The following is a 56763-nucleotide window of genomic DNA, read 5'->3' as shown; positions in this document are numbered from 1 at the left end:
CGAAGCGGTGCGGCCACTTCGACTCGCACGCGCTGATCCCGTCCGGCCACATGCAGACCAAGATCGCGGCGGCGTGCGAGGCGCGCGCCGACGACGCGCTGGTGATCATCGCGCGGACGGACGCCCGGTCCGTGCACGGGATCGAGGAGGCGGTCGAACGCGGCCGCGCCTACGCCGAGGCCGGCGCCGACGCGCTGTTCGTCGAGGCGCCGCGGACGGTCGACGAACTCGCGCTGGTCGGGCGCGAGCTGGCGGGCGTGCCGCTGATCGTCAACGTCGTCGAGGGAGGCAGGACCCCGCAGCTGGACGTCGCGCGCTACGCCGAGCTGGGCTTCGGGGTCGTGCTGTTCGCCAACTACCTGATGCGCTCGATGCACCTCGCCGGCCGCGAGGCGCTGGCGCACCTGCGCGAGCACGGCGAGACCGCGTCCCGCGCCGGCCGGATGGCGGGCTGGGAGGAGCGGCAGAGCCTGTTCAACCTGCCGCGGTTCAGCGCCGCCGAGACCGCCCTGGACCGCGAGTTCGGGAGCCTCTCGTGAGCGCCCTGCCCGGCCTGCCGGTCGAGACCGACCTGCCCGGGCGCGTCGGCGTCCTGGTCCTCGGGGCCGGCCTCGCCGGATGCGCCGCGCTGCTCGCGGCGGCCGAGGCGGGACGGTACGCGCTGCTGCTGGAGAAGACCGGCGAGATCGGCGGGTCCACCGTGAAGTCGGCCGGGCTGTCCGCCTTCGCGGGTACCGACGAGCAGGCCGAGCAGGGGATCGCCGACTCCGTCGAGCTGCTCCGCGAGGACCTCGTCGAGGTCGGGCGGGGGCGCGGCGACCCGGCGCTCATCGACCTGTACTGCGAGCACCAGCTGGCGGCGTACCGCTGGCTGAAGAAGCACGGCGTCCGCTACGGCGAGATCCACGCCGCCTCGGGCCAGTCGGCGCCGCGCAGCCACCCCGCCGACACCACCCGCATGCTGCACCTGCTGCTCTCGGCGGCCGGTGCCCTCGGCGCCCGGGTCGTGCTCGGCGCCCCGGCGCACCGGCTGCTGCACGACGGCGCCCGCGTGACCGGCGTCCGGCTCGCCGACGGCCGCGAGGTGCTCGCGGACGCGGTCGTGCTCGCCACCGGCGGCTTCTCGATGAACCCGGAGCTGCTCGCCGCGTTCGCGCCGCAGATGGAGAACGCGCTCCGCCAGGGCGGCGCCGGGAACCAGGGCGACGGCCTCAAGATGGCCATGGCGCTCGGGGCGGGCCTGCGCGACACCCCCTACATCAAGGGCACGTACGGGCACTACCACGTCGAGCACCCCGACGAGGACGGCACCGGCATCCTCGCCGTCTACAAGGGCGCGATCGCGGTGAACCGCGAAGGCCGCCGCTTCGTGGACGAGTCGCGGAACTACAAGGAGATCGGGGACGCCGCGCTCGCCCAGCCCGGCGTGACGACCTGGCAGGTCTTCGACGCCCGCACGATGGCCCTGGCCAACGACGAGGTCCCGATCTACGAGTTCGCCGGGCGCGAGCGGGCCGGGATGCTGCTCAGCTCCGGGACGGTCGCCGGCCTGGAGGCCGCGATCGGCCTGCCGGGCGGCTCCCTGCAGCGCACCGTCGCCGAGTACAACGCCGCGCTCCGGGACGGGCGGGCCGACGCGTTCGGGCGGGCCCACCTGTCCGGCGGCGTCGGGGCCCCCACGCCGATCGACCGCCCGCCGTTCTACGCCCACCCGTCGGGCACCGTCGTGCTCGCGACGTACTGCGGGCTCACCGTCGACACCCGGATGCGGGTCCTGGACTGGTGGGGCGAGCCGATCGGGCGCCTCTACGCCGCCGGAGAGATCACCGGCGGATTCCACGGGGCCGGCTACATGACCGGCACCTCCATCGGCAAGTCCGGCGTGTTCGGCCGGCTCGCCGGACGGAACGCCGCGGACGAGGAGAGCGAGCTCCAGTGGTGAACCCCGCGTTCGACCTGACCGGCCAGGTCGCCCTGCTGGTCGGCGCCGCCGCCGGGCGCCTCGGCGAGATCGCGGCGCGGGCGCTGGCGGGCGCCGGCGCGCGGGTCGCCGTCGCCGACCTGCCGTCGCGCGCCCGCGAGCTCGCCGCCAAGGCCCGCGACCCGGCCCCCGCGCAGGGCCGCGGCGCCAGCGCGCACGAGGTCGACGTGACCGACGAGGCGTCCGTCGCCGCGCTTCTCGGCAACGTCATCGCCGAGCACGGGCGGCTCGACGTCGTGGTGAACGCCGCGGGCGTCATGCTCCGCAAGCCCTACGACGAGACCTCGGTCGAGGAGTTCGAGCGGGTCGTGCGGGTCAACCTCACCGGCACCTGGCTGGTCGGCCGCGAGGCCGGGAAGGCGCTGACCCGGCAGGGCTCGGGCGGCCGCATCGTCAACCTCACCACCGTCTACGCCGAACGCGTCGGTCCCGTCCCCGAGTCGGCGTACTACTCGTCCAAGGCCGGCGTCGTGAACGTGACCCGGGCGCTGGCCGCCGAGCTCGGCCCGCACGGCGTCAACGTCAACTGCCTGGCGCCCGGCGTCTTCTACCCCACCCAGATGACGGCCGCGCTCGGCGCGGACCCCGACCGGCTCAGGTGGTTCGGCGAGCGCACCATGCTCGGCCGGCTCGGCGACCCGGCCACCGACTTCGCCGGCCCCCTCCTGCTGCTCGCCGGACCCGCCGCCTCGTACATGACCGGCCAGGTCGTGTACGTCGACGGCGGCTGGTCCGCCTGGTAGCCCGACCCCTCCGAGGAGACTCCGAATGACCAGCACCAAGGCCCTGCTCATGCTCGACTACCAGGTCGCGCTCTGCGAGGAGGGCCCGCACCTGCGCATGCCGCCGCTCGCCGCGCAGATCGCCGAACGCGGCGTCCTCGCGACGGCCGGGCGCGTCCTGGACGCCGCCCGCGCCGCCGGAACGCTCGTCGTCCACGTCCGGCTCGCCTTCGACCCGTCCTACCGCCTCCGCACCAACCGGCTGCCCCGCTTCGCCCCCTACGAGGAGCAGCGCGCGATGCTCGCCGACTCCCCGGAGGCGCGGATCGTCGAGGCGCTGGCGCCGGTCGCGGGGGAGCCCGTCGTCGACAAGGGCTGCGTCGACCCGTTCGTGGGGACCCCGCTGCGGGACGTCCTCGCCGCCGAGGGCGTCACCGAGGTCGTGCTCGGCGGCGTCGCGACCAACCTGGTCGTCGAGTCGGCGGCCCGGCACGCCTCCGACTCCGGCCTCCAGGTCACCGTGGTCGAGGACATGTGCGCCTCCTTCCGCCCGGACTTCCACGAGTTCTCCGTGACGAACATGCTGCCGCTGTTCGGGTCAGTGATCGGCTCCGCCGAGCTCGCCTTCTGAGAGGAACGCCGTCATGACCGAACAGACGCACCGCTACGACGTCGTGGTGGTCGGGGGCGGGGTCGCGGGCCTGTCGGCCGCCGTCTCGGCGGCCGAGAACGGCGCCCGCGTCGCGCTCCTGGAACGCTCCCCGGAGGCCGAGACCGGCGGGAACACCCGCTACACCGAGGCCTTCCTGCGCATGAAGTCGATCGACGAGGTCGCGGACGGCTTCGAGGACGCCCTCGTCGACGACTTCATGGGGCACCCCGACCCGTCCATCGTCAACGACGCGGCCCTCCCGCCGCGGCGGCAGGGCGCCCTGTACCGCGCCACCCACACCGTCGACCCGGACTACGTCGCCGCGCTGGCCGAGAACGCGCCGCCGACCCTGCGCTGGATGACCCGCCACGGCGTCCGGTTCGACTTCGTGCCGACCCCGTTCCTCACCCGGTCGACCACCCGGATGGCGCCGGTCGGCGGCGGCCTGGCCATCGTCGAGACGATGGGGGAGGCCGCGCGCGGGCTCGGCGTGGAGTTCCACTTCGCGACCACGGCCCGCCGCCTCGTCCCCTCCGGCCGCGGCGTCGGCGGCGTGGTCGCGCACACCCCGGACGGCCCCGCCGCGTTCGAGGGCGCGGTCGTCCTCGCCAGCGGCGGCTACCAGGGCAACTTCGAGCTGATGGCCCGCTACCACGGCGACCGGGCGCTGACCTGCCGGCCCGTCGCCAAGGGCGGCAACTACAACAAGGGAGAAGGCCTGGAAATGGCGCTCGCGCTCGGCGCCGCCACCGCCGGGAACTTCGCCCTGTTCCACGCCGAGCCGGTCGACCCGCGCAGCGGCGAGCCGGAGGCCGCGATCTTCTGCTTCCCCTACGGCGTCCTGATCAACAAGGAGGGGCGGCGGTTCGTCGACGAGGCCCGCGGCACCGTCGACGCCTGGTACGAGCGGACGACCCGCGCCGTCCAGGCCCAGACCGGCGGCGTCGCCTGGGTCGTCCTCGACCAGCGGGGCCTCGCGGTGCCGAACCTGATGGCGGGCGTCCGCACCGATGTCCCGCCGGTGACGGCCGACACCGTCGGTGACCTCGCGCGGCGGCTGAACCTGCCCGCCGCGGCCGTCGAGGCGACCATCGACGCCTACAACGCGGCCTGCCCTCCCTCCGACGGCTTCGACCACGCCCGGCCCGACGGCCTCGCGACGGCGGGGCTGGACGTCCCGAAGTCGAACTGGAGCCGGCCCGTCGCCGAGGGGCCGTTCGCCGCCTACCCGATCATGGCGGCGAACGTCTTCAGCTTCGGCGGCCTCAAGACCACCTCCGCCGCCGAGGTCGTCGACCGCGACGGCCGCCCCATGGACGGCCTCTACGCGGCGGGCGAGCTGACCGGGCTGTACTACTCGAACTACACCGGCTCGACGTCGGTGCTCCGCGGCGCGACGTTCGGCCGGATCGCCGGGGCGAACGCCGCCCGCGCCGCGGCGGTGGTGTGAACATGCGGATCTGGCACCAGTCCTTCACCGTCCTCGACGACGTCCCGCACTACCGCGACGCGCTGGCACGCCACCTGCGGTCGCAGGCGGCGCCCGGCACCGAGATCGACCTCCACGGCATGAGGCCCGGCACCTACCCGTCCGACTATCCCGGGACGCACATCGGCTACGCCTACCTCGCCGGCCTGCACAGGGAGCAGTTCGTGCACGCGGCGCTGCGCGCCCAGGACGAGGGTTACGACGCCTTCCTGATCGCGACCATCCCGGACACCGCGTACGAGGAGGTCCGCACGGTCGTCGACATCCCCGTGGTCGCCTTCGGTCAGACGTCGGTGCTGATGGCGGCGGCGCTCGGGGACCGCGTCGGGATCGTCAACTTCATCGCCGCCCTGGAACCGCAGCTCCGGCGCAACCTGCGCAACTACCGGCTGGACGGGCTCGTCGGCCCGATCGTGCAGGTCGAGGCGGAGTTCACCGACGTGATGGCGGCGTACGCCGACCCGGAGCCGCTGCTGGACGCGTTCGTCCGCGCCGCGCGCGAGGCGATCGAGGCCGGCGCGAACGTCATCGTCCCGGGGGAGGGGCCGCTGAACGTGTTCCTCGCCGACCAGGGCCTGTCCCGCGTGGACGAGGTCCCGGTCCTCGACTCCCTCGGCACCTGCGTCCGCGTCGCGGAGCTGCGCGCCGCGCAGTACCGCGCCACCGGACTGGCCCCGGCGCGGACCGGTTTCTACGGCGCGCGCCCGCCGCGCCCGCTGATCGACGCCGCGCGCCGCTTCTATGGCACGGACGGGACCCTCGCGTGACCTGGGACATCGAGGTGGACGTCGCCGTCGTCGGCGGCGGGGCCTGCGGCGTGATGACCGCCCTGCGCGCCGCCGGCGACCCCGGCCTCGTCGTCGCCGTCTTCGAGAGGTCCGCCCGCGAGGGGTGCAACGCCGCCATCTCGTCCGGTTCCCTCGCCGCGGGAGGCACCCGCTTCCAGGCGGCCGCGGGCATCGACGACTCGCCGCGACGGCACGCCGAGGACATCCTGCGCGCCAGCGGGGACGAGGAGTGGCGCCCGGTGGTCGAGGCCCTGTGCGCCGCCGCCCCGCGGATCGTGGAGTGGCTCGCCGACACGGGCTACCCGATCGAGATCGGCACCGACATGCCCCGCGCCGGGATGACCGCCCCGCGCCTGCACACCGACACCGGGCGCCTCGGCGGCGCCCGGCTCATGCGGCACCTGCGCGCCCTGCTCGCGGCCCGCGACAACGCCGCCTTCGTCGACGAGGCCCGCGCCGTCGACCTCGTCTCGCGGGACGGCGAGGTCACCGGCGTCGTCGTCGCCCAGAACGGCGCCCTGCAACGCGTCCGGGCCGGTGCCGTCGTCCTCGCCGCCGACGGCTTCGCGGCCGACGAGGCCCTGGTCGAGCAGTATCTGCCGCACCTCGGCACGCCCTTCTACGGCGGTGTCTCCACCTCCACCGGCGACGCCCTGCCCTGGGCCCTGCGGCTGGGCGCCCGGCTGCGGAACATGGGCGCCGGCCTGCGGTCCGGGCTCGTCGTCGTCGACCACGGCACCCGCGTGTCGCCGGCCCTGCCGTTCAACGGCGCGGTTCTGGTCAACCTCGACGGCGAGCGCTTCGTCGACGAGGAGTCCAAGGGCTACTCGTCCATGGCGGGCGTCCTGCGGCGGCAGCCCGGCGAACGAGCCGCGATGATCTGGGACGCCGCCGCGATGGCCGCCACCCGCGAGTCGGAGATGATGCGCGAGTGCCTCGCCGCCGGCGCCGTCCAGGACCGCGCCACCCTCGGTGACCTCGCCGCCTCCCTGCACCTGACGACCGGCCAGGCCGATCGCGCCCTGGCCCCGCTGCCCGGCCGGCGGCGGCTCACCGCCCCGTACCATCTCGCCTGGGTGACCCACGGCCTGCTCGCCACCCAGGGCGGGCTGGTCATCGACCCGTCCGGGCGCGTCCTGGACGAGGCGGGCGCGCCGATCCCCGGCCTGTACGCGGGCGGCGGCACCGCCTGCGGCCTGGCGGGCCCCCACTCCGACGGCTACCTGTCCGGGAACGGGCTGCTCTCCGCCTTCGGCATGGGCTGGATCATCGGGAACCACCTCGCCGAGAGGACCACACGGGCACAGGTGCAGTGAACGAGCCACCCCGGAGCGGCCAAAGACGATGCGGGGTGACCAGGAAGTGACCGGGGCGATAGCGCCCTGGGGGAGCGTGGCAGCGTCTGGATCGAACCCGAATCACGACGGAGACCATGATGCGCAGAGCCAACCGTGACCTCACCGCACGCTCCGAGCTCGTCACCAGTTCCCCCGCCCGCGGTGCAGGAAGCCGCCGGTACACCGCTCCGGCGGCCCTGGCCGGGGCCGTGCTGGTCCTGGCGGCCGTCCCGGCAGGCGCGACGACCGCCGCCGGCCCGCCCAGCCGCACACCCGCCCGCGTGACCGCCGCAACGGCTGGAGCAGCGGATCCCTGCATCAGGACGGTCCGCGTGTACCGAGACGATGAGGGCTTCTGGCACGGGGTCGGCTACAACTGCTCCCTGTACGGGGGAAATCGCTCTCTACGGTATGCCGACGGCATGAACTACAGCCAGTGCGCCTTCGTGGAAGGAAAGTCCTTCCACGACTGGATCATTCCTGACTGGGCGGCCCAAGGCCCGATCACGATGGTCTCTTACTGCGTCTAGCGTGAATTCACAGCCCAAGGGGGTTGCCTGAATCTCACCACCACAGGTCAGTACAGTCGGCAACCCCGTCACCGGGTGTTCAGTCCGAGTTGGGCCACACCAGCACCCCGGGGCCGTCCGGGGTGATGACCGGGACCCACGCCTCGTCGACCTCGCGCATCCGGCTCTCGTCCAACCTCAGGCCGTGCGGCTGCTCGGTGTTGCCGTCGCAGGCCCAGTAGCGGACGGCCCCGATGATCTCCTCCAGCCTGACTCGCGCATCGTCTGGCCAGGTGTGGTTCCAGGTGCCGGCACCGCGGAAGTCCTTCTCGAACAGCGTGCGCAGTGCGCTCAGTCCGTCACGGCTCGCCAGCGGCACCAGGAAGCCCTCCACCTGCCCCTGCCGGTTCACGTTGCCGCCGTACTGCTGCTGGTAGACCACTCCGGTCCCGGCCTCCACCACCACGTACAGCCAGCCGCCGCCGATGGTGCCGTCAGGGTCGAGGCAGACGAAGCGCGGAGCGTCCATGGCGGCCATCTTCCGCGCCGTCGATCATGTGGTCAACGGCGTGCCGCGAGACGGCCGTCGCGTCGACCCTGCGCTGGAAGGACGAGGTCGCCCGCCCGCTGCCGCACGGCCGTTGTGGCGATTTGCTGGGAACGGTGTCGGACGACCCATTTCGGGGCGGTCCGCCGTCATAGGATCGGGGGACGGGGCGGACGGGGAGAGGGTCGTTCTTTGGGGCTGGGCGGCGTTACCGGGGATGCCGGTGACTTTCCGGTGGCATTGCGGGAGAGATTCCGGCCGATCCGGATCGAGGCGGTCGGCGCCGAGTCGGTCGTCCATCTGGCGGAGCCGCTCCACGGCGGGTGCGGGGGCGCCGACCTGGTCGTCGTCAAAGTGCACCGGGACTCCCGGCTGGAGACCGACCAGCTCGTTGTGCTGGGGCGGCTGGAGGCCACCAGGCACGTCCCCCGGATCCACGATTACGGGAATCTCGTCGTGGAGGGCGCCGAGGTCGGCTGGATGGCGCAGGAGTACTGCGCGCACGGTTCGCTGGAGGCGCTGATCGGCGACGCCCTTCCGCTCGGCGACGCGGAACTGAGGGCGATCGTCGCCGAACTCGCCGAATGCCTCAACTTCTGGCTGGGCGCGATGGGGTTGACGCACACGGACGTGAAACCGGCCAACATCCTGGTGCGGTCCCGGAATCCCTACGAACTGCTGATCGGTGACTTCGGGGGAATAGCCCGCAACGTCAGGGTCCATGGGCGGGATCCGGGCGGGCTGCTGACCACCTGGGCCTACGCCGCGCCCGAGACCGCGCGGGGCCGCCGCGGCGCTCCGGCCGCCTGGTGGGCGCTCGGGATCATCGCCTACCAGCTCCTCCTCGGGCGGACGCCCTACGAGGGGACGCCGTCCGCGCGGGTGCGGGAGCTGCTGCGCGCCGGGCGGCGGCCCGCGCTGGACGCCGTGACCGACCCGGAGTGGCGGCGGCTCATCGACGGGCTGCTCGTCGTCGACCCGGCGCGGCGCTGGACGTACGAGCACGTGGTGGCGTGGGTCGCGGACGAGCACCGGCCGCCGCGGTTCAACGGCCGCACCTACCGGGACGTCCGCGGCCTCGCCGACGACCTGGAGCGGAACTGGCGGGACGGCGCCGCCTGGCTGGCCGGCAACGGCGGGCGGCTGGCCGACTGGCTCGTCCGGCAGGGCGCCGACCCCGCCGACGTGCGGTACCTGCGCGGGCTGGGCGGCGACCGGGCACGGCGGGCGCTGATCAGGCTGACCGCGCAGGTCATCCCGGACGTGACGCCGCGCTACGAGGGCCGTCCGATCGACGCGCCGGGGCTGCTCGGACTCGCCCGGGGCGGGCCCGCCGACCGGGAGCTGCTGCGGGAGGTCGTGGACGGCGGCGTGCTGGCCGACGCGGCCCGGCACCGCTGCGGGCATCCCGGCTGCCGGGGGCGCTGCGCCGTCCTGGACCGGGTGCACGCGGACGTCCCGGAGATCGTCGCGCGGGCGGAGGGGAAGCTGAGCTGGCTGCGCGGCCGGGTGGTGCGCGGCCGTCCCGGCCGGCCGCCGGCGGAGCTGCCGTCCGAGCGGGAGTGGCCGATGCTGTGGGCGTGGGCGGCGGAGCTCACGCTGCTCGCCGACGCCGCGGAGCGGGTTCGCGCTCTCGCCGCGGCCGTGCCGCGCGAGGTCCCGTGGTGGCCGGACCGGCTGCGGCTCGCGGAGGCGGCCGACCCCGCCACCGTGGAGGGACGCGCCGACCTCGTGGTGGCGCAGCTCCTGGCGCCGCACGCCTGGCGCGCCGCGAGCGGGCCCGGCCCGCACCGGCGCTGACCGCCCCCGGCGGGCGCCGGGGCGGCTCACAGGTACTGGCCTGGCTCCTCGGTGTCGATCCGGGGGACCAGCCCGGTGGCGCTGAAAAGCGACAGCAGCGGGCGCAGCACCCGGGTCGGGCGGAAGTTGCGGTGGGGGAACACGCCCTCCTCCGGGATCGGCGGCACGCCCGACGCCGACGCGAAGTGGAGCGTGGTGGGCGAGCCGGAGTGGAACGGCGCCAGCCACAGTTCGGCGCCGTGCCGGTCCAGGAACGCGTAGGCGGCCTCGTTCTCGTCCTCGACGGTGCGCAGGTCGCCGAGCACCGTCTCGTCGTCCCGCGCGAGCCAGTGCGCGACCGTGCCGTCGACTCCGGCCAGCATGTCGGACTTGGCGACGACGATGGCGCCGGGCGGCAGCAGGCCGTCGCGGGACTGCCGGGTGTGCAGGAGCTGGGTGATCGCGTGAGTGAAGCCGGGGTCGGGCACCCACGGGTTCCAGTCGTCGCCGGTGCGGAGCTGCTGGCCGTCCGCGACGTAGAGGATCGCGTCGGCGAGGCTGAGGAACGGGGTGTCCTCGTACTCGTACCGGTGGTAGTGCTCGCCGGGGACGTCGAAGAACCCGACCGCGTGGGTGCGCCCGGTGTACTCGCTGGACACGCGCAGCGCGTACACGAACTCGGCCCGCGCGGTGCGGCGGGTGGCGGGCAGGACGCGGCGCTGCTCCAGGAACGGCCGGATCCGCTCCTCGTAGAACCGCTGCCGCAGGTGCCCGTCGAGCGGCTCGATGCGCAGCTCCGGCGCGAGCATGGCCTTGCGCCGTTCGAGCTGGGCGATCATCGCGGTGAGCAGGTGGGTCTTGCCGGCCGCGCTGGCGCCGACCAGCCCGATGATGAGCGGGTCCAGGTCGCCGTAGTCGGCCGGGAGGGAGTGCGGGTCGCCGTCGCCGTGGCACTGCCGCATCGCGCCGAGCGTCCGGTGCCGCCAGCGGACCTCCGGCTCGTCCGGCGCCCGCGTCAGCACCTCCGGCCCGTCCGGGGTGTTCTTGACGAGCGGGACCTCGCCGTAGTCGGACCAGTCGATGTGGTTCAGGCAGTACGGGCAGAGCGTGCGGGCGCGCGGCTCCGGGCCGGGGTACGCGGCGGGGCCGGGCTGCCAGGGCGGGGCGATCATGTCACAACACCACCAGGAGAATTAGGACGACCAGGACGAACACCACGGGCCACACCAGCAGGGGGTGCGGTCTGCGCCTGCCGTCGTCGCCGACGCGGAACGGGAAGTCGCGGGGCAGCGAGGGGACGCCGACCCCCGGAGGCGCGCCCGGCCGTCCGGTTCCCGGTCCCGTGCCAGGTGCCCGATGGAAGGACGGCGCCGACCCGCTGGACGGGTGCGCGGGCGCGCCGTTCCTCCGCTGGCCCAGCCACTGCTTCTCCCTCCGGTAGTTCTCGATGGCGCGCGCGCCGGCGTCCGTCGCCGGGGGCGCCGGCGGAGGCGGCGGCTTCGGTTCGGCCCGCTCCGGCGGCCCGGCCTGCGCGGTGCGCCTCGTCTGCCCGGGCCGCGCGGGACGGGCGCCGGGGTGGATCTCCACGGTCCGCGTGTCGTCGTCCTCGGGGGCGTCCTGCTCGGTAGGGGAGTCGTGTCCGGCGGGCACGTCCCGCTCCGTCGTGTCGCCGGAGGGCGGCCATCCCTCCATGCGGGCCAGCACCTCCGCGGCCGTCGGGACCTCCTCGTCGAAGACGGGCCGGAGCACCATGCCGAGGTCGGGGTGGTGCCGGATCAGCCAGCGCAGCTCGCCCTCGTCGGCGGGCCCCGCGCCGTCCGGCCCGAACGACGACTCCTCGCCCGACGCGAGCCAGAACAGCAGCCCGGCAGCCGCGCGCACGTCCCGCGCCGCCCGCAGGTCGTCCGGCTGGCCGACCGCGTTGCCCAGGTCGGCGATCTGCAGCCCCCTGCCGTCCCACAGGAGCATCCCGGGGGACAGCTCGCCCAGCGCGTAGGCGTTGTCCGCGAGCACCCGGAGCGCGGTGAACAGGTCGTGGGCCGGCCGCCGCAGCCGCTCGGAGGGAAGGGGAGACGTCCCGGCGAGCGGACGGCCGCGCCGCGTCTGCACCAGCCGGGCCGGGGCGTCGGGGGAGTCGACGTCGAAGCCGAGCAGCGTCCCGAACTGGTCGGCGCGCACGTCCTCCATGCGGAGGCCGCCCCAGACGGCCACCTCGTTGCTGAGCACGCGCTTCCCCATGGCGCCGGTGGCGACCTTGTAGACGCACTCGACCTCGGCGCCGCCGGCGGGCCGGACCGTGCCGTAGTGGCTCTTGTAGCGGGCGCCGACGCGGCTCCCCTGGTCGAGGGTCAGCGCGAACTCCGCGCGCCCCCCGCCGGACGGCGTTTCGAGCAGTGCGATTTCGGTGGTCACCCCGTCACGTCCCTGTGTCGATCAGTTCTGGTAGAAGAAGACGACGAGCTGGACGGAGCCGTCGCCCTCCCCGCCCGTCCACGCGGCCCGGTAGATCGCCTCGCGGAACCGGGGGTTGCCGGACCTGACGGCCTTGGCGGCGTTCTTGCCGAGGGCGACTCCGCTGCCGGTGTCGTTCCGCGCCCCGTAGGCGAGGAAGAAGCCGACCTGGAGCTTCTGTTCGAGCTGCCGGAGGCAGGCGCGGCGGGCGTCCTCGCGCCGCATCTCGTCGCCGTACAGCCAGGACGGGTGCTCGCCGCGCAGCGCCTCGTCGACCTTCTTCAGCAGGTCGGCGCGGGCCCCGCCGGAGCCGGACAGGAGCCCTTCGGCCTGCACCGGGATCAGGAAGTCGCAGAAGTCCTGGCCGAGGACGCGCGGCCCGGACGGCCGCGGCTTCTTCTGCTCCGGCAGGCCGGTGGTGAGCTCCGCGCGGGGCTGCACCGCCATGGCGACGAGGAACAGCACGAGCATCAGGTCGGCGAACAGCCAGCCGGCGAGGTGCACCGCGCCGAACCGGGAGGTCCGCCGTCCCCGCCGGGACGCGCGCTCCCGCGCGGGCCGCGTCACCGGTGCGCACCGCCGTCGTGCCGCACGTAGGCGACGAACTCGCGGGTGTCGTCGACGAGGTACTCCAGCTGTTCGAGCGCCTTCGACAGCCGGTCGGTGCCGGCGGAGAGGCGGGCGACCGCGTCGGCGAGCACCGCGTTGCCGGCGTCCTGGTAGTGCTGCGCGGCCTCGGCGTGGTCGGTGGTGGCGAGCGTCGCCCGCTCCACCTGCGTCACCATGGCGGCCAGTTCGGCGCGCAGCTCGCGCTGCCCGGCCGCGATGTCGTCCTGCAGCTTCCGGAAGCGCTCCAGCGTCTCGGCGGGCGCCTGCATGGCCGCGATCGCCCGTTCCAGCGACTCGGCCTTGTCGATCCAGGTCTGGACGGCGTCCTCGATCCGCTTGCCCGTGCTGCCCTCCAGTGCCGCTCGGACGTCCTCGGCGGTGCCCGCGAGGCGGCCGATGAGCCCCCCCACGCTGGTCTCCATCCGCTGCACCAGGGACTGCAGGTCCCGGTAGGTGACCTGGCCGTCCCGGGAGCCGGACAGCAGGTGCGACGCGAGCGCGACGTCCTGCGCGATCTGCACGCGCTCGGCCTCGTAGCGCGGACGGTCGAGGAGGTTCTCGCAGGTGGTCACGAGGGCGGTGAACGCGATGACGACGAGGACGGTGAGGACGACCCACCACGCGGTCTCCGACAGCGGCGCGAAGTCCTGGACGCCGCGCCGGATGTGGTCGGGGTCGAACGAGCCGGCCTGCCAGCCGAGCAGGAACGAGCCCTCGCTGTGGGCCCGCCCGTAGGCGTTCAGGGCGTCGTGCAGCTTCCACCAGGTGACGACGATCGGCGCGAAGACGAGCACGTTCTGGAAGAACCGGCCCCAGAACAGCGTGGTCTCCAGCCACCGGCGCGGCGCCGGGTCGGGCAGCAGCGCGTCCGCCGGGTAGGCGGCGACGAGGTCGACGCCGGTCGGCGGCGGCCCGCCCGCCGGGTCGAGGTCGTCGGCGAGGCGCTTCAGCAGGGCCGGGCCGCTGGCGGCCTCCCCGGGGGAGTCCCGCAGCGCCCGGTCGGCGTACCGGTGGAACCGCGCGCTGATGCCGCTCAGGATGTCGTCGGAGGTGAGGGGTTCGGTGGGGCTGATCGTCGCTCCAGGCGCCATCAGGGGGTCTTTTCTGTCGTCGGTTGCGGGGACCGGCCGTCGCCGGACGGCGTCCCGCCCTCGCCGGACGGCTTCTCGGGGCCGGTCGTCCGGGCGGCCGTCGGGGCGGCGGACGGCGCGACGGTGACGGTCACGGTCGGGGCGGCCGGCCGCGGCGGCGGGGTCTCGTCCGAGCCGCCGAACAGCAGGAGGCAGAGCAGGACGACGATCCCGAGGCCGGCCACCGCGATCGCCCACTCCTGGACGGTGCGGTCGGCGATCCAGGCGACGATCGGGTGCCGGTCGTCGTACGGCGCCTCCTGCTCCGGGCCGGACGCGAAATGGTCCGGGGGCGCGGGCGGCGGGTCGAACGAGAAGTGCTGCGGCGGGATCGGCGGCTCGGGGAGCGGGGGCGCGGTGCGGGCCGGGCCGTCCCCGACCGGCCGCGTCGGGTGCGGGTGCTGCGCGTGCCCCGCCTGCGGCCCGCCGGCGGGCGCCGGCGGGGCGGACGTCCTCCTCGCGGTCCGCGTCTCGGCGGCCCGGTGCGGCCCCCGCAGCGTGTACGCGGTGATGTCGGACGAGAGGCCGAGGTCGGCCGCCTGCCCGCGGGCCGCGTGCAGCAGGGCGGGCACGACCGCGTCCTGCGCCGCGTGGGCGACCACGGTCAGCAGGAACGGCGCCGTGCCGCCGGCCCGCACCAGCTCGTCCACCTCCGCGGGCGTGAGCCCGCCGCCCTTCGAGCGGTCACCGGCCTTGTAGACGGCCCGGAGCAGGAGGGTGTACGCCTTGAACCGCAGGTCGGGCTCGTCGGGCCACGCCTTCTCCACCAGGTCGGCGAGGAACCGCCTGGCCAGCGCCGCGTCGCAGGCCGCGCGCTTCTCGGCGGGCGTGGGGCTGCGCTTGGCCACCACCTGGCACACGGGTTCGAGGAGGCCCGGCTGCCCGGGCTGCTCGGCCAGCCCCTGGATCAGGTCGGTGCCGGACAGGACGCCCAGCATCTCCTCGAGCACCGGCGGCGGGGCCTTCCGGCGGCGTGCCTGCGCGGTCAGCTGGAAGACGTGGGCGCGGTCGCCTCCGAGCACGTCGGCGAGCGCCGCCCACGGCCGGAACTCCGTCGCCTCCGCGTCGGCGGGAAGCGCGCCGAGCACCGGGGCCAGGTCCGTGACGGGGTCGCCGTACGCCAGGTGCAGGACGGTCCGGTACAGCTCGACCTCGTCCTCCGTGCGCAGGCCGCAGCCCGAGACGATGGCGTGGATCGTCTCGTGGAACATCTCGGTCTCGCGCATCAGCGCGCGGACGTCCTCGTCGCCGCGCCGGTCGCCGCGGCTCCACTGCCGGTACGCGGCGCGCATGAAGTGCGGAGCGGCCTTGACGTGGTCGCTCGGCGCCAGCACCCTGCTCCAGTCCAGCAGGGTGACCGCCTTCATGCCGGAGAGGAGCCGCGCGAAGGTGTCGTCGGACGCGGGGTCGAGGCCCGCGCCGATCGCGAAGTACACGGCGCTGTACTGGTCCGCCGAGGTGGCCTTCGGCAGTCCGGCGTACCAGTTCGCGAGGACGCGCCTCGCCTCCGCCGCGGTGAGGCCCATCCGGCGGGCGGCCTGGAGCAGCCGTTCGGCGGTGTCGTGGTCCTCGCCGGCGTCGGCCAGGTACCGTTCGGCGGCGATCTGCCGCAGCGTCCGGGCGGCCTCGGACAGCCCGGTCGGCTTCGCCTCCGTCCAGCGCAGCAGCCGGTCGGTGAGCTGCGCCATGCCGGCGTTGCGCAGGTCGGCGCGCAGCCGCTCCTGCCCGTCCGGGCCGTTGAGGTAGCGGCGCGCGGGCTCGTCCAGCGTGCCCGCGATCGCCCGGTCGACGAGGTCGAGGACGCCGGTGGCCCGCTGGTGCTCCGCCTCCACCCAGTCCGCGAGGGCCGCGGTGGACGTCAGCGGAGCGCGCGGCCGGGTCAGCGACGTCGGCGGCAGGTCGGCGAGAAGCCCGGCCACCCGCGCGATGCCGGGGTCGGCGCCGCCCTTGGTCGTCAGCGGCGTCCGCCCGTTCCTGGCGTCCGGCAGGCCGACGGCCAGCAGCCGGGGCCGCAGTTCGGGACGGGTGACCTGGGCGCCCAGCAGCATCGTCAGCGGAGCCGTCCCGGCGATCCCGTCGAGCCGGCGCACGAGCCCGGCGACCAGGCCGACGTCGTCGGGGGAGATCTCGGCCAGGTACGAGTCGCACGGCGCGGAGAGCACCCCGGCGAGCAGGCCGGCCAGCGCGTCGCGGCGCGCCGACGGCTCGTCCAGCCCGGCCCGGGCGTGCGCCCACAGCGCGGTCGCGTCGAGCGCCTCCAGGTCCGGGGGCGTCGCGCCGAGGCGCTCCGGCGTGCTCCAGTCCGGCCAGCGGTGCAGGCCGAGCACCAGCGCCGCGTCCACCACCGACGCCGGGCCGACGAGCGCGTGCACGAGCTGGGAGGGACGGCCGTTCGGGTCGCGGGCCGGCACCAGCCGCAGCGCGGCGCCGTGCTCGCCCTGCCGGCCGAACCGCAGCGCGCCGAGCGCCGCGCACTCGGCCGCGCCGGACAGCCACTGCCCGACGGCGACGTCGCCGCCGGCCAGCCGCTCGTTCCAGACGCGCAGCCCGTCGGCGCCGAGCGACGTCGCGACCGGCCCGAGACCGCGGCCGCCGGCCAGCAGCCGGTCCGACCAGGCGAAGACGATCTGGTCGACGCGGCCGGACGGGGGAAGGGGACCGGTCGTCATGACGCCACGCCCTCCCGGTCCGCGGGCGCGCCGAGCACCTCGCGCGGCAGCACGCCCTTCATCGCCAGCAGCGACAGCAGCGGCCGCAGCACCCGCTGCCGCCGGAACGACTGCTCGGGGTACTCGCCGCTCTCCATGTCGACGCCGACGCCGGTCGCCGACGCGAAGTGCAGGGTCGCGTCCTCGCACTTCTGGACCGGGACGAGCCACGACCCCGCGCCGCGCGAGCGCAGCAGCGCGTAGGCGTCCTCGGACTCCTCCTCGACCGTGCCGAGTTCGAGGTCGTCCCGGCGGTCGAGCCACCGGTCGACCTCCTTGAACGCGCGCAGCGTGTCCGACTTGGCGATCACCAGCGCGGCGGGCAGCGGCAGGAACTCCCCGCCCCGCCCGGCGCGGACGTGGTCGATGTGGCTGAGCACCGCGGTGAACCCCGGGTCGCCGGTGTGCCGTCCGTGCCGGACGTCCAGCTCCGTGCCGTCCGCCACGAAGATCAGCCCGTCCGCGATGCTCATGAACGGGGTGTCGTCGCGGGTGTGGCCCTGGCTGAAGATCTCACCCGGCACATCGAAGATCAGCAGCGCGTACTGCCGGCCGGTGTGCCCGCTGGTGATGCGGTAGGCGCAGGTGAACTCCGGGCTCAGCGCCCGGCGGGTGACCGGCAGGGGCCTGCGGTCGCGCAGCAGGTCGAAGCGGTTCCTGGCGAACAGCTCCCGCTGCAGCCGCGGGTCGAGCGGCAGCACGTCCAGCCGGTGCGAGATCTTCAGCGCGGACTGGTCGAGCTCCTCGGTCATCGCCGCGAGCAGGTGCGACTTGCCCGACCCGGACGTGCCGACCATCCCGACGATCAGGACGGTCATGCCGCCGAGCGACGCGGGCACGAAGTGGTCCTTGCCGGTGGCCTCGCAGACCCGCCAGGCGTGCATCGTCCGGGTGCGCCAGCGGACGTCGCTCTCGCCGGACTCCCGGGTCAGCGCGATCTCCTCGCCGTCCACGGTGCGGTCGACGAGCGGCGCGCTGTTCCAGTCGAACTCGCTCAGGCAGTACGGGCACACCATGGTGCGGTCGGGGCCGTCCGGCGGGCCGGGCACCCGGGGCCGGTGCGGGGACTCCGCGCCGGTGTCCCGGCTCGTCCCCGCCTCGGGCGTGTCGTAGGGGGTGTCGTCGGCCGCGGTGCCGCCGGCCGCCGCGGCGCCGGCGGGCGCGGCGCCGGGCGCGCCGCCGCTCGGCCGGGCGTCCAGGCCCGGGGCCGTGACCGGGTCCAGGTCCAGATCCGGGTTCGCGGCGGGCAGCGGGTAGGCCGGGCCGTCGAGCTTCGGCGGAAGCTTGGGCCTGGGGGGTTCGGGGTCGCTCACGGTCACCTCACGAGCAGGACGGCAGTGACGATCAGGGCCACGGCGAGGACCCCGAGGACGAGGAGGAGCAGCAGGACGCCCGCGCCGCCGGGGGGCGTCCCGTCCGGGGCCGTCCCGGACGGCGCGACGGGGCTCGCCTGCACCCGCGCCCGCGGCGGCTCGGCCGCGGTCCGGCGGCTCCGGCGGAACTCGCGCTGCCGGCGGCGCAGCTCGCGGAACTCGGCCCGCCCGCTCTCCTCCGCGGCGTGCCGCAGGTCGCGGACGGCCGAACGCGGCCTGGTCTCGGGCAGCACCGCCTGGGGGGACGCCTGCGGAGTCGCGTGAGGGGGCGCCTGGCCAGGGGACGGGCGCCGGGGCGGAGCCGCCGGATCGCGCCGGTCCTCCGGGACGTGCCCGGGCGGCGGCGGTTTCGGGCGGCTCCGCCACAGCCGGTCCCTGATCTCGCCGGGGGAGACGGCATGGCCGCCGGTGGCGTGGAAGGCCGGTTCGAGCACCTGCGCGAGGTCGGCGTCGACCTCGGCGAGCTCGGCGACGAGGGCCGCGGGCGTGCCGCCGCCGGGCGAGCCGATGGCGAGCCGCAGCAGCAGGTGGGCGGCGGCCTGGACGTCCGGGACGTCGCCGGCCGGCAGCCCCGTCGGCGTGCCGAGCGCGGATCCGGCGAGCGCCTCGGGCGGGCCGAGCGGTTCCACGTGCCCGAAGCCGTGCAGCTCGACGCGCCGGCCGTCCCAGAACACCGTGTCCGCCGAGACGGCCCGGTGCGCGAAGCCGAGGTCGGCGAGGAACGCGAGCGCGCCGAACAGGTCGCGCGCCGCCCGGCCGAGCTGCACGTCGTCGAGCCGGGGCGCCGGGTCGCACCGGGAGACGGGCACGCCGCGGCGGGTGACCATCAGGCACACGGGGCTCTGCGCCGCCCGGAAGCCGATCATCCGCCCGGCGGACGCCTGCCGCCCGCCGATCCGGTCGTAGACCTCGGCCTCGCGGCGCAGCAACTTCGCGCCGGTGGGCGTGAGGGCCGTCTTGAGCAGGACGTCGCGGTCGTCGGCGCGGCCGTAGCGGTGGCTGAGGAGCGCGTCCTCGTGCCGCAGCCCGCCCTGCACGAAAGTGACCATGACCCGACCGGATTGCCCGAAAGATGACTTTTGGAGGGTGAATGTCTCTTCCGCTGGCGCTCCAGCCTGTTCCGTGTAGATAGCGCCCCCTCGGGTCATATTCACGTTGTGACGAATAAGTGGTGCTAAGGATCCGCTAGGTGTGACGCACGGAGTTGGGGGAAGGTTGCCGCCTTTTTTCGGCCGAGGTCGGCAGGGGTGAGGCGGGCACGGCCCCGCCGCCACGGCGCCGCCGGGCCGTCCGGCGCTGTGCACGAGGCCGCTCGGCCTCCGCCCCCGTCCCGCCGCCCCTGACGACGCGACCGGACATGGACGGATTTCTGGGAGTGTGCAAAACGCAATGGACAACGTGCTAAGAAAATGCCGCTCACCGGCGACTCGGCAGCCGCGCCGGCTTGACGGGGAATGCGGACTCCGGCCGGGGGGTTCTTCTGGTGATGAGCGACAGGACGGATGCGGAAGCGGCGCGGACGCGCGAGGTGCTGGAGGCCGAGCGCGAGCGCACGCTGGCCGCCGTCCGCGCGCTCGACCGCGACCGCGAGGGCATCGTGGAGTCGGCCCGGCTGTCGGCCGTGGACGACGAGCACGATCCCGAGGGCGCGACCCTCGGGTTCGAGCGAGCCCATGTGGAGGCGCTGCTCGCGGCGGCGCGGGGCCGTCTCGACGACCTCGACCGCGCTCTGGACCGGCTCGCCGCGGGAACCTACGGCGTCTGCACGTCCTGCGGCCGCCCGATCGGCGCCGGACGGCTCGCGGCCCGGCCCGCCGCGGCACTGTGCATCTCCTGCGCCTGAACGTCCTGCGCGTCCCCTCCTCCGTCGACTGGCCCGGCGGCTACGCAGCACTGACCTTCCGACACAGCAGGTTTGGTCACGCTCCGTATTGAAGTGAGCACCGTGCGGGAAGGAGAGGGGCGACCGCGACGTCCCAGGAAACACTCGGGAACAGGAAAAGCTCATGCGCCTCCCCACCATGGCCATCGCCGGCACGACCGCCGCCCTCAGCCTCGCCTTCACCACCGCCCCAGCCATGGCCGGGACGGTGACCAAGCTCGCCGCCGAACCCGTCCAGCTCACTTCCCAGGGTTACGGTGCTCTGATGATCGGCAGTTCCGAGCGGGCCGCGCTTCGCACCGGGATGCTGGTCCGCAAGTCCACCGGACGGTGGTGCGACGGCTTCGACCTGAAGGGCCACCCCACAGGCCGCGACGACCTGTCGGTCTACGTCTCCAAGAAGTACGGGGTCGCGATGATCCAGCCGCCCCGCGGCGCCCGCACTCCGCGCGGCGTCCACGTCGGCTCCACGCTCCCCGAGCTCAGGCGCGCCTATCCGGGCGTCCGTCGCGACGTCCACGGCTTCTGGGACGTCACCGCGCCCCGCAACCACCGGGCGCTGTACCAGTTCGAGGCGGAGCGCGGGCACGTCACCATGATGGCGCTGAGCCTGAAGAACCAGGACTGCTTCAACTGATCGGCCCTGAGGCGCGCACCGTTCCGCCGACCTCTGAGTGAACGCGTCTGAGACGGCAATACCGGAGGACACGTCCCCCCGGAGGTGCGCATGGTCTGGCTCGGGCTTCTTCTCGTCGTCGCGGGCGCCGTCCCGGCTCTCACCGCGGACGGTGAGCTCGGCGGTGTCGACCTCACCGTGGCGGGGGCCGTCGTCATGGCCGTCGGCGCGGTCCTGCTGGTCGCGGGCATCCTGCGGCTGCGCGTCCGGCGCCGTGTCGGGTCGCCCGGCGCGGCCGCGCAGGCCTACTACCGGACCTCGACCGGCAAGATCGTCGCGATGGTGATCGCGGTGGTCTACATCGTCTCGCCGGTCGACCTGATCCCGGACGTCTTCCTGCCGTTCGGAATCGTCGACGACGCCACCGCCCTCACCTGGCTGCTCTTCGCCCTCGGCCAGGAGTACACGCGACGATCCCGCACGCGCCGCCGCGTCCCCTGACGCGGCGCGGGCCGGCGGTGCCGTCCGGAGTCTCGGCTGGGACTCTTCGGGCACCGCCGGCCCGCGCCGCCGGGTGTGGGGGGACGCCGGTTATCGCTGGACGACCCCCAGCTCGGGTTCGATGGTGACCGAGTCGAGGTTGACGTTGCCGTTGTCGTTCGGTCCGTAGACGAAGGTCAGCGGCGCGGACGGGGCGAGGTGGAGGCCGGCCCGGTGCTCCGACCACGCGTCCCAGGACCCCAGGTCGGGGAGCTGGAGCTGGACGGACCGCGTCCCGCCGGCGAGCGTCATGGTCCGCGGCGAGCCCATGCCGTTGGCGTAGCGGAGGCGGACCGTGTAGAGGCCCTCGGCGGTGACCGGGGCGTCGAACCGCACGCCGCTGTCCTTGGTCTTCAGGCAGGCCACGAAGCCGGTGCCGGTGTAGCCGGTGTGGTCGGTGCGCCGGCACGCGCCGCTCACGAGCTGCGCGGACTCCGCCTCGATCGTGCGCGGTTCGGCGGCGAGCGCCCGGCTCGTGGCGAGCAGGCCGGCCGCGACGTCCGGAGCGATCTGCGCGGCCTCCACCAGGGCGTCGAACCGGTCGAGGGCCTCCTTCATCCCCGCCGTGTCGCGTGCGGCCACGGCGTTCACCGCGGTCCTGACCTCGGCGGCGAGCCTGCCGGACAGGGTCGGGTCGACGGCCCCCTCGTCGGCCGCCACCCGCACCTTGCGCGCGAGGAAGAGGAGCCCCTCCGGTGCGCCGAGCCGGGCCGTGAGGCGGCCGTCGATCGCGGTGCGGGCCTCCGCGCTCACGTCGTCGAGGGAGAACCCGTAGAGGGCGAGCCGCACGCCCTGCAGCGCCAGGAGACGGCCGGTCGCGTCGCCGCGGCGGAGCAGGGCCTCACCCTTGACGATCGCGGGCTGGAGGTCGGCCGCCGCCGACGGCGTCATCTTGCCGGACCGCCGCAGGTCCTGGACGAGCCCGAGCAGCGAGCCCGGCTGCTCCACGCGGACCGGCCTGCCGGAATCGGGGCCGGACGTTCCCACCGCGACCCCGAAGTCCCCGTCGGGCACCTCGGAGGCGGGCAGCGTCCACTCGACGGTCCGGGTTCCGCCGCCCGCCACCCGGACGCGCTGGGCCTCGCCGGCGGCGCGGCCGTCGAGGAAGACCCGGGCCTGGAACTCGGCCACGGTGCTGCCCTCGTTGGTGAGCGGGGCCTTCACGGTGAGCCGCTGAGTGCCCTGGTCCAGGGAGGCTTCCACGGAGCCGTAGTCCGCGCGGGGCGCGGCGTACGGGGAGAGGTCGCGGAGGTCGCCGGCGGTGGCGGGCCTGAGCCTGACCGCCTGGCCGCCGCCGCCGACGAGCGACATCGACAGCCGGGTGGAGGACCTGACCAGCGTCCTGCGGATCTCGACGGGCAGCGGGTCGCCCTTCCAGGTGGTCTCCTGCGCGTCGGCGTACGTCTCCGCGACGAACGTGCCGGCCGGCAGGAACGACAGCGGCACCTGGAGGGTCCGGTCGTTCTCGTCGGTGATCGCTCCGAGGTACCAGGTCCGGCCGCTCCGCCGGGCCGTCGTGGTGTAGTCCCCGATCGCGCTGTCCAGGACGCGGGTCTCGTCCCACGTGGCCGGCATGTCCTTCAGGAAGGCGAACCCGGGGTGGGCGGCGTAGTTCTCCGGGGTGTCCGCGAGCATCTGCATTGGGCTGAAGAACGTCGGATACAGGGCGAGCTGCGCGGCCGAGGTGGTCTGGACGCGGGTCCCGAGGCGGGCCGGGTCCCAGGTGACGTTGAGGACGCCGGGCGTGTAGTCGGCGGGCCCTCCCATGAAGCGGGTGAACGGCAGGATCGTGGCCTGGGCGGGCGGGTTGCCGGCCGCGCCCATGTAGTTGTGCTGCTCCATGCCCGCGACGCCCTCGCCCGTCATCATGTTCGGGTAGGTGCGCGCGAGGCCGGTGGGCTTGATCGCCTCGTGGGCGTCGACGGTGATGCGGTGCCGGGCCGCCGCGTCCACCACCCGCTGGTAGTGCCGGACGGCCTCCTGGTCGTAGTGGCTGCGGTTGACGCCGCCGAGCAGGTACTTCGTGGCGTAGCCGGTCTTGATCGAGTGGATGCCGAGGGCCTCGTACCTGGAGAAGATCTTCTCCAGGTTCCGGTCGTAGTAGTCGACGTCGCCCCGGGTCTCGTTGTGCGCGATGAACCCGACGCCGTTGGCCTTGGCGTACCGCAGCACCTCGGGGAGGTCGAGGTCGGGCTGCGGGGTCAGGAAGTCCTGGCCCGACCACGAGCCGCCGGAGCCGGTGTTCCAGCCCTCGGCCAGCACGAACCCGGCGCCCGCCTGCTTGGCCAGGTCGATGTACTGCTTGACCCGCGCGGTGGTCGCGCCGTGGTTCGGCCCGGCGTTCCAGGTGGTGGCCCGCCGCTGCAGCTCCCACCAGACGCCGACGTACGTCGCGGGCTTGATCCAGGACGTGTCGCCGCAGACCGCGCAGGGGTCGTTGAGGTTCTCGATCAGGTGGGACTCGCCGAGGTCGCCGGGCCGCTCGCCCACGGTCAGGGTGCGCCAGGGCGTGGAGAACTCGCCGTTCAGCCTGGCCTTCGTGCCGTCGGGGAGGCTGATCAGGTCGCTGGAGAACGCGCCGGGCCGTCCCGGCACCGCCTTCAGGGTCATGCTGGGGTAGTCGGTCAGGTCGGCCTCGTGCACCACCACGTAGGAGTCGGCGGCGGGCGAGGCGGTGATGGGCGTCTGCGCGGTGGGGACGCTGGACAGGGGCAGGTCGCGGTAGTGCTTCTCGTCGGCGGTCCAGTTGGTGCCCGCGGCGATCGACCAGCTCCTCGCGCCGGGCTCGAAGGCGAACTCCGTCCGCTCCGCGGTGACGGTGTAGGCGTCGAGGCCGGGCTGTCCCGGGAAGTGGTAGCGGAATCCGACCCCGTCGTCGAAGACCCGGAACACCAGGTCGAGCTCGAAGCCGGTCCCGGCCTGCACCGCGTGGACGGTCAGCTCGTTCGCGTGGTTCCTGACCTTGCTGGACGTCCCCCAGACGGGCTTCCACGTCTCGTCGATCGTGCGCCGTTCGACCGACCGGATGGACATGTCCCGCGTGAGGCTGGGCCGTCCCGCGAGATCCATGCCGAGCCCGGACGCGCCGACCAGGACCTTGCCGCGCTCCTTCACGCTGTAGGTGAGCCGCCCGTCGTCGGCGGCGATCGCCACCCGCAGATCCCCGTCGGGGGACCGGACGACCTGGGCGTCCTCCCCGGCGGCCTCGGCGAGTCCGCCCGAGGGGGAGGGCTCGCCGGCCCGGGCCGGGGCCACCGCGATCCCTCCGGGGAGGAGGAGGGCCGCCATGACGAGCGACACCCCCCGTCTTCTTCGCCTCTTCGCGCCTGCACGGTCCATTTGCGTCTCCCTGGGGGGTGGTGGAGGCGATGGGAACGCTCCACAAACGGTCCGGTGATCGTAAGTTGGGCGAAACTCTATGGTCAACACTCTTAATGCGCGTTAATTAGAATATTCAGCGCTCTAATTCGCTATCCTCGTCCGGTGCCCAACCCACCGAACCCGAGGATCGAGCGCAGCAGGCGCGCGATCCTCGACGCGCTGAACGAGTCCTTCCCCGCGACCCGCCAGGAGCTGAGCCGCCGCACCGGGCTCGCGCCGAGCACCGTCGCCGGGATCGTCCGGGGGCTGCTGGCCGAGGGGCTGGTGGAGGAGCATCCGGCAGCCGAGCGCATGGGGCGCGGCAGGCCGTCCTCCCCGCTGTCGCCGCATCGCCCTCCGGGCCATCTCGTCGGCATCGACTTCGGGCACACCCACGTCTCCGCGGCCCTCGCCTCCACGTCGCAGGAAATCGTCGCCGAGGACCGGGCGCCCGTCGACGTGGACGGTTCGGCGGGCAACGCGCTCGACCGGGCGGGGGCCCTGGTCGCCGGCCTGCTCGACCGGTCGGGGGTCGCGGCCGGGTCGGTGCTGCGGACGGTGGCGGGGATCCCGGGGCCGATCAACCAGGCGACCGGCCGGATCCAGTCGGCCACGATCCTCGCGGGCTGGGCCGGCGTCCGGCCTCGGGAGGAGCTCACCGCCCGGCTCGGCGGCGAGGTGCTGATCGCGAACGACGCGGAGCTGGCCGCGCTGGCCGAGCACACGCACGGGGCCGCGCGGAACGTGTCCGACCTGATCTACGTCAAGGCGTCCCACGGCATCGGGGCCGGGCTGATCCTCGCGGGCCGCCGGTACACCGGGGCGTACGGGGCGTCCGGGGAGATCGGGCACACGCTGATCCAGGAGGGCGGGGCGCAGTGCCGGTGCGGGCAGCGCGGCTGCCTGGAGTCGGTGGTGTCGATCGGCGAGGTGTGGCGGCAGCTCATCGCGGCGGGTCTCCCGCTGCCCGAACGGCCCGACGACCTCTCCCTGGACGCCCTGGTCGGCAACCCGGTGGTGGCCCGGATCGTCGCCGACGCGGGGCGCCGGCTCGGGCGCGTCCTGTCCGACCTGTGCAACGCCCTGGACCCCGCGATGCTCGTCATCGGCGGGGAGCTCGCCACGGGAGGCGACGCCCTCCTGGAGGGGATCCGCGAGTCCCTGCGCCGCTTCGCCCAGCCCGCGATCAGCGACCGGGTCCAGGTCCGGTCCTCATCCCTCGGCGCCCGCGCGGCCCTGGTCGGCGCCCTGACCCTCGCCGCCGCGGAGTCCGTCCCCTGACGGCAGGAGACGCCCCGCGGCAATCGCCGCGGCGATCGCCGCCGCGGCGGTGGCCCAGCCGAGCGGATCGAGGGGGACGCAGCCGAAGAAGGTGCTGACACCGGGCGTCTGGACGATGACGGCCAGGAGGGCCGCCGAACCGAGCGTGCTGAGCAGGACGGCGCGGTCGTCGTGGCCCGCCTTGAGCGTCTGGGCGAGCTGGGTGCCGATGAGCGCGACCAGGCCGATGGTGCGAGCGCGGACGGCCGGGCCGGTGAGGCGCCCGGCCACCCAGGCGGCCAGGGCGCCGAGCGTGGTCACCACCGCGCGGTGGGCGATGTCGCGGGTCAGGGCGGAGCCGAGCGAGGTCTCCGGGCCCTCCGCCAGCAGGGCCGTGGTGGCGTCCCGGGTGGGGACGCGGACGGCGATGGCCAGGGCGGGAGCCAGGTCGGTGAGCATGTTCATCAGCAGCATCTGGCGGGCCGACAGCGGAGCGCGGCCGGTCGTCAGCGAGCCGAGCAGGGTGAAGGCGATCTCGCCGAGGTTGCCGCCGACCAGGATGGCGAGGGCCTCGCGGACCGACGCCCACATGGCGCGCCCCTCCACGAGCGCGGAGACGATCGTCTCCAGCCGGTCGTCGGCGACGATCATGTCCGCCGACGCCTGCGCCGCGGCCGTGCCGCGCTGACCGAGCGCGATGCCCACGTCGGCGAGGCGGATGCCGGCGGCGTCGTTGGCGCCGTCGCCCGTCATGGCGACGATGCGGCCGCGTCCGCGCAGGGCGCGCACGACGCGGACCTTGTGGACGGGGGTGCACCGGGCCACGACGTCCACGCCGACCAGGGCCTCCGACAGGGCGTGGTCGTCGAGCCGGTCGATCTCGTCCGCGGTGATGACGCGGTGCTCGACGCCCCCGCCGGCGACCTGGTCGGCGATCGCCGCGGCGGTCGCCGGATGGTCGCCGGTGAGCATGATGATCTGGACGCCGGCGGCGCGGAGGTCGGCGACCGCGGGCGCGGCGGTGGCGCGGACCGTGTCGGCGAGCCCGAGCAGCCCGAGGAAGGTCATGCCGGCCAGCTCGCTCTCGCCGACCGTCTCGCCGTCGTCCGGCATGCGGCGCTCGGCGACGGCGAGGACGCGGTGGCCGCCGGACGCGAGCCGCTCGACGTGCTTGCGCAGGCGCCGCCGGGTGCGGCGGTCCAGTTCGCCGTCCGGGGTGCGGGCGCAGAGCGGGAGCACGACCTCCGGGGCTCCCTTGACGAACACGGTGCGCTCGCCGCCGGAGGTTCCGAGAGTCGCGTGGAAGGCGCGCGACGGCTCGAACGGCAGGCTGTGGATGTGCTTCCACGGACCGCCGAAGTCGCGGTCCACGCCCGCCCGCGCGGCTCCCTCGTCCACGGCGGCGTCGGTGACGTGGCTGTGCCGTCCGTTGCCGGGGACGGGTGTGGCGCGCAGGGCGGCGGCCAGGACGCCGCGGAGAGAGTCGTCCGGCTGGGCGGCCTCCCCGTCGTGGCGGTGGTCGGCGATGCGGGCGAGCGTGATTCGGCCTTCGGTCAGGGTGCCGGTCTTGTCGAAGCACAGCACGTCGACCCGTCCGAGCGTCTCGATGGTCCGCGGGTCGCGGACGAAGATCCCCCGTTCGGCGAGCCGCCGGATCGCGGCCACCTGGGCGGCGCTGACCAGCAGCGGAAGCCCTTCCGGGACGGACGCGACGGCCAGGTTGACGCCTTCGGACAGCGCGCGGCGCAGCGGGCCGCCGCGCAGCAGGCCCGAGGTGACGACGCCGACGGCCGCTCCGACCGCCATCGGCGTCGTGGCCTCGGTGATCTGCTTGAGGCGGGCCTCCACGCCGCTGGACGGGGGGCCCGCGGCCAGCGCGGCGGCCATGGCCCGCCCGCTCTCGGTGGCGTCGCCGAGCGCGACCACCACGGCGGTGCAGTCTCCTGCGGCGATCGTGGTGCCCTCGTAGAGCATGCAGCCGCGCTCGGCGACGTGCCGGGCCAGAGTCGGCGCCGTGTCCTTGGCCACCGGAAGGGACTCGCCGGTGAGCGAGGACTCGTCGGCCTCCAGCCCGTTCGCGGTGACGATCCGGCAGTCGGCCGGGACCGCGTCCCCGGCGGCGAGCACCAGGACGTCGCCGCGGACGAGCCGCTTCGCCGGCACCCGCGTCTCCTCGCCGTCCCGCAGGACGCCGACCGGCTCGCCGGACCTGGCCGAGATCCTCGCGATGATCTCGTCCGCGGAGACCCGCTTCCGGCCGCCGACCAGGCCCGACAGGCCGATCGTCGCGGCGACGAGTGCGGCGTCGACCGGCGAGCCGACCGCCGCCGCGCCGGCCGCGCCCGCGGCCAGCACCGCCGTCAGCGGGTTGGCCAGCTCCTGGACGACGGCCCGCGGCAGCGCCCGGCGGCCCCCTCCGGGGCGCGCGCGGTCCGCGCCGTGCTCGCCCCGGTCGCGCGCCTCGGCTTCGGACAGGCCCCCGGCGCGGCTGTCGAGGCGCTCCAGCACCGCCTCCACGGGCATGGCATGCCACGGCGTGGACGGCAGCGCCGGCGCGGGAACCCGCCGCATCACCTCGCGGGCCGTCCAGGCGCCGTAGGCCATGCCCAGGGCCGCCGCGCCGTTGACGGCGGCCAGAGCGCGGTCGGCCGCCTTTCCGGACGGCCCGGTGAGGGCGAGGAGAGCGGCCACGCCCGTGCCCGACCATGCGAGCGTGACGCCCCGCTCGCTGACGCGGCGCGCGGCGGCGACGGCATCGACGACGTGCGCGGCCGCCGCCGGATCCCGCAGGACCAGCAGGTGCGCGCCCCAGGGCGGCGCCCCGCCCGCTCCGTCCGCCCAGTCCGCCACACCGACGTCGGCCGCGGCGAGCGCCGCCGGATCGCGGGAGATCAGCAGGACGCCCGCGCCGCCCTCCTGAAGTGCGCGGACGGTGGCGGCCAGGTCCGGGCCGCCGGGGGCGGTCTCGTCGGGAGGGAGCGGCAGTTCGACGCCGGAACCGGCCAGGACGATCTTCGTGCCGGCCTCCCGCGCGGCGGTCACCAGGGCGTTCGTCTCCTCCCGCAGGGAGCGGCGCATGCGGATCAGGGCGCGCGGCCGGCCGCCCTCGGCCAGGGCCAGCACCGGACCCGAACCGGGGAGGTCCCGGCCCTCGGCCGGAGTCTCCCCGCCGGGCAGGACGCGCGCGACGGGACCGAGGGACCACCCGTCCGCCTCCCTGACCTCGTCCAGCGCCTCGGGCGCCAGCAGCGCGTGGACGCGCCGGGCCACCTCGGCCTCCGGCGTGTCCGCGAGCACGGCGACCTCGTCCACCACCAGGTCCGCGGCCCGCAGGACGTCGGCGTCCAGCACCACCGTGTCGATCCGGTCCAGATGGCGCAGCGCCGCCGGATCGAGGGGCAGCACTCCCCGGCCGGCCAGCCGGGCGGCGAGCTCGGCCGCGAAGACCTCGCGGGCGGCGCGGGGCGCCTTCGACGCCGCCGCGACCCCGACGTCCAGCGCGCGGCGCGCGCTGCCGGTCAGGAGCCCCCCGAGGACGAGACCGCCGAGGCCGACGGAGAGCATCCGGGCCGCGTGGCGTTCCGGCGGCCCGTCGCGCAGGTCGTGGGAACGACCGCCGGAGACGGGGGCGCATCCGGCCCGCTCGGGCGCGCCGGTCAGTTCGGCTTCGGCGATCCGCCACAGCCGGCCGGTGGCGGCGGCCTCGCGGCGCTGCCAGAGCCGCTGCGCCACGTCGACGACGAGCCCCGTCCCGCCGGGCGCGAACGCCTGCGCGGCGGCCTGCGTCAGCGGCAGCCACCGCTCCACCGGCGCACCCGGAACCAGCCGGGCCAGAACGCCGCGCAGGACGGGCACCACGTCCGCGAAGGCCACCAGGCCCGCGACCTCGGAAGGCAGCACGGCCCGCCCCAGCACCCGTTGCGCCGCCGTGATCGCGAGCCCCACCAGGTCGGCGCCGAGGACCAGCTCCGTCGGGAGCGCCGCGGATCCCCCGGCCTCCTCGCCCCCCAGGACCGCGTCCAGCGCCTCCACGATCTCCAGGACGGACTCCGGTGAGACTTCCTCCGGCACGTGGACGATCAATCGCCCGAGGGCCGAGTTGACCCGCGCCCAGCGCACGGCGGGAAGCCTTTCGACGGCGTGCTCCAAGGCCTGCGCCTCGGACAGCCTCTCCGCCTTGTGCAGGTGACGCAGCTCGATGTGCAACCGCTCCGGGTAGGCGTGGACGGTCCGCGCCGGGCGGAGGGCCTGCGCCGCCATGCCTCCGACTCCGCCGAGGGCGCGTCTCGTCTGCCGGATCGGCACGGCCGCCGCCCGGACGCCCAGGGCTCCCGCGTGGTCCGCGGCGCGGACGACGGTTCCCCCGCCCGGGAGACCACCGGCCGCCGCCGCGCCGCGCCGCAGGAGTTCAAGGACCATGACGCTGCCCTAACCCCGCGAGCAGGGCCTAAGCGCGTATCAGACCCTGTTTGCGGAAGTCGGCCGCTCGCATGACCTGGCCGGCGGGTCGCCGGGCCCGATCAGCCGCCGTCGAGCAGGCGGACGATCCAGACGTGGCCGAACGGGTCGCGGAACCGGCCCATGCGGCCGTACGGGTGGTCCTCGATGGGGTAGACCACGGTCGCCCCGCCCGCCTCCATGCGGGAGCCGACCGCGTCGGGGTCGGGCACGTCGAGATTGATGATCACGGGTGAGCGGTCGAGGCCCAGAGCGGCCGGCCCGGCGTCGACGGCGTCCTCGTCCTTGAGCGTGAGCTGGACGTCCCCGAGGACCAGCCGGACGTGGACGATCTTCCCGTCCGGTGTCTCGAAGCGTTCGGTCTCCTTGAGGCCGAGCGCCGTCGTGTAGAACTCGACGGCACGGCCCGCGTCGTCGACGACGAGTTTCGGGAAAAGGTTCATGGCCCCATCGTGCGGGCCGCCCGCGTTCCCCGTATTGGACGAATTTCCCTCAGAGCGGCACGTGGTTGGGCTGGTCGGGGGAGCGGGGCCGGTACTCGGTCGGCCGCAGCCCGGCGATGTCGCGGAAGTCGCGGATCAGATGTGACTGGTCGGCGTAACCGCAGGTGAACGCGAGCTCCGCCCAGTCGACCGGCCGGTCGTACGGGATCCGCCGGAGCGTGCGCTGGAACCGCCGCACGCGGGCGAAGCGCTTGGGCGTCAGGCCGACGCGGTCGTGGAAGAGCCCGATGAGGCGCTTTCGGGTGAAGCCGAGCCGGTCGGTCACCTCGCCGACGGCGGCGCCCCGGTCGAGCGCCGAGATCGCGGCCTCCAGGGCGGGATCGCGGTCCAGGTCGCCCGCCTCGAGAAGGACCGACTCCAGGGCGTCCAGGATCTCGGCGGGACCGCCGGCCTCCAGGAGCCGTTCCCGCACCACCGCCCCGGCGCGGCCCCAGAGATCCTCCAGGACGACCAGACCGGGCTCGGGCGGGAAGAAGGGGAACGCGCCGCCGGGCTTGAACGCGACCCACGCGATGGCCCGCTGGTCCTCCGTGTCGATGACGGAGGGCCGGGACGTCGCGCCGAGGACCGCGGCTCCGCCGGCCCCGCCGGTGAACGCGTCGGCGTGCAGGTTGACGAACAGCTGGGCGCAGCCGGTCGGGATGGATTGCTCGCGGACGGCGGGGCCGTGCGACTCGGAATAGCCGAGGCCCGCCACGAACGGATCGAGGGCCGGGTGGAGAGGCCCGCGATGGAACAGCACACCCCCAGCCTAAAGGCGCGCTCCGCGGCGTCCCAACTCGTCCGGCCGGCCGTCCGCGGGCGTCACAGCATGACCGCTCCCGCGACGGCCGCCGACGCGACGGCGAGAAGGCCCACGACGTTGACGGCGATGTCCGTTCTCAGGGAACGCTGGTCGGCCACGCGGTTCAGGGTGAAGACCGCCGGGTCGGCCGGGGTGTAGTGCACCGTGACCTCCCGGCCCCGCGCGCCGCCCGGGTCCGGGATCTGCTGGGTGCAGTGGGCGGTGACGGCCGCGCCCTCCCGCGTGGTGAACGCCACGACCGGCGTGATGGTGGTGAGGGTGCCGCCGTCCCCGTCGCTGCTGACGTCCTTGAGCACCGCGATGACCCGGCCCTGGACGGCGATCATGGAGGCCAGCGCTTCGCGGCGGCGGCGCGTGTCGCGGATGTTCCCGGGCAGGTGGAAGGCGCCGACGACGGCCCACGGCCCGCAGAAGCCGAGCAGCGCCCACGGCCAGCCCCGGTCGATCGCGGCGACGACCACCGCCCCGGCGTAGACCAGGAAGAGCGCGAGGTTCGGCACGACCAGGCCGCGGCCGCCTCGCCGGGGCCGGTCGGTGAACCGGTACGCGTGCGGCCTTCCGCGCGGGTAGTGGACTCCGACCTCGCGGCCCGTCCACGCGGCGGTGATCATCTCGCCCCGGTCACCGTCGTTCGTCACGACGACCTCCCGTCCGCTGGACGGGTCGCGGTAGGAGACGACCACGGGTATCCCGCCCTTCCGGGAGCCGCCGTGCCGGGGCTCCCGCACCTGCTCGATCCGCCCCGTGACCCGGACCGTCCGCTGCGCCCGGGTCATCCCGGCCAGCGACAGCCCGTAGCCGACCAGCGCGACCGTCCCCAGAACCGCGCACCACAGCACCAGGTATCCGTGCCAGCCCATACGTCTTCCTCCTGCCAGTTCAGGAACGGTCTGCCGGACACGCCGCCGCGGGTGTCACCGCACCGGGCTGCGCCGCACCACTTCGCCGCGTCCGTCCGCCTCCATCGAGGCCGTGCCTTCGGAGCCGGTCACGGTGATCCTGATGGTGAGGGAGCCGGTGACGCGGTCGGCGGTGAGCTGCCAGCTCCGCGGCGATTCGACGCCGAGGGTCGTCCTGGCCGCCGTGACCAGGGACGGGATGCGGTCGTAGGGCACGGAACGCAAGTCGAAGTGCGGGGCCTCTTTCCCAGTGGGGAGAAAGACGATCGACAGCAGGCGGTTCTGCACGACGAGGGTGACCGCTCGGCGCCTGTCCTTGCCTTGGGTGAGCGAGTCGACGGCCCGGCGCAGCTCTCCGTCGTCGAGCAGCGACCGGCCCGGACCGAGGACCATGGTGCTGGACGCCGACGTCACGATGGTGGTCGACGGCGTGGGCGTGGAGAAGACGGACGGCTTCGGGGAGGGCTGCCGCGCGGCGCCGCCCTGGGGGAACAGGTCGGCACGGAAGAGCAGGACCACCGCGGCGGCGCCGAGCAGCAGGCCGAAGAGCGTGGCGAAACCGGCGGCGGCGCCCTCCGGGGGGTCGCTCACCACGGCGGGCCCGGGCGCGGAGTCGATGCGCGCGCCCGCCGCCCGTTCCTCCCACTCGGGCGTCGGCCGCTTGACGATCCTCACCTGCCATGGCCGGTCCGGCGCGTACTCGACCACCACGACGCTCTGCGGCCGGTAGTCGGGGAGGTCGGCGATGTGGACGTCCTGCCTGATCTCGACGCGGTACGCCGGCGCACCGTCCGGCGCGACCGTGAGATCGAAGCGCACCGGGACGTCGGTCTCCTCGCCCTTGACGGCCTCCCGACTCTCGATCACCGCCAGCGCCGTGCAGGGCGCGACGGACGCCTCCCGGAGGCGCCGCGGCGCCCCGGCGAGGAAGACGAGCAGGCCGTAGACCGCGGGCACCGCCAGACCCGTGACGAACAGCGGCACCCTCTCGATGACGATGCCGGCGACGAGGGCGGCCAGCGACGTCCCCAGCACGCCGCCCGTCAGGAACCCCCGGGCGAGGTCGACGGGAGCCCGGTGCGCGGGCGGCGTCGCCGCCGTGATCGTCATACGGGCGATTCTGTCGGTTTCGGGCGCTGCCCGACAGGTCCTTCTTCACTTGGCGGGAATTTGAGGGATTCCGCGCCCGGTCCATAGTCCCGGGGGCGGCGCTCCGCCGCCGGGACTATGGACAATTCCTATTGCCGTCCCGGCGTGGCAGCCGTCCGGCCGGGCCGCTCCGGAGAGACGCGCACCCCGGCTCGGGGACAGGCGGTACCTGCGACATGGAGGAATCCGAATGCCGGACCAAGGCGACCTTCCGGCGCCGAGCCAGGGGCTCGTGCTCACGCATTTCCTGACCGTCCGGGACGTGGCGGTCTCCAGGCGGTTCTACGCGGACGTCCTCGGCGGTGAGGTGGTGCTCCCGGAGAACCCGGCCATCGTGAAGGTGGCCAACACCTGGATCATCATGAACCCCGGCGGCGGCCCGACGCCGGACAAGCCCGACGTCGTCCTGAGGCCGCCCGAGCCCGGGGACCCCGTGTCGGCCTTCATGAACGTCCGGGTCGCCGACATCGAAGCGTTCCACGCGGCGGCCACCGCCCGGGGGGCGCGGTTCCTGACCGAGCCCCTGGACCGCAAGGCGGAGATCCGCTGCTACATGCGCGACCCGGACGGCTATCTCATCGAGGTCGGGCAGGCCACGGGCATGCTCCACGGCGTCTTCGCCGACCGTCCCGCGCCCGGCTAGGACGCCGGCCGAGGCCTCACGGCGCGGAGGCGCCGCCGTCTCGCGCGGGGGCCAGCAGGCCGCGGACGCGCTCGTACTCGGCGGCCATCTCCGGCGTGGCGAGGAAGTCGTCGAGATCGGCGGAGACCTCGTGGTCGACATCCTCGATGGAGCGGATGGCGAGTTCGTAGAGCTCGCCGCGCCGGCCCTTCTCCAGGTAGCTCTGCCAGTGCCCGAGCGCGCTGATGGCGGTGAGGACTCCGATGTCCAGATCGTCGTCGACGAGGATGCCGTCATGGATCGTCGTCAGCGCCTCCAGCAGCTCCGCGGCGCTGATCGTCCGGACGTTCGCGCAGGCGGCGGCGAGTGCCGCCCGGGCGTCGTCGTCGAGTTCGTCCTCGGCCGCCCCGCTGAGCAGCTCCGGCCGCACCAGACGGGTGACCGTCTCCTCTCCGAAAGCGCGAACGTCCTCCTCGGCGGCTTCGATGACCAGTCGGAGAATGGAGGCCTCAAGCTCGCTGTAGTTCACGCCCGCAGCCTAGGGCTGCCGGAGGTCGAGGAGGGGCCGATGCCGCCAGAGAACGAGGCGCGGCGGCACGAGTGGCGGATCGAGGCCCGGGAGTACGCCCGCCACGAACGCCGCCGCGGTCGCCGGTTCGCGTTCACGCACCTCGTTCCCGCCCGTACGGCGCTGGTGGTGCTCGACATGGTGCCGTTCTTCGTGTCCGCCAACCCTTACTGCCAGGGGATCGTGCCCGACATCCGTCGGCTCGCCGACGCTCTGCGGGCCGCAGGCGGCACGGTCGCCTGGGTCCTGCCCGCGGTGGGCGAACGCACGGCGGTGGGCGACGAGTTCTTCGGACCGGAAGCGGCCGAGGCGTACCGTACCGCCGGCGGCACCGGGCCGATGGCCGAGCGCCTGTGGCGCGGCCTCGCGGTCCGTGCCGACGATCTGCTGGTGGAGAAGTCGGCGGCCAGCGCCTTCTTTCCGGGGCGGTGCCCCCTTCCAGGTCTGCTGGAGGAGCGCGGGGTCGACACGGTCCTGATCACCGGCACCGTCACCAACGTGTGCTGCGAGTCCTCCGCGCGCGATGCGAGCACCCTCGGGTTCCGGGTCATCATGGTCGCCGACGCCAACGCGGCACGCCGCGACCAGGACCACAACGCCACCCTGCACACCGTCTACCGGTCCTTCGGCGACGTGCGCCCGACGTCCGAGGTGCTCGACATGATCGAAGCGAACTCCTAGCGCGCCACCCGTCCGTTCGGAGCGTCGGCCCGGGCGGTGGAGAGGGGGCGTATTCCCGCGGTCCTGCGGCCCCGAAGCGCGCGTTGCCCTTCTCGTTCCTTTACGGACAGTACGTAGTGTCCAGATCAATCTTGTTCTCGGACCGTTCGTGGCCAGGTCACGGACGAACACAAACGGAGGAAAGATGAGTACTGACGAATTTGGTCAGGCGACCCATGTGGGCTCGCACATTAATCTGCTGAGAGATTTATCGGGGGTCGGCGGTGTAGGCCCTGGCACGGTGGACGCCATTGTGGTTCCCACGGTCGCTCCACACCGCGTGGGGCCTGTGATCGCCTTGGCGGAGGCGTTGAAGTGCACGATCGTCCTGTTGTGCAGCACATCCGTGCAGTCGCGGGAGATCAAGACGAGGTACGCGCTGCCCTCGAACGCACTTTGCCTGACGGTCCCGCCATGGCACAGTCACCCGCTGCTCGACTTCGAGCGGCGAGTGATGGAGAAGCATACGGACATCGCGTTGAAGAGGAACATCGGCCTTCTCCTGGCCCGCCTGTGCGGCTGGCGGACGATCCTCTTCTTGGATGATGACATACGAGGCATGGAGCCTTCGCTGATCCGGAGGGCCGCCGCTCTGACCGAGCAGTATCGGGTGGTGGGATTTCAAGTTCCCGATTTTCCGGATAATTCAGTTGTATGTCATGCCAACCGGGTTTCCGGGGGAGCGCAGTCGACCTTCATGGGAGGCAACGCGCTCCTCGTCGACACGCGTCGCGCGGACACGTACTTCCCCGCGATCTACAACGAGGACTGGCTGTTCATGTACGACGCGGTCGCCGATCGCTCCGCGGGCGTCGCGGGGAAGTTGTGGCAGCTGCCGTACGATCCGTTCAGCCGGAACGCCGCCACGGAGGAGTTCGGCGAGCTCATCGCCGAAGGCCTGGTCCGGGCCCTGCACTCCGGCGCGGACGTGACCACGCTCTACTTCTGGATGGACGCGATCAAGAAGCGCTCGCGTTTCATCGAGGAAGTGGGGGACCGCCTGCGCGGGGCTTCTTCCGTGGGGGACGAGCGATCTCCGGATCGCGACCGGATCCTGCGGCGCCTCGACGAGGCGAAGAAGCGTCTCCTGGAGATCTCCCCGCTCGGCTGCCTGTCGTTCTACCGCACCTGGCGGGGGAACGTGGGCATCTGGCAGCGGCAGCTCCTGGACCTTCCCACCTCCCTCACCTCCCAGCAGGCGGTTCGCTACCTGCGACTGTCGAGCGAGTAGGGCTCGCTGGCGGGGGAGGGGTGAGACAGCAAGTGTCCGACGAGCCTGGCCACCCGCGGCCGGTCTGAGTCAGCACGACCGGTCCCGGGGCCTGAAGCCCCGGGACCACCGGCTTCGAGGAAGGGTTGAGCCTTCCCCTAGGGCACGATCGTTCCGTCCCCCGCCACCGCTGCCTGCCGGTAGTCGCTGGGGGAGGTGTCGTAGGCGGCGCGGAAGGCCCGGGTGAAGGCCGAATGGTGGGTGAAACCCCAGCGGGCGGCGATCTCGTGGACCGGCACCCCGTGCTGAGCCGGGTCGGCCAGGTCCCGGCGGGCGCGTTCCAGGCGTTCGCGGCGGATCAGTGCGCCGACGGTGACGTCCTCGTCCTGGAAGAGACGGTACAGATGGCTGGTCGAGATGTGGTGCGCGGCCGCGACGACCGACGGGGTCAGCTCGGCATCGTGCAGGTTCCGAGCGACGAAGGAGCGGATGCTCAGAGTCAGGGTCCGCCGGTGGGCCTCGGGAGAGAGGTCGCGGTCGGCGTCGAGGGTGTGGGCGAACAGGGCCGAGACCAGATCGGTCAGGACGGCGCCGAGCCGGGGGCCGTCGGTGGCCAGGTAGGCGGCGGTGTCGGTGCTGAGGCGGGTGAGGAAGCCGCCCAGTAACGCTCCGACGCCCTCCCGTGCCGACAACGGCCGGCCGATCGCGCGATCGGCGCTCCTGCGCGGGAGCGCCAGGACATCCCGGGGAATCTCCACGCCCACGCACCTGACGGACTGGTCACGCCGCCCGACCTGGACCGTGCAGGGTCGCCAGGAGTTCTGGCCGTGCAGGTCGTAGGGACGGTATTCCGCCTCCCGGTCGTCCCAGCTGGCGCGTGCCACCCCTTCGACGACGAGGGTGAGGTTGTACGTCCCGGGGTCGGAGTGCCTGATGAGTTTCGCCGTCCGCCGGGACAGCAGCGGCTGGACGGTGGACGGCCACACGGTCACCGCGCCGAGTTGCAGGATGCGCTGGTGAGCGCGGAAATCCGCGGCATATTCGCTGCTCAGGTCCACGGGGGCGTGCGTACGCCCCATCCATTCCCGCCAGCGGTCGAATCGTTCGGCCGGGGGGAAGTCCTCGGTTCTGTACACCGTTTCGATCACTGGCTTCCCCAAGTCCGCTCGTTATGGCCATGAGGTTACTGGTCGCTTCTTGGGCGGGCGCCCTTCGCAGCCGTGGACGCCGTGCCCATGCCCCGCCGCGCGGGCCGGTCGAGAGCGGCGCGGATCCGCGAACAGGGTCAAAGAATCGTGGAGGCATCGTCAAAGACGAGCGGAAGCAATTCAGGCATGATGGCGGGAACATGAGTGGGCCGCCCGCGCTCCCCGCGACTCACCTGCTTCGAAAGAGCCACTGGCAGAAACCGCACCGGTTCGCTTCAGTAGGGAGACGTCCCATGGTCGAGTGCGGATGGCGAACGACGGAAGATGAGGACTGCGGTGGACGCTCTACGGCCCGGGGACCCTCGTGCGATCGGCCGGTACGCGCTGTCGGCCCGCCTCGGCGCCGGGGGAATGGGGCAGGTGTTCCTCGGTTCGTCTCCCGGAGGCCGGCCGGTCGCCGTGAAGCTGGTCCATCCGGGTCTCGCCGCTGACGCCGAGTTCCGCCGGCGGTTCAAGCGCGAGGTGGAGGCCGCGCGCCAGGTAGGCGGCTTCCACACCGCCCCCGTCGTCGACGCGGATCCCGACGCGGAGATCCCATGGCTGGTCACGGCGTACGTGCCCGGGCCCTCGCTCGCCGCCGCGGTCGCCGACCACGGTCCGTTCCCGCCGGTCTCGGTACTCGCCCTGGGGGCGGGGTTGGCGGAGGCCCTGGAGGCCGTCCACCGCGCCGGCGTCGTCCACCGCGACCTCAAGCCCTCGAACGTCCTGCTCGCCGCCGACGGGCCGCGGGTCATCGACTTCGGCATCGCTAGGGCGGTCGACGCCTCCGGCGTCACCGCCCTAGCGGGGACTCCCGGCTTCATGGCGCCGGAGCTGATCTCGGAGGGCACGCTCACCCCGGCGTGCGACGTGTTCGCCCTCGGCGCCGTTCTCGCCTACGCCCTGGGAGTCCGCCCGTTCGGGGAAGGACCGGTGGAGGCGCTGACCTATCGGGTGGTGCACAAGGCGCCCGCTCTGGACGCTCTGCCCGCTCCGCTGAAGGGCGTCGTGGCGGACTGCCTCGCCAAGGACCCCGCCGCCCGCCCGAACCCGGCGGACCTGGTGGGAGTCCTCTCCTCGGCCGGTGAGGGCGGTGCGTGGCTGCCCGCTCCCGTGCAGGACATGCTGACGCGGTATCACGTCACCGGCGCCACCACCCTCCCGCCGGTGAACGCCGCGACGGACGCCTTCGAGGACGACCGATCCCGGACCACTCCGCTGCCCGACCGCCACGGGTCCGTGCGGTTCGAGGCCAGTGTCGCTCCCGTGATCCTCGCGCTCGTCGGACACGCGCTCCGCCTCCTCGCGGGGATCGCTCTCGGCCTGTTGACCGTGACCACCGCGGCCGGCTCGGTCGGCTCGGCCGGCGTGTTCTTCGCGCTGCTGCTCGCGATCATGTCCGTGCTGACCTTCTGGCTCGTGCGCGAGCCCGCGGTGTGGACGCTCCCCCTCCTGAACGCGCTCTGGAGGCCCGGTGAACTGACGGTCGGCGCCGACGGCCTCGAACTCCGGTACGGCGGCCGCCGGGTCCATTACGGGTGGCACGAGATCGGCCGGGTCGTGGTGCGGCGCGCGAAGCCGGCCGGGTGGGCGGTCTGCGTCTTCCCGCTGCCGGGGACGCCCTTGCCGGCGGCTCGGGGGCCACGGACGCCGTTGTGCTACCTGGACAAGGGAAGCGGCTGGATCGTGGTCGTACCCGTCCACCGGCTCAAGGGCTCCCGCAAGGAGATCGAGATGACTCTCGCCAGGTACGCGGGCTCCCGGTGGGGAGGCAACGCCTGACCCCTCCGGCGCCGGCGCGCCGCCGGCCGGCCTCGGGCCACCCGCCCGGCGAGGGCCCGGGCGGGCGGCCTGCCCGTGAGATGGCGGTCCGCGAGCCGCCGGGTCCCGCCCAGCCCGATCATGCCGTCCGCACATCCGGTTCCGTCCCGCCCGCCGTTCCCGGACGGTCAGGCGATCAGTCTCAGGCCGGGGACCGCCAGCGTCAGGGGGCCGTCGTAGGACTCGCGAGCCTCCCGCAAGGCGGCCATGGGGTCCGCCCAGGGCCGCAGGTGGGTGAGGACGAGGTGGGCGGCGCCCGCCTCCCTGGCCAGGCGTGCCGCCTGCGCCGGGGTGAGGTGGGCGGCGGCGGAGCCGGGGGTGCCGACGGCCGCCGCCGCCTCGCAGAGCAGGACGTCCGTTCCCCGGGCCAGTTCCAGGAGCTTGGCGCATTCGCCGGAGTCGCCGGAGTAGGTGAGGCTCGCGGATCCGGCGGTGACCCGGACGGCCTGCGCCGGCACCGAGTGCCGCACCGGAGCCGTCTCGATCGTCAGCGGCCCGAGCCCGGACGGCCCCGCGGGCGGCTTTCGCCAGTCGAGGGCCCGCGCGTAGCCGGACGGGGCGGCGACGTGCGCCTCGGTGCCCGCCGGGGCGATCACCGGCAGCCGGGCCGTGGTGCCCCTGCGGTCCCGCAGGTAGGCGAGGGGCATCAGGTCCGAGCAGTGGTCGCGGTGCCGGTGGCTGATGACCACGGCGTCGATCGCGCACGGGTCGGCGAAGCGCTGTAGCGGTCCGAGCGCGCCCGTCCCGGCGTCCAGCAGGAGCCGGAAGCCGTCGTGTTCCAGCAGATAGCAGGAGCAGGCGGCCTCCGGCCCCGGGACGGTGCCCGCGCAGCCGACGACGGTCAGGATCACGGCAGGACGCGGGCCACGAGGTCGGCGACGGCGCCCTCGGCGCAGGGGCCCACCACCACGTCGGCGGCGGCCCGGACGGTCTCGGCGCCGTCCCCGACGGCGGCGCCGAGACCGGCGGCCTGGATCATGTCCAGGTCGTTCGGGTTGTCGCCGATCGCCGCGACGGCGCTGAGGGCCACGCCGCGGGAGGCGGCCAGCTCGCGCAGCGCCGTGCCCTTGGTCGCGCCCGCGGGCAGCGCCTCCAGGTAGGTGCTCTCGGACCGGACGAGGGTGACGCCGGACACGGCCGCCGAAACCGCCTCCTCGGCCGGATCCATCAGCTCGGGGCGGTCGCAGATGAGCATGACCTTGACGATGTCGTCGAACGGCAGGTCGCCCCACGAGCCGATCCGCTTGAGCTCGATCCCGTCGCGGCGGGCGTACTCCAGCAGGGCGGGCGAGGAGCCCGTGGTGTGTGCGCGCCCCTGGGTGAAGGCGACCGGCCAGACCCCGGCGGGCAGCTCGGCGAACAGCAGCGTGAGCTTCGCCCAGGCGGCGACGGCGAGGGCGCGCCGGTGCAGGACGGCGCCGGTGCTGAGGTCCACCACGCGCGCCCCGTTGTAGAGGATCGCGGGGGTCGTCAGGCCGAGCGTCCGGTAGTACGGCAGCGCGGCCTCCTCGCTGCGCCCGGTGGCGATGACGACGGTGCCGCCGGAGGCGACGAAGCGGCGCAGCGCCGCCAGGCTCGGCTCGACGATCCGCAGGTCGCGCCCGACGAGGGTCCCGTCCAGGTCGGTGACGATCCAGTCGACGGTCCGCAGTCCGGTGGCGCTCAAGCGGGCTCACCGGCCTTCACGAGGCCCGCGACCTCGGCGATGACGGAGCCGTCCAGGTCGAAGCCGGCCACGCACGCCAGGTAGCCGGGGGCCTCCCAGTCGCGGCCGCCGGGCTCCCCGTTCAGCGGCAGGTAGGTGCCGCCGGCCTGCCTGACCAGTAGGACGGCCGCCGCGACGTCCCACGCGTTGACGGACGTGCCGTAGGCCACGTCCGCCCATCCGGCGGCGACGTGGGCGAGGGTGAGGGCGGCGCTGCCCGGGCGGCGGACGGTGGCGAACGCGTCCACCAGCGAACCGAAGCTCCGCAGCGACTCCTCACCGCGGCGGTGCATCTCCCGCGCGTTGGGGTAGCCGGTGACGAGCACCGCGGTCTCGTCGCGGGTGGCGCCGCGGCTGCGGATCGGTTCGCCGTTGCAGGTGGCGCCGTCGAGCGTGGCGGTGAACATGTCGTCGCGCACCGGGTCGTAGACGACGCCGGCCACCAGCTCGCCGCCCATGGCCGCGCCGATGGACACGCAGAAGAACGGCAGGCCGACGGCGAAGTTGGCCGTTCCGTCGATGGGGTCGACGAACCAGCGCAGGTCGCCGTCGCCGCCGCCCACGCCGCCCTCCTCGCCGACGACGACGCTGCCGGGGGTGTGCTCGGCGAGCACCTGGCGGATCGTCTCCTCCGCCGCCCGGTCGTGCTCGGTGACCGGGTCGTGGATGTCGCGCTTGTGATCGACCTCGGGACGCGACCGGAACGCCGTCCGCAGACGGTCCCCGGTGGCGCGGGCGGCGAGTTCGGCGATCCCGGCGAGCTCCCGCGAGGCGGGGACGTCGACGCTCATCGTTCTCCTTCTGTCGTGGCGGTGAGCAGGTCCAGCAGTCCGTGCCCGTCGTCGACGACGGCGTCGGGGCGGCAGCGGACCTCGTACGGGACGTCATGGGTGCCCTTGGCCACCATCAGCACGTTCCCGCCGACGCCGGCGCGGTGCCCGCACAGGACGTCGCGGTCGAAGTTGTCGCCGACGTACCAGGCGTCCGACGGCTCGACGCCGAGGGCGCGGGTCGCGATCCAGATCATCTCCGGGTTGGGTTTGCGGATGCCGACCTCGTCGCTGTACACCTCCAGGGCGAGCTTGCCCGCCAGCCCCGTCGACGCCGTGTAGTCGCGGTGCACCGCGCCGGACAGCGCGTTGCTGACGACCGCGCAGGGGATGCCGAGCCCGGCGGCGGCGTCGAGCAGTTCGGGGATGCCAGGACGGGTGCGGCGGTCCTGCCGCAGTTCGCCCATTCGCTTGCACAGCGGGGTGGCGTGCGCGACGACGAGCTGCCGCGCGGGCGCGGGCCAGTCGGCCGCCACGTAGTCGCCCCAGAACGCGGCGTGGGTCGTCTCGCGCGGCGCGTACGGGCGGGACATGGCGTCCTTCCAGCACTTGTCCGCGGCCGCGCCCGCCCTGATGTCGGTCTCGATCGCGGCGGCGTCGAGCTCGCGGGAGCCGGCGCCGGTGAGAAGGGCGTGGACCTCCTTGGCCAGAGCGGCCTGCCAGCCGTCCCGCTTGGAGGTCTCGACCAGCACGCCGCCGAAGTCCAGTAGCAGCGCCCGCGGCCGGCGCAGGGGCGCGGTCACAGGGCGGCCTTCTTGACGGGCGCGACGGCGTCGTCCCAGGCGCCCATCCGGGAACCGTCCTCGGCGAACACGTGGAGCCGCCCGGGTCGCGTCCAGCAGTGGAGCCGGTCGCCCGGGGCCGCCTCGGGGTCCTCGTGGGTGACGGCGAACAGGTCGGTGTCCAGGACGCGCAGCTGCACGGTCCAGCTCGACCCGGTCGGCAGGACGGTCTCGACGACCGCCTCGTCCCACCAGGCCGCGTCGGGCACCTCGTCCCGCGACTTCGCCAGCTTCAGCGCCTCGGGACGGACGCCCGCGCACGCGGGCCCGCTCAGCCCGGCGTGCTTCTCCACGAAGCGCAGCAGCGACCCGGCCAGCCCGTCGGGCTCGTCGCCGAGGGGGACGATGTTCATCGGCGGGCTTCCCACGAACTCGGCGACGAACCGGTTGGCGGGCCGCTCGTACATCTCCATCGGCGGCGCCACCTGCTGGAGCTCCCCCTCCGCCATGACGGCGATGTGCGTGGCCATCGTCATGGCCTCCATCTGGTCGTGGGTGACGAACACGACCGTCGCGCCCGTCTCCTCGTGGATGCGCTTCAGCTCCGTCCGCATCTCCAGGCGCAGCCGCGCGTCGAGGTTGGACAGCGGCTCGTCCAGCAGCAGGACGTCGGGGTCGACGGCGAGCATCCGCGCCAGCGCGACGCGCTGCTGCTGGCCGCCGGACAGCTGGGACGGGTACCGGTCCATGCAGTCGGCGACGCGGACCTTCTCCAGGGCCTCCCGCGCGCGGGCCTTGCGGCGCTCCGCCGGGACCCGGCGCATCCGGAGCCCGAACTCGGTGTTGCCGCGGACGGTGAGGTGCGGCCAGAGCGCGTAGTTCTGGAACACCAGTCCCATGTCCCGCTTCTCCGGCGGGACGTAGACGCCGCGCTCGACCGAGTCCAGGACCCGGTCGCCCACGCTGATCTCGCCCAGGGTCGGCTGCTCCAACCCGGCGATCATGCGCAGGGTGGTGGTCTTGCCGCAGCCGGACGGCCCGAGCAGGCAGGTGAAGGACCCGTCCGGAATGACGAGGTCGAGGTCCTTCACCGCGGCGCGGTCGCCGCCGACGTAGTTCTTGACCACTCCGCTGAGGGTGATGGCCGGCATGGTCAACCTCCGATGCCCGAGGCCAGGCTGCTCTTGGTGAGCCGCTGGGCCAGGTAGGTCATGGTGAACGAGAGCAGGGCGATGACGAGCACGACGCCGTTGGCGAGCTGGGTGTAGCCGTAGTCGACGAGCCCGATGGACAGGGTGGTGAGCAGCTGCGTCCCGGACGTGGTCAGCATGATGACGATGCTGAGCTCCTTCAGCCCGGAGATGAACGGCAGGACGACGCCGGTGACGAGCGCGCCCCGCTGGATCGGGATGATGATGCGGACCATCCGGGTCGGCCAGCGCGCCCCGCTGATCTGCGCGGCCTCCTCCGGCTCCCGGCCGAGCTGCATCATCGCCGAGATCCCCGACCGGGACGAGTACGGCAGGTGCGTCACCACCATCACCAGGACGAGCAGCGTGATCGTCCCGTAGAGGGCGGGCACGGGGCCGCGCCGGACGGCGAACAGCGACAGGCACGCGGCGGCGAACGCGATGCCGGGCACCAGGTACGGCAGGAACGACACCTGCCGCAGGAAGGCCGAGACGCGGCTCCCGGCGCCGCGCACCACCACGTAGCCGATGAGGAGCCCGGCGAAGCCGCAGACCAGCGCGGCCAGCCCGACGATCCGCACGCTGTTCCAGGCCGCCTCCCACAGCTCGTTTCCGCGCAGCACGCCGTGCGGGAACCCGACCGCGCCCTCGATGTCGGATCCGAACCAGTACTTCAGCGTGAAGTTGCCGGGGCTGAACACGCCGGGCGTCTTGGTGATGGTGGACAGCAGCAGCGTCAGCACCGGGATGACGACGCTCGCGGCGAACACCGCCATCGCCAGCCCGAACGCGGGCCACCGCCAGCGGCGCAGGTCGCCGCGGCGGTCCATGGCGCCCTTCCCGCCGACGGTGACGAACTTGCGCTGCTCGCGCACCAGCCGGGTGTCGACCACGACGACGAGCACTCCGATGAGCACGATCACGCTGGCGATCGTCGAGGCGACGCCGGTGCTGCGGTCGCGGATCGCGTGGTACAGGCTCGTCGACAGGACGTTGTAGTCGCTCGGCAGCCCGAGGATGTAGGGGGTGCCGAACGTGCCGAGGACGCGCCCGAGGACGAGCAGCACCGCCGACGACAGCGCCGGCAGCATCAGCGGCAGCGTGACGCGGCGCAGGACCGTCCGGCCGCCGGCGCCGAGGATGCGCGCCGAGTCCTCCAGCTGGGAGTCGATGCGGCGCAGCGCGTTGCCGAACAGCAGCAGCACGAAGGGGTAGTAGTGCAGGCCGAGCGTCACGATGATCGGCACCGGCCCGTAGGCGAGCCAGTCGGGGGTGTGGATCCCGGCGCCCTGCAGGTAGCCGACCTGCCCGCCGGACCGCTCGTTCTTGAACAGCGACAGCCACGCCAGCGCGAACGTCCAGGACGGCAGCATGTACGGCACGACCAGGGCGCCGGCCAGGAACTTGCGGCCCGGGACGTTCGTGCGGGTCACGAGCCACGCCATCGACCCGCCGACGGCGAGCGCGAACACGATGACGCCGACCGCGACCGTGAGGGTGTGCAGGAGCGGTTCCCAGAACAGCAGCCTGCTGACCGGGGAGCGGAACACCCGCCACAGGTAGTAGCTCGTCCACGAGCCGGCCCCCTGGCCGGAGCGCGCCTCGTCGCCGTACTGGACGCGGCCGGCGTCCGAGACGACGGAGACGAGCGGGGCGATGACGAGGTAGAGCAGCGCGGCGCTCAGGACGAGGCCGAGCAGCACGGTGGGGTTGCGCAGCAGGACGCGGGACCGGTAGAGCACGCGCCGGCCGCGTGACACGGGCCGTGCGGAGGCGGCGACCGCCATGGGTTCTTCCTCCGGGGTGGAGCCCGGCGGGCCGCTCGTGCGGCCCGCCGGGGGTCGGGCAGTGCTCAGGAGTGGTTGACGCGCCAGAAGTCCTTGATGTCCTGGCGGTTGCGGAAGTCGGCGAGCAGCTTGTCGGAGGAGAACCAGTACAGCTGGGTGTTCCAGTCGGTGAGGCCGGGCGGGTTGTGCGGGCTCACCCCGACCGCGTCGTTGCCGGACACGCCGCCGGAGTGGGCCTCGAGGTCGAAGCCCTCCTTCGACATCGCGAAGTGGACGAACAGCTTGGCGGCGTTGGGGTGCTTGGACTTCGCCGCGATCGTCGCGAACTTGGGGTAGGCGAAGCCCGTCCAGGGGTTCAGGCCCTCGCAGACCTTCATGTTGAAGCCCTTGCCCTCCAGATCGCGGAACTTGGCGATCGAGAACAGCCCGATGGTCGTCCGGGTCTGGTTGGGGGCGCCGACGGCGGTCGCGACGTCCTCGTCCTCGGTGGTCAGCACCGGGTCGTTCTTCGCCAGCCGCTTCACCCACTCGTGGGCGGCGTCGTCCTCCCCGGTCTTGAGCTTGCCCTTGCCGAGCTGCTCGTAGGCGGCCGCGAGCTTGTCGGAGCTCCGCTCGGAAAGCTGGGTGAACCACTGGGTGAAGACCTCCTTGCCCAGCGGGTCCTGCATCATGACCTTCCCCTTCCACTTGGGGTCGGTCAGGTCCCAGACGTTCTTCACCGGGCAGCCGCCGGGGTTGAGCTTGGGGTTGTAGGCGAACACGTACGCCTTCGAGATCATCATCAGCGGGTTCCGGTTCTTCTCGCCGATGGTCGCGGCGAGGTCCGGCGGGATCCAGGTGGTGACGATCTTCTGGGGGAGGAGCTGGCCGACGAGCATCGGGCCGTCCTCGAACAGGCTGACGTCGATGGTGACGTTGCCGGCCTGCGCCTCGCGCGTCATCTTCTCCGCGGTCGCGGCGGCCTTGGACTTCTCGCCCTCGGCCTTGATGCCGTACTTCTTCTCGAACGCGGCGGCCATGTCCTTGACGTCGCCGCTGCCGTCGTAGGCGAGGAGGCTGCCCTCCTTCTTCGCGGCGGCGATCAGTGCGTTCAGGTCGAAGGACGCCGCGTCCTCCACGGTCACGGAGGGGAGGGGCCGGTCGGCCCCGGCCTGCCCCTCGCTGGACGGCGCGCACGCGCCCAGCGCCGCCGTGGCGAGGGCGGCGGCGACGGCGGCTCCGGCCCGTGCCCGGCGCCCTCTCATCATGGTGCGGATCATGGTGGGTTCTCTCCTCGCGCTGTGCCCGCAGCCCCGACCTGCGGCTTCATGGTTCGATCAGTGACTGCGTTTGAGCATCGCGTCCGACAACGCGTCGGCCGCCTCGCCGAGCCGCCGCCCCACCGCGTCCAGGCGGTCGAGCAGCTCGCGCCTGCGCAGGACGTCGATGTCCAGCGGTCCGGCGAACAGCCGGGTCAGCGCCGCCTGCCGGGTCTCCCGGACGCGGTTGCCGGCCTTGCGCGCGCCGAGCGCCGCGACGGTGACCGCGGCGGGCTCGGCGAGGACCTTCCGGACGGCGGTGTCGAGGGAGGTCAGCCCCTCCAGCACCGCGTCCAGCGGCGGTACGGCGAAGCCGAGTCCGGGCGGCCCGAACAGGTCGGCTTCGCGGACGAAGTCGCGGAGGTTGTCCAGGACGTCGTCGACGGAGCGGGAGAGCCGGTACAGGTCCTCCCGGTCTATGGGGGTGGCGAGGACACCGCGCAGCATCGCGGCGAGCGCCGCGCGCTCGGCGTCCCCCGCGTGCTCCAGCTCGGCCATCCGGGCGCGGGCCTCCCCGGAGGGGACCCGCCCGGCGGCCATCTCCCGGGCCAGCTCGGCGCCGTCGCGGACGGCGCGGATCTGCCGGGCGACCTGCCCGACGACCCGGTCTCCGGAGCGTCCTCGCAGGTCGTCCCAGATGAGCCGGACGCGGCGGACGGGCCGGACGGCGGCGCTCACAGGGTCCTCACCGCGACGCCGCCGAGCGTCCCCGCGGCGAACGCGAGCGGCAGCGTGAACAGCCACGCGGCGCCGATGCCGACGACGTTCTGCCAGCGCACCCGGGAGGCGCCCTCGCTGGCGGCGACGCCGACGACCCCGGCGGTGACGGACTGCGTCATGCTGACCGGCGCGCCCGCCAGCGAGCTGGCCGCGACCGACGCGGCCGCCGCCGCCTCCGTGGACACCACGTGCAGCGGCCGGGCCAGCACGAGCCCGCGCCCCAGCCGCTCGCCCACCCGGTGGACGGCGCTCAGCGCGCCGGCGCAGAAGACGACGGCGATCGCGATGAGCACCACCGGGGTCGGCTGGACGGGGCCGACCCCGCCGAGCCGCCGCGTGGACACCACGTGCCGCGCCACGCTGACGACGGCGAGCATCTTCTGCCCGTCGTTGGCGGCGTAGGCGGCGCACTGGGCGGTGTAGGCCAGGACGTGGGCGGTCCGGACGGCTCCGGGCATCCCGGCGAAGGACGGCACGCGCCGCGACGCGAGCCCGAGCCCGAACCCGACGGACGTGCCGACCAACGGGGCGGCGGCGCCGACGGCCAGGACGAGGCCGAGCCCGCCCCAGGCCACGTCGAGGCCCATGCCGAGTCCGGCGCCGCCGATGCCGCCGACGATCGCCAGCGTCAGGCTGGTCGGCAGGCCGCGCCTGGTGAGCCCGGCGACGACGGCGAGCGCGACGGTCACGCCGAGCAGGAAGGCGAGCGCGCCGCGCCGGTCGCCGAGGTCGGTGAGGCCCTCGGTGAACGTCCGCGCGACCGTGACGGTCACCTGCGGGACCAGGACGAGGGGCACGAGCACCAGCGCGGTCAGCAGCAGCCCGGACGAGCGGGGGTAGCGCCCGCTGAGGCCGAGCAGGGCCGCGCCGTCGTTGACGCCGGTCACCCAGACGAAGGCGAGCGCGACCGCGCCGAACGCCGCCGCCCAGATCATCGGAGCTCCGCGAGCGGGACGCGGCGGCCCTCGCGCAGCGAGAGCGTGGCGGCCTCGGCGACGAGGAACGCCTCCAGCGCGTCGTCGACCGTGCAGGGGCTGTCCGCGCGGCCCCTGGCCATTTCCAGGAACGTTCCAATTTCGTTCGCGTAGGCGGGTTCGAAGCGCTCCTGGAAGTCCGTCCACGGATCGCCGGGCGGCCAGTCCACCCCGGGCTCGGCCGACCGGAGCGGGGCGCGCTCGTCGAGCCCGACCACCCAGGTGCCGGCGGTGCCCGACAGTTCCATGCGCACGTCGTATCCGGCGCCGTTGTACCGCGAGCCCTGCATCGTGGCGAGCGTCCCGTCGTCCATGACCAGGACGGCGGCGCTGGTGTCCACGTCCCCGGCGGCCGAGAAGTAGGCGTCGCCGCGGTTGGCGCCGACGGCGGTGACCGAGGCGACCTCCCGGCCGGTGACCCAGCGCAGGACGTCGAAGTCGTGGATGTGGCAGTCGCGGAAGATCCCGCCGGACGAGCGGACGTACTCGGCCGGCGGCGGCGCCGGGTCGGCCGTGATCAGGTGGACGCGGTGGAGCGTTCCCAGCCGCCCGTCGAGGACGGCCTGCCGCGCCGCCGCGTACCCGGCGTCGAACCGGCGCTGGAAGCCCACGTGCACGGGCACCCCCGTCTTGGCGGCGCGGTCGCGGACCTCCAGCGTCGTGCGCAGGTCGGGCGCGACCGGCTTCTCGCAGAAGGCGGGGACGCCCGCGTCGCAGGCGCGGACGAGCAGCTCGGCGTGCGTGGACGTCGGCGTGGCGATGACGACCGCGTCGAGCCCGGCGGTGAGCACCGTCTCCGGGTCCCCGGCCGTGGCGCCGATCGGGCCGGCCAGCGCCGCGGCGCGGCGCACGTCGGCGTCTCCGATCAGCAGGGTGTCGACCTGGGGATGGCCGCCCAGGAACCGGGCGTGCGACGCCCCGATCCGCCCCGCGCCCAACAGTCCGACCCGCATGGTGCCTCCCATGGCTGTCCGATCGGATGGCGAGTTCATCTGATGGACCGGCGGCGGACACCGGTTGTTCATCTGCTCGTCATCTTCGTGTGGCTTGGGCCACATTTGTAGCCCGCACCGGAACGGCAGTCAAGACTTTGTTCTTACATCTTGACGTTCTGACTTGGACTGGAGTCTTCCCCGGGCCGGCCGTGGCCGTGCGGAGCTGCGGGAACGGCGGGACAAGGCTCGGCTCCGCCCGGCCGCGTCCGGCCAAAGGCGTGCGCGAGCCCCCCACGCACGGTGTAATCGCGTGCCTCGGGCGCGGCGGATCCACGTGCCGCGGGCATGGCTGAAGGGCGTGCCGCGGATCCGGCCGGAGCCGAGAGGGCACGCCTTCCGGGCGTCGCTTCCGGCCCGGGCTACCGGGTGGTGCCGCGCTCGTCGAGGACGGGCGGGACGGTGACGCGCCGGGTCTCCGCCTGCGCGCCGTCCCCGATCCGGTCCAGCAGGATCGCGGCGGCCGCGCGGCCCATCTCCGCGGCCGGCGAGGCGATCGTCGTCACCCCCGCGGCCCGCGCCCCCGGCGGATCTCCGTGGACGATCAGTGAGACGTCGTCCGGCACGCGCCTCCCGGCGCGCAGCAGCGCGGCGAGCGCGGCGACGCCCGTCGTGTCGCCGAGCGCGAGGACGGCCGTCGGCGGTTCGGGCGGACGCCACAGCTCGTCCGGCCGGGCGACGACGGCGCCGGCCGGGCACGCGCGGCGCAGGGGCGAAGGGCGGGGACCGAGGTCCAGGCAGGCGACGCGGTGGTGGCCGAGGTCCGCCAGGCGCCCGAGCGCCCGCTCGACGGCCGCGGCGCCGTCACCGGTCACGCAGTCGACGCGGTCGGAGCGGACGGAGCGCCCGACCACGGTCACGGCGCATCCGGCGGCGGCGCGCTCGATGTCGGCGGCGGGCAGCTTCGGCCCCGCCAGGACGACGCCGTCCGGGCGCAGGTCGAGCAGGTCGTCAAGGGCGGCCCGCTCGCGCGCCGGGCCGCCGCGCCCGGTGGCCAGCAGCAGGCGGACGCCGCGCCGGGCGGCCTCGTCGGCGAGCCCGTCGTAGACCGCGCCGTACCAGGGATCGCGGAGGTCGGAGAGGAGCACGCCGATCATGCCCGTCCGGCCGGCCGCGAGGCTCCGCGCCATCATGTTGGGCCGGTAGCCGAGTTCCCGGGCCGCCCGGAGCACCGCCTCGCGGCGCTCCCTGCCGACCTTGGGGGAGCCGCGCATCACCAGCGACACGAGCGCGCGCGACACTCCGGCTCGCGCTGCCACGTCCTCCAGGGTCGGGTGGGTCATGCGGTGTTCTCCCGGGTACGGCGAGTCGCCGCCATGAAGGGCATGGCGGCGACTCGCGTCGGTGCGGTTCGCTGCTAGCCGCGCGGGTCCCAGTCGCCGGGCGTGACGTCCAGGTCGAGCGGGTCCGCCACATCCTCCCAGTCCACCAGCTTGAAGTTGGTGTTCTCCCGGACCTCGCCGTTCCCGTCGGTGACCGTGGGGGTGTTGACGCCGTCGTGGACGACGAGGAGGCCGTTGTCGAAGCCGCCGACGGGGGCGCTGGTCACCATCGCCCCGTCGCAGACCTCCGACCCGTCGACCGTCGGTCCGGCGGCGACGCGGAAGTGGCCGAGGTACTGGCGCGGGTCCTGGCGGTCGTAGACCACGAAGGTGTCGTCCCCCTGGCTGGAGGCGAGCAGGTAGCCCTCGCCGTCGTCCTGCCGGTAGATGGACAGGCCCTCGGCGTCGGCGGTGAGGTGCGTGCCTCCGACGCCGGGGTCGGGCCCGCTCGGGGCGCACTCCTCGGTCTCGGGGTCGTAGGCGGCGGGGACGCCGTACTCCCGGACCTTGTCGACGAGCTGCGGCGAGCCGCTGCCGAGCGGGATGCGCCAGATGCCGACGTCCTCCTGGGCGGCGAAGAGCACCCCGTTCTCGGGGTCGGCGACCATGCCCTCGACCTGCGGTCCCTCGCCGGGGTCCTCGCAGGGCGCCCAGGTGCCGCCGCCCGGCAGGGCGAACGAGGTGGGCAGGTCGACGTCGCGGACGTGCCGGTAGGTGACGGTGCCCGCGGCGGTGGCCTCCAGCCGGACGGTGCCGATCCGGGAGGTGTGCCGGCGGCTGAGCGCGACGTAGGAGGCGCCGCGGGAGTCCTTCCAGGACGCCAGCCCGTACGCCGTCGCCTGCTCGTTGATCTCGTCGAGGGAGGAGGAGAAGACGGGCGGGGCCGCGGGGTCGGTGACGTCGGTGAGCGGGGGCCGGTGGGCCTCGGCCTTCGCGGGGTCGATCGTGTAGGTGCGGACGGTGTCGCGGCCGCGGTCGGACACGACGGCCAGGTCGACCTTGCGGCGGCCGAGCTGGAAGCCGTAGATCAGGTCGACGTTGTTGAACCGTCCTGGCTCGTCGCCGGGCCGGGGCGGGGTGGGGGCGGCGAGCCGCTGGATCTGCCGGCCGGCGGCGTCGTACACCGCGAGGCCGCCCTGCTTCAGGGTCGCGACGATCAGGTCGCCGTCGCGGTCGTCCGGGTGGCTCCAGATCGCCGGGTCGTCGGCGTTGGCGTTGCCGCCCGCGTCGTCGTCGAGGTTCGCGGGCGTCTCCAGCGCGGCGCGGACCTGGGCGAGCTCGTCGCCGTCGGCGGCCGCGGGTACCGCGGACAGGAAGGCCGCGGCGAGCGCGGCGGTCGTCGCCGCGGCCGCCAGGCGGGCGCCCTGGGGGGTGGGTCGCAACTGCATCGGGTTCCTCCTGATGCGTGGGGGATGCCTGAACGGTAGGCATTAGAGCGCTCTAATTCAATAGAGCGCTCTAATTGATCAAGAGATTTTCACCGGCCGTTCGCCGGACGGGCCCCGGCGGGCCGGCTAGCGCTCGACGAGGGTGAGGGCGAAGGAGTACCGGTCGGCGCGGTAGACGTGGCAGCCGTACTCGATCGCGCCGCCCTTGTCGTCGTAGGCGGTGCGGGTCATGGTCAGCAGCGGGACGCCGCGCCGCTCGTCCAGCAGCCGGGCCTCGGCCGCCGTCGCGCCGCGGGCGCCGATCGTCTGGTTCGCGATGCGCAGGTTGATGCCGGTCGCGCGCAGCAGTTCGTACAGGCCGTGCTCGGCGAGGTCGGCCTCGCCGATCCTGAGCAGGTCGAGCGGCAGGTAGTTGGTGAGCAGGGCGAGCGGCTCGTCGCCGGTGAACCGGATGCGGCGCATCCGGGTGACCTCGGCGCCGGGCGGGACGCCGAGCTCCTTGGCCACCTGGTCCTCGGCGGGGACGGTGCCGAGCTCCAGCACCTCGGTGCGCGGCTCGCGCCCGGCCGCGGCCAGGTCGTCGTGCAGGCTGGTCAGCTCGATCGGGCGGCGGATCTCCGACTGCACCACCTGCGTGCCGACGCCGCGCTTGCGCACCAGCAGCCCCCGGTCCACCAGGTGCTGGATCGCCTGCCGGACGGTCGGGCGCGACAGCCCGCACCGGTCGGCCAGCTCGACCTCGTTCTCCAGGCGGGTGCCCGGGGACAGCTCGCCCTCCCGTATCGCCGCCTCCAGCTGCTGCGCGAGCTGGTAGTACAGCGGGACGGGGCTGCTGCGGTCCACGGTCACGCGCGGTCGGTACACCCGGCGCCTCCTCTCGTCCCCACGATCGTACCCGCCGCCGGTGGTTAGCTTATTACCTCATAATGTCATAACAAACTATTGACATACCTTCCCGGCTTTCAGCAGACTCGGCGAGGCCGATGCCGAGCACGGAACCGGGCCCGTCCCAGGGAGATGGTGAGCCAATGATCAACGACCGCGTCGCGGGAGCCCCGATCTCGTGGGGGGTGTGCGAGGTGCCCGGCTGGGGGCACCAGATGGACCCCGGGCGGGTGCTGGGGGAGATGCGCGATCTCGGGCTGGCCGCCACGGAGTTCGGGCCGGACGGCTTCCTGCCCGCCGGGGCCGGGGAGCGCGCCGCCCTGCTGGCCGAGTACGGGCTCCGCGCGGTGGGCGGCTTCGCGCCCGTCGTGCTGCACGACCCGGACCGCGACCCGCTGCCCGAGATCCGGCGGGTCCTGGCCGGCTTTGACGTGGAACGCTCCAAGTCGGAACTGACGCTGGTGCTGGCCGCCGTCCACGGGCTGGAGGGCTACGACGAGCGTCCTCCCCTCGACGCCGCCGGGTGGACGGCGCTGCTGACCAACCTCGACCGGATCGCCTCGCTGGCCGCTGAGGCGGGCGTGCGGGCCGTGCTCCACCCGCATGTCGGGACCATGGTGGAACGATCCAATGAGGTTCGGCGCGTCCTCGACGGGTCGGGCGTCCCCCTGTGCCTGGACACCGGCCACCTGCTGATCGGCGGCACCGACCCGGTGGAGCTGGCGGCGGGCGCCGCCGAGCGGATCGCGCACGTGCACCTCAAGGACGTCGACGCCGCGCTCGCCGAGAGCGTGCGGCACGGCCGCACGCCCTACACCGAGGCCGTCCGCGCCGGCCTCTACCGCCCGCTCGGCGCGGGGGACGTCGACATCGCCGCGATCGTCGGCTCTCTCGAAGGCGCCGGATACGACGGCTGGTACGTCCTGGAGCAGGACACCGTCCTGGACCGCGAACCCGCCCCCGGCGCCGGGCCGCTGGACGACGTCCGCGCCTGCGCCGAGTTCCTCGCCGGGATCGGCTCATGAGCGGCGCCGCGTCCTTCGACGTCATCACCATGGGCCGCGTCGGCGTGGACCTCTACCCGCTCACCTCCGGGGTCGGGCTGGACGAGGTCGAGACGTTCGCGCGGTTCCTCGGCGGCAGCGCCACCAACGTCGCGGTCGCCGCCGCCCGGCACGGCCGCCGCACCGCCGTGATCACCCGGACCGGCGCCGACCCGTTCGGCCGCTTCGTCCGCCGGGCGCTCGCCGAGTACGGCGTCGACGACCGGTACGTCTCCGACGTCCCCGGCCTGCCGACCCCGGTGACCTTCTGCGAGCTGTTCCCGCCCGACGACTTCCCGCTGTACTTCTACCGCTTCCCGAAGGCTCCCGACCTGGAGATCCGGGCGGACGAGCTGGACCGGTCCGCGATCGAGGGCGCCGGGGTGCTGTGGGTCACGATGACGGGGCTGTGCGCCGAACCGTCCCGGACGGCGACGCTGGCCGCGCTCGGCGCCCGCCGCCGCGACGCCCTCATCGTCCTCGACCTCGACCACCGGCCCATGTTCTGGGAGTCGCGGGACGAGGCGCGGCGCTGGGCGGGCGAGGCCCTCGAACACGCCACCGTCGCGGTCGGCAACATCGCCGAATGCGAGGTGGCCGTGGGGGAGGCCGACCCTCTCCTCGCGGCCCGCGCGCTGCTCGACCGGGGCGTCCGGCTCGCCGTCGTCAAGCGCGGTCCGGACGGCGTGCTCGCCGTCGACGCCGAGGGCCGCACCGCCGAGGCGCCGCCGGTGCCGGTCGAGGTCGTCAACGGCCTCGGCGCGGGCGACGCGTTCGGCGGGGCGCTCTGCCACGGGCTGCTGTCCGGCTGGGACCTGCCGCGCGTCCTGGGCTTCGCCAACGCGGCCGGCGCGATCGTCGCGTCCCGGCTGGCGTGCTCGGCGGCGATGCCCACGACGGACGAGGTGCTGGCACTGACCGAGCAGGTGGCCGCATGACGATCGACATTCCGGTGCCGCCCGCCGACGCGCGGGCGGAGCGGATCGCGGGGCTGACCGAGACGCGGGTGACGCGTCCGGAGGCGGTCGCCGAGGCGGCGGAGCGCAGGACCAGGCAGGACTCGCTGGTCGGGGAGTCGGGGCGGTTGATGCTGCTGGCCGCCGATCATCCGGCGCGCGGCGCCCTGGCGGCCGGTGGCGATCCACTGGCGATGGGCGATCGGGGTGAGCTGCTGGACCGGTTGTGCGTCGCCTTGGAGCGGCCGGGTGTGGACGGCGTGATGGGCACGGCGGATGTGATCGAGGATCTGCTGCTGCTGGGCGTGCTGGAGGGCAAGGTCGTGATCGGTTCGATGAACCGGGGCGGCCTGGTGGGTTCGGCGTTCGAGATCGATGACCGCTTCACGGCCTACAGCGCGGCTGCGATCGCGGCGTCGGGGCTGGACGGCGGCAAGATGCTGGTGCGGGTGGACGATGACGACCCGGCGACCGTGCGCACGTTGGAGGCGTGTGCTCGGGCGGTGTCGGAGCTTGCCGAGCGTGGGCTGATGGCGATGGTGGAGCCGTTCATCTCCCGGCGGGTGGACGGGCGGGTCCGCAATGACCTGTCGCCGGAGGCGATGACGCGTGCGGTCGCGATCGCGTCGGGGTTGGGGACGACGTCGGCGTACACGTGGCTGAAGGTGCCGGTGGTGGCGGACATGGAGCGGGTGATGGCCGCGTCCACGCTGCCCGCGCTGCTGCTGGGCGGGGAGGTCGCCGCCGATCCCGTCGCCGCGCGGGAGGGCTGGCGCCGTGCCCTGCGTCTTCCCACGGTCCGGGGCCTGGTGGTCGGCCGTTCCCTGCTGTACCCACCGGACGGGGACGTCGCCGGAGCCGTGGACGCCGCGGTGGAACTCCTGTGAACGAGGTATCGAGGGGAGTGCCGGGTGACGGCCGGCACTCCCCGCACGCGCCGGCCGGGACGGCGCGTATCCGGAAGAGCCGGGAGGGGCAGCCGGCGGAGCCGCGGCTGCCGTCGCCCCCGGCACGCGGTGTGGAGGAGCGGTCATGAGATTGACGGTGGCGCAGGCGTTGGTGCGTTTCCTGTCGGTGCAGTTCAGCGAGCGGGATGGTGTGGAGCGGCGGTTCTTCGCGGGGTGTTTCGGGATTTTCGGGCATGGCAACGTGGCCGGGATGGGGCAGGCGCTGCTGGAGTCCGGTGGTGGGCTGCCGTATTTCATGGCGCGTAACGAGCAGGCGATGGTGCATGCGGCGGCGGGGTTCGCGCGGATGAGTGATCGGCTTTCGACGT

Annotated in this window: 49 protein-coding genes and 1 pseudogene (1 of these 50 only partly in view); 21 read left to right on the top strand and 29 right to left on the bottom strand. The window is 73.9% G+C overall.

The genetic code is table 11. The features are described 5' to 3' along the window. From ABD944_RS07610 to ABD944_RS07575, 8 genes are all read left to right on the top strand, one after another. Nucleotides 1-539: the 3' portion of an isocitrate lyase/PEP mutase family protein gene (locus tag ABD944_RS07610; RefSeq protein WP_345173732.1), read on the top strand. Its footprint begins 442 nt before the window's first position; only the last 539 of its 981 coding nucleotides appear in the window; its start codon lies off the left edge, out of view; the stop codon is at nt 537-539. Continuing rightward, nucleotides 536-1942 (top strand): FAD-dependent oxidoreductase, encoded by a 1407-nt coding sequence (locus tag ABD944_RS07605; RefSeq protein ID WP_345173730.1) that lies wholly within the window; start codon nt 536-538, stop codon nt 1940-1942. The genes ABD944_RS07610 and ABD944_RS07605 overlap by 4 nt, the downstream gene beginning before the upstream one ends. Continuing rightward, the gene (locus ABD944_RS07600; protein WP_345173728.1) at nt 1936-2724 is read left to right on the top strand and encodes an SDR family NAD(P)-dependent oxidoreductase; all 789 of its coding nucleotides are present in this window, start codon (nt 1936-1938) and stop codon (nt 2722-2724) included. The genes ABD944_RS07605 and ABD944_RS07600 overlap by 7 nt, the downstream gene beginning before the upstream one ends. A gap of 25 nt (nt 2725-2749) precedes the next feature. Next, on the top strand, nt 2750-3334 hold the full coding sequence (locus tag ABD944_RS07595) for a cysteine hydrolase family protein (protein ID WP_345173726.1): 585 nt from the start codon (nt 2750-2752) through the stop codon (nt 3332-3334). Between the two features lie 13 nt (nt 3335-3347). Further along, nucleotides 3348-4805 carry an FAD-dependent oxidoreductase gene (locus ABD944_RS07590; protein ID WP_345173724.1) on the top strand — a complete coding sequence of 486 codons (1458 nt, stop codon included), beginning with the start codon at nt 3348-3350 and terminating at the stop codon, nt 4803-4805. A 2-nt stretch (nt 4806-4807) separates the two neighbouring features. Then, nucleotides 4808-5611 carry an aspartate/glutamate racemase family protein gene (locus ABD944_RS07585; RefSeq protein WP_345173722.1) on the top strand — a complete coding sequence of 268 codons (804 nt, stop codon included), beginning with the start codon at nt 4808-4810 and terminating at the stop codon, nt 5609-5611. Then, on the top strand, nt 5608-6948 hold the full coding sequence (locus ABD944_RS07580; RefSeq protein ID WP_345173720.1) for an FAD-dependent oxidoreductase: 1341 nt from the start codon (nt 5608-5610) through the stop codon (nt 6946-6948). Before ABD944_RS07585 ends, ABD944_RS07580 begins: the two co-directional genes overlap by 4 nt. A gap of 116 nt (nt 6949-7064) precedes the next feature. After that, nucleotides 7065-7499 (top strand): hypothetical protein, encoded by a 435-nt coding sequence (locus tag ABD944_RS07575; protein ID WP_345173717.1) that lies wholly within the window; start codon nt 7065-7067, stop codon nt 7497-7499. A 79-nt stretch (nt 7500-7578) separates the two neighbouring features. On the opposite strand, the gene ABD944_RS07570 is transcribed toward ABD944_RS07575, so the two are convergent. Beyond that, nucleotides 7579-8007 carry a DUF6210 family protein gene (locus ABD944_RS07570; RefSeq protein ID WP_345173714.1) on the bottom strand — a complete coding sequence of 143 codons (429 nt, stop codon included), beginning with the start codon at nt 8005-8007 and terminating at the stop codon, nt 7579-7581. A gap of 252 nt (nt 8008-8259) precedes the next feature. Here ABD944_RS07570 and ABD944_RS07565 point away from each other — a divergent pair, with 252 nt between their 5' ends. Next, on the top strand, nt 8260-9825 hold the full coding sequence (locus ABD944_RS07565) for a serine/threonine-protein kinase (protein ID WP_345173713.1): 1566 nt from the start codon (nt 8260-8262) through the stop codon (nt 9823-9825). A gap of 26 nt (nt 9826-9851) precedes the next feature. Here ABD944_RS07565 and ABD944_RS07560 read toward each other — a convergent pair whose 3' ends face one another. The 7 genes from ABD944_RS07560 to ABD944_RS07530 are packed head-to-tail and all read right to left on the bottom strand — an operon-like array spanning nt 9852 to nt 19124. Further along, nucleotides 9852-10976 carry a TRAFAC clade GTPase domain-containing protein gene (locus ABD944_RS07560; protein WP_345173712.1) on the bottom strand — a complete coding sequence of 375 codons (1125 nt, stop codon included), beginning with the start codon at nt 10974-10976 and terminating at the stop codon, nt 9852-9854. A gap of 1 nt (nt 10977) precedes the next feature. After that, nucleotides 10978-12216 carry a hypothetical protein gene (locus ABD944_RS07555; protein WP_345173710.1) on the bottom strand — a complete coding sequence of 413 codons (1239 nt, stop codon included), beginning with the start codon at nt 12214-12216 and terminating at the stop codon, nt 10978-10980. Nucleotides 12217-12237: 21 nt separating this feature from the next. Next, nucleotides 12238-12822 (bottom strand): hypothetical protein, encoded by a 585-nt coding sequence (locus tag ABD944_RS07550; RefSeq protein WP_345173709.1) that lies wholly within the window; start codon nt 12820-12822, stop codon nt 12238-12240. Next, nucleotides 12819-13955, bottom strand: a complete 1137-nt coding sequence (locus tag ABD944_RS07545; RefSeq protein ID WP_345173707.1) for a hypothetical protein — start codon at nt 13953-13955, stop codon at nt 12819-12821. The genes ABD944_RS07550 and ABD944_RS07545 overlap by 4 nt, the downstream gene beginning before the upstream one ends. Then, a complete protein-coding gene (locus ABD944_RS07540; RefSeq protein WP_345173705.1) occupies nt 13955-16663 on the bottom strand; it encodes a hypothetical protein in 2709 nt (902 codons plus the stop codon). Before ABD944_RS07540 ends, ABD944_RS07545 begins: the two co-directional genes overlap by 1 nt. Then, nucleotides 16660-18015, bottom strand: coding sequence for a hypothetical protein (locus tag ABD944_RS07535; RefSeq protein ID WP_345173703.1), 1356 nt, complete (start codon nt 18013-18015; stop codon nt 16660-16662). The genes ABD944_RS07540 and ABD944_RS07535 overlap by 4 nt, the downstream gene beginning before the upstream one ends. A gap of 2 nt (nt 18016-18017) precedes the next feature. Further along, a complete protein-coding gene (locus tag ABD944_RS07530) occupies nt 18018-19124 on the bottom strand; it encodes a hypothetical protein (protein ID WP_345173701.1) in 1107 nt (368 codons plus the stop codon). A 437-nt stretch (nt 19125-19561) separates the two neighbouring features. On the opposite strand from ABD944_RS07530, the gene ABD944_RS07525 reads away from it, so the two are divergent. The 3 genes from ABD944_RS07525 (at nt 19562) to ABD944_RS07515 (ending at nt 21074) form a co-directional block, all read left to right on the top strand. Next, nucleotides 19562-19918 carry a TraR/DksA family transcriptional regulator gene (locus tag ABD944_RS07525; RefSeq protein ID WP_345173699.1) on the top strand — a complete coding sequence of 119 codons (357 nt, stop codon included), beginning with the start codon at nt 19562-19564 and terminating at the stop codon, nt 19916-19918. 163 nt (nt 19919-20081) lie between these two features. Beyond that, complete coding sequence (locus ABD944_RS07520) at nt 20082-20594, top strand: hypothetical protein (protein WP_345173697.1); 513 nt, start codon at nt 20082-20084, stop codon at nt 20592-20594. A 90-nt stretch (nt 20595-20684) separates the two neighbouring features. Continuing rightward, the gene (locus tag ABD944_RS07515) at nt 20685-21074 is read left to right on the top strand and encodes a YkvA family protein (RefSeq protein ID WP_345173695.1); all 390 of its coding nucleotides are present in this window, start codon (nt 20685-20687) and stop codon (nt 21072-21074) included. Between the two features lie 90 nt (nt 21075-21164). Here the strand turns inward: ABD944_RS07515 and ABD944_RS07510 are convergent, their stop codons facing one another. Next, nucleotides 21165-24413: a glycoside hydrolase family 97 N-terminal domain-containing protein gene (locus ABD944_RS07510; protein WP_345173693.1), complete on the bottom strand. Its 3249-nt coding sequence runs from the start codon at nt 24411-24413 to the stop codon at nt 21165-21167. 183 nt (nt 24414-24596) lie between these two features. Here ABD944_RS07510 and ABD944_RS07505 point away from each other — a divergent pair, with 183 nt between their 5' ends. Then, a complete protein-coding gene (locus ABD944_RS07505) occupies nt 24597-25754 on the top strand; it encodes an ROK family transcriptional regulator (protein WP_345173691.1) in 1158 nt (385 codons plus the stop codon). Here ABD944_RS07505 and ABD944_RS07500 read toward each other — a convergent pair. The 5 genes from ABD944_RS07500 to ABD944_RS07480 all read right to left on the bottom strand — a co-directional run bounded on the left by ABD944_RS07500 (nt 25686) and on the right by ABD944_RS07480 (nt 33508). Then, a complete protein-coding gene (locus ABD944_RS07500; protein WP_345173689.1) occupies nt 25686-30152 on the bottom strand; it encodes a cation-translocating P-type ATPase in 4467 nt (1488 codons plus the stop codon). The two genes, ABD944_RS07505 and ABD944_RS07500, sit on opposite strands and share 69 nt — an antisense overlap. A gap of 101 nt (nt 30153-30253) precedes the next feature. Beyond that, nucleotides 30254-30634: a VOC family protein gene (locus tag ABD944_RS07495; protein WP_345173687.1), complete on the bottom strand. Its 381-nt coding sequence runs from the start codon at nt 30632-30634 to the stop codon at nt 30254-30256. Nucleotides 30635-30683: 49 nt separating this feature from the next. Next, the gene (locus tag ABD944_RS07490) at nt 30684-31436 is read right to left on the bottom strand and encodes a helix-turn-helix domain-containing protein (RefSeq protein WP_345173685.1); all 753 of its coding nucleotides are present in this window, start codon (nt 31434-31436) and stop codon (nt 30684-30686) included. A gap of 62 nt (nt 31437-31498) precedes the next feature. After that, the gene (locus ABD944_RS07485; RefSeq protein WP_345173683.1) at nt 31499-32359 is read right to left on the bottom strand and encodes a DUF3592 domain-containing protein; all 861 of its coding nucleotides are present in this window, start codon (nt 32357-32359) and stop codon (nt 31499-31501) included. Nucleotides 32360-32413: 54 nt separating this feature from the next. Next, nucleotides 32414-33508 (bottom strand): hypothetical protein, encoded by a 1095-nt coding sequence (locus ABD944_RS07480; RefSeq protein WP_345173681.1) that lies wholly within the window; start codon nt 33506-33508, stop codon nt 32414-32416. Between the two features lie 229 nt (nt 33509-33737). On the opposite strand from ABD944_RS07480, the gene ABD944_RS07475 reads away from it, so the two are divergent. Next, a complete protein-coding gene (locus ABD944_RS07475) occupies nt 33738-34190 on the top strand; it encodes a VOC family protein (RefSeq protein WP_345173679.1) in 453 nt (150 codons plus the stop codon). Between the two features lie 16 nt (nt 34191-34206). Here the strand turns inward: ABD944_RS07475 and ABD944_RS07470 are convergent, their stop codons facing one another. After that, nucleotides 34207-34698, bottom strand: coding sequence for a hypothetical protein (locus ABD944_RS07470; RefSeq protein WP_345173677.1), 492 nt, complete (start codon nt 34696-34698; stop codon nt 34207-34209). 39 nt (nt 34699-34737) lie between these two features. Between ABD944_RS07470 and ABD944_RS07465 the strand changes: the two genes are divergently transcribed. Together ABD944_RS07465 and ABD944_RS07460 are read left to right on the top strand one after the other, a co-directional pair. Continuing rightward, entirely contained in the window at nt 34738-35418 is a 681-nt protein-coding gene (locus ABD944_RS07465; RefSeq protein WP_345173675.1) for an isochorismatase family protein, read from the top strand. A 184-nt stretch (nt 35419-35602) separates the two neighbouring features. Then, entirely contained in the window at nt 35603-36688 is a 1086-nt protein-coding gene (locus tag ABD944_RS07460) for a hypothetical protein (protein WP_345173673.1), read from the top strand. Between the two features lie 137 nt (nt 36689-36825). Here ABD944_RS07460 and ABD944_RS07455 read toward each other — a convergent pair whose 3' ends face one another. Further along, complete coding sequence (locus ABD944_RS07455; RefSeq protein ID WP_345173671.1) at nt 36826-37803, bottom strand: helix-turn-helix domain-containing protein; 978 nt, start codon at nt 37801-37803, stop codon at nt 36826-36828. A 348-nt stretch (nt 37804-38151) separates the two neighbouring features. On the opposite strand from ABD944_RS07455, the gene ABD944_RS07450 reads away from it, so the two are divergent. Continuing rightward, nucleotides 38152-39636 carry a serine/threonine-protein kinase gene (locus tag ABD944_RS07450; protein ID WP_345173669.1) on the top strand — a complete coding sequence of 495 codons (1485 nt, stop codon included), beginning with the start codon at nt 38152-38154 and terminating at the stop codon, nt 39634-39636. Between the two features lie 167 nt (nt 39637-39803). On the opposite strand, the gene ABD944_RS07445 is transcribed toward ABD944_RS07450, so the two are convergent. The 13 genes from ABD944_RS07445 to ABD944_RS07385 all read right to left on the bottom strand — a co-directional run bounded on the left by ABD944_RS07445 (nt 39804) and on the right by ABD944_RS07385 (nt 53467). Next, entirely contained in the window at nt 39804-40526 is a 723-nt protein-coding gene (locus ABD944_RS07445) for an MBL fold metallo-hydrolase (RefSeq protein ID WP_345173667.1), read from the bottom strand. Next, nucleotides 40523-41341: a Cof-type HAD-IIB family hydrolase gene (locus ABD944_RS07440; protein ID WP_345173665.1), complete on the bottom strand. Its 819-nt coding sequence runs from the start codon at nt 41339-41341 to the stop codon at nt 40523-40525. Before ABD944_RS07440 ends, ABD944_RS07445 begins: the two co-directional genes overlap by 4 nt. After that, nucleotides 41338-42171, bottom strand: coding sequence for an inositol monophosphatase family protein (locus ABD944_RS07435; protein WP_345173663.1), 834 nt, complete (start codon nt 42169-42171; stop codon nt 41338-41340). Before ABD944_RS07435 ends, ABD944_RS07440 begins: the two co-directional genes overlap by 4 nt. Continuing rightward, nucleotides 42168-42953, bottom strand: coding sequence for an HAD family hydrolase (locus tag ABD944_RS07430; RefSeq protein WP_345173661.1), 786 nt, complete (start codon nt 42951-42953; stop codon nt 42168-42170). The genes ABD944_RS07435 and ABD944_RS07430 overlap by 4 nt, the downstream gene beginning before the upstream one ends. Further along, complete coding sequence (locus ABD944_RS07425; protein WP_345173659.1) at nt 42950-44083, bottom strand: ABC transporter ATP-binding protein; 1134 nt, start codon at nt 44081-44083, stop codon at nt 42950-42952. The genes ABD944_RS07430 and ABD944_RS07425 overlap by 4 nt, the downstream gene beginning before the upstream one ends. A gap of 2 nt (nt 44084-44085) precedes the next feature. Further along, nucleotides 44086-45909 carry an ABC transporter permease gene (locus ABD944_RS07420; protein WP_345173657.1) on the bottom strand — a complete coding sequence of 608 codons (1824 nt, stop codon included), beginning with the start codon at nt 45907-45909 and terminating at the stop codon, nt 44086-44088. A 65-nt stretch (nt 45910-45974) separates the two neighbouring features. Next, nucleotides 45975-47156 carry an ABC transporter substrate-binding protein gene (locus tag ABD944_RS07415; protein WP_345173655.1) on the bottom strand — a complete coding sequence of 394 codons (1182 nt, stop codon included), beginning with the start codon at nt 47154-47156 and terminating at the stop codon, nt 45975-45977. A 69-nt stretch (nt 47157-47225) separates the two neighbouring features. Next, nucleotides 47226-47885, bottom strand: a complete 660-nt coding sequence (locus ABD944_RS07410) for a DUF47 domain-containing protein (protein WP_345173653.1) — start codon at nt 47883-47885, stop codon at nt 47226-47228. After that, nucleotides 47882-48862: an inorganic phosphate transporter gene (locus tag ABD944_RS07405; RefSeq protein WP_345173651.1), complete on the bottom strand. Its 981-nt coding sequence runs from the start codon at nt 48860-48862 to the stop codon at nt 47882-47884. The genes ABD944_RS07410 and ABD944_RS07405 overlap by 4 nt, the downstream gene beginning before the upstream one ends. Next, the gene (locus ABD944_RS07400; protein WP_345173649.1) at nt 48859-49854 is read right to left on the bottom strand and encodes a Gfo/Idh/MocA family protein; all 996 of its coding nucleotides are present in this window, start codon (nt 49852-49854) and stop codon (nt 48859-48861) included. Before ABD944_RS07400 ends, ABD944_RS07405 begins: the two co-directional genes overlap by 4 nt. Nucleotides 49855-50255: 401 nt before the next feature. Continuing rightward, the gene (locus ABD944_RS07395; RefSeq protein WP_345173647.1) at nt 50256-51176 is read right to left on the bottom strand and encodes a LacI family DNA-binding transcriptional regulator; all 921 of its coding nucleotides are present in this window, start codon (nt 51174-51176) and stop codon (nt 50256-50258) included. A gap of 74 nt (nt 51177-51250) precedes the next feature. Further along, entirely contained in the window at nt 51251-52603 is a 1353-nt protein-coding gene (locus ABD944_RS07390) for a phytase (RefSeq protein WP_345173645.1), read from the bottom strand. 126 nt (nt 52604-52729) lie between these two features. Beyond that, nucleotides 52730-53467: a GntR family transcriptional regulator gene (locus tag ABD944_RS07385; RefSeq protein ID WP_345173643.1), complete on the bottom strand. Its 738-nt coding sequence runs from the start codon at nt 53465-53467 to the stop codon at nt 52730-52732. Between the two features lie 164 nt (nt 53468-53631). On the opposite strand from ABD944_RS07385, the gene ABD944_RS07380 reads away from it, so the two are divergent. The 4 genes and pseudogenes from ABD944_RS07380 to ABD944_RS07365 all read left to right on the top strand — a co-directional run. Further along, the gene (locus ABD944_RS07380) at nt 53632-54513 is read left to right on the top strand and encodes a TIM barrel protein (RefSeq protein WP_345173641.1); all 882 of its coding nucleotides are present in this window, start codon (nt 53632-53634) and stop codon (nt 54511-54513) included. Then, nucleotides 54510-55469 carry a 5-dehydro-2-deoxygluconokinase gene (gene iolC / locus ABD944_RS07375; protein WP_345173639.1) on the top strand — a complete coding sequence of 320 codons (960 nt, stop codon included), beginning with the start codon at nt 54510-54512 and terminating at the stop codon, nt 55467-55469. Before ABD944_RS07380 ends, iolC begins: the two co-directional genes overlap by 4 nt. Beyond that, complete coding sequence (locus tag ABD944_RS07370; RefSeq protein ID WP_345173637.1) at nt 55466-56374, top strand: Cgl0159 family (beta/alpha)8-fold protein; 909 nt, start codon at nt 55466-55468, stop codon at nt 56372-56374. The genes iolC and ABD944_RS07370 overlap by 4 nt, the downstream gene beginning before the upstream one ends. A gap of 145 nt (nt 56375-56519) precedes the next feature. Beyond that, nucleotides 56520-56763: pseudogene (locus tag ABD944_RS07365) on the top strand (thiamine pyrophosphate-binding protein); the annotation flags it as partial.

The organism is Actinomadura verrucosospora (assembly GCF_039540335.1).
Taxonomy (GTDB): Bacteria; Actinomycetota; Actinomycetes; order Streptosporangiales; family Streptosporangiaceae; genus Spirillospora; species Spirillospora verrucosospora.
Note: the sequence above shows the minus strand (reverse complement) of the source record. Positions and strands in the feature narration are given on the sequence as shown.

What these genes read in the sequence shown, in the direction of transcription:
- ABD944_RS07595 (WP_345173726.1), top strand. Translation starts at nt 2,750, where the DNA reads ATGACCAGCACCAAGGCCCTGCTCATGCTCGACTACCAGGTCGCGCTC.
- ABD944_RS07590 (WP_345173724.1), top strand. Translation starts at nt 3,348, where the DNA reads ATGACCGAACAGACGCACCGCTACGACGTCGTGGTGGTCGGGGGCGGG.
- ABD944_RS07585 (WP_345173722.1), top strand. Translation starts at nt 4,808, where the DNA reads ATGCGGATCTGGCACCAGTCCTTCACCGTCCTCGACGACGTCCCGCAC.
- ABD944_RS07575 (WP_345173717.1), top strand. Translation starts at nt 7,065, where the DNA reads ATGATGCGCAGAGCCAACCGTGACCTCACCGCACGCTCCGAGCTCGTC.
- ABD944_RS07570 (WP_345173714.1), bottom strand. Translation starts at nt 8,007, where the DNA reads ATGGACGCTCCGCGCTTCGTCTGCCTCGACCCTGACGGCACCATCGGC.
- ABD944_RS07560 (WP_345173712.1), bottom strand. Translation starts at nt 10,976, where the DNA reads ATGATCGCCCCGCCCTGGCAGCCCGGCCCCGCCGCGTACCCCGGCCCG.
- ABD944_RS07545 (WP_345173707.1), bottom strand. Translation starts at nt 13,955, where the DNA reads ATGGCGCCTGGAGCGACGATCAGCCCCACCGAACCCCTCACCTCCGAC.
- ABD944_RS07540 (WP_345173705.1), bottom strand. Translation starts at nt 16,663, where the DNA reads ATGACGACCGGTCCCCTTCCCCCGTCCGGCCGCGTCGACCAGATCGTC.
- ABD944_RS07530 (WP_345173701.1), bottom strand. Translation starts at nt 19,124, where the DNA reads ATGGTCACTTTCGTGCAGGGCGGGCTGCGGCACGAGGACGCGCTCCTC.
- ABD944_RS07525 (WP_345173699.1), top strand. Translation starts at nt 19,562, where the DNA reads ATGAGCGACAGGACGGATGCGGAAGCGGCGCGGACGCGCGAGGTGCTG.
- ABD944_RS07520 (WP_345173697.1), top strand. Translation starts at nt 20,082, where the DNA reads ATGCGCCTCCCCACCATGGCCATCGCCGGCACGACCGCCGCCCTCAGC.
- ABD944_RS07515 (WP_345173695.1), top strand. Translation starts at nt 20,685, where the DNA reads ATGGTCTGGCTCGGGCTTCTTCTCGTCGTCGCGGGCGCCGTCCCGGCT.
- ABD944_RS07500 (WP_345173689.1), bottom strand. Translation starts at nt 30,152, where the DNA reads ATGGTCCTTGAACTCCTGCGGCGCGGCGCGGCGGCGGCCGGTGGTCTC.
- ABD944_RS07495 (WP_345173687.1), bottom strand. Translation starts at nt 30,634, where the DNA reads ATGAACCTTTTCCCGAAACTCGTCGTCGACGACGCGGGCCGTGCCGTC.
- ABD944_RS07485 (WP_345173683.1), bottom strand. Translation starts at nt 32,359, where the DNA reads ATGGGCTGGCACGGATACCTGGTGCTGTGGTGCGCGGTTCTGGGGACG.
- ABD944_RS07480 (WP_345173681.1), bottom strand. Translation starts at nt 33,508, where the DNA reads ATGACGATCACGGCGGCGACGCCGCCCGCGCACCGGGCTCCCGTCGAC.
- ABD944_RS07475 (WP_345173679.1), top strand. Translation starts at nt 33,738, where the DNA reads ATGCCGGACCAAGGCGACCTTCCGGCGCCGAGCCAGGGGCTCGTGCTC.
- ABD944_RS07465 (WP_345173675.1), top strand. Translation starts at nt 34,738, where the DNA reads ATGCCGCCAGAGAACGAGGCGCGGCGGCACGAGTGGCGGATCGAGGCC.
- ABD944_RS07460 (WP_345173673.1), top strand. Translation starts at nt 35,603, where the DNA reads ATGAGTACTGACGAATTTGGTCAGGCGACCCATGTGGGCTCGCACATT.
- ABD944_RS07435 (WP_345173663.1), bottom strand. Translation starts at nt 42,171, where the DNA reads ATGAGCGTCGACGTCCCCGCCTCGCGGGAGCTCGCCGGGATCGCCGAA.
- ABD944_RS07425 (WP_345173659.1), bottom strand. Translation starts at nt 44,083, where the DNA reads ATGCCGGCCATCACCCTCAGCGGAGTGGTCAAGAACTACGTCGGCGGC.
- ABD944_RS07420 (WP_345173657.1), bottom strand. Translation starts at nt 45,909, where the DNA reads ATGGCGGTCGCCGCCTCCGCACGGCCCGTGTCACGCGGCCGGCGCGTG.
- ABD944_RS07415 (WP_345173655.1), bottom strand. Translation starts at nt 47,156, where the DNA reads ATGATGAGAGGGCGCCGGGCACGGGCCGGAGCCGCCGTCGCCGCCGCC.
- ABD944_RS07405 (WP_345173651.1), bottom strand. Translation starts at nt 48,862, where the DNA reads ATGATCTGGGCGGCGGCGTTCGGCGCGGTCGCGCTCGCCTTCGTCTGG.
- ABD944_RS07400 (WP_345173649.1), bottom strand. Translation starts at nt 49,854, where the DNA reads ATGCGGGTCGGACTGTTGGGCGCGGGGCGGATCGGGGCGTCGCACGCC.
- ABD944_RS07395 (WP_345173647.1), bottom strand. Translation starts at nt 51,176, where the DNA reads ATGACCCACCCGACCCTGGAGGACGTGGCAGCGCGAGCCGGAGTGTCG.
- ABD944_RS07390 (WP_345173645.1), bottom strand. Translation starts at nt 52,603, where the DNA reads ATGCAGTTGCGACCCACCCCCCAGGGCGCCCGCCTGGCGGCCGCGGCG.
- ABD944_RS07380 (WP_345173641.1), top strand. Translation starts at nt 53,632, where the DNA reads ATGATCAACGACCGCGTCGCGGGAGCCCCGATCTCGTGGGGGGTGTGC.
- iolC (WP_345173639.1), top strand. Translation starts at nt 54,510, where the DNA reads ATGAGCGGCGCCGCGTCCTTCGACGTCATCACCATGGGCCGCGTCGGC.
- ABD944_RS07370 (WP_345173637.1), top strand. Translation starts at nt 55,466, where the DNA reads ATGACGATCGACATTCCGGTGCCGCCCGCCGACGCGCGGGCGGAGCGG.